Raw genomic sequence first — 57,671 nt, 5'->3', positions numbered from 1 at the left:
AGTACAAAGATTATATAGTACAGCGTAAAACCGATATTAACCATGAATCTCCAGAATTTGTCATCTTAGAAAAAGAATATATGGAGAAACTAAAAAGTGCGATCGCTGATTTACCAGAACGACAAAGAGAAGTATTTCTTTTGAGTAGGATAGACAAAAAGACTTATAAAGAAATTGCAGAATTATCAGATGTATCTGTAAAAGCTATAGAGAAATTAATGCATAAGGCATTATTAGCCTTACGAAAAAAAATAGGAAATATTTAATATTAAATACAAAGATGTCGCAACATAAAATACTTAAAAATAGTTTTTTATGGTAGTAAAAATTAAAAATTCAATCTTTTTACAAATAAAAGGTAGGGTAATTAGCAAATGAAACGTTCACATATATATAACCGAAGTTATGTTAGACGATAAAAAAGACGATATTTTCTTATCCAGATGGATTAGCGGAGAGCTTTCTGAAGAGGAACTTCGTGAATTTAAGTCTCATCCTGAATATGAATATTATGTAAAGATAATGGCGGGTGCAGATGCTTTGGATCTAAAAGATTATGATGTTGAAGAAGAACTTCACACTTTAAAATCTAAACGAAATAGCACGACGAATAAGAACTCTGGTTTAGTTATAAAATTATGGCCATACACAGCGGTAGCAGCTTCAATCGCAATTATTTTAGGGTTATTTTTATTTAATTCTAATGATTCTTTCTCATCTGATTACGGAGAACAATTAGCGGTTACTTTACCTGATGGATCCGAAATGATTCTTAATGCTAAATCTACTGCAAATTTTGACAGTGATAGCTGGAATGAAAACAGAACCGTAACATTAAAAGGAGAAGCATATTTCAAAGTTAAAAAAGGAAGTAAATTTACTGTTTCAACCAAAAATGGAGAAGTATCTGTATTAGGAACACAATTTAATGTACAATCACAAAACAATTTCTTCGAAGTTGCTTGTTATGAAGGTAAGGTTAGTGTAAGCAATCTTAAAAACGAAGAAATTCTTACGGCAGGAAAAGGATATAGAAATTTAAATAATAGTAATCCTGAACAATGGACTTTTGAGTCTAATGAACCTTCATGGCTTACAAATACAAGCTCATTTAGAAGTACACCTATAAAGTATGTATTCGATGAGTTAGAAGAACAATATAATTTAGATATTAATACAAAAAACATAAATCTCAAAACTATATACACAGGAACTTTTCCTAATAACAATAAGGAAGTGGCTCTTAAAACAGTTTTTAGTACCTTAGGCATGGAGTATAGCGTATCGCAAGATGGCAAGACCGTGGTATTAGAAAAGTAATAGCATGACAAGACTTTTATGTGTATGTTTTTTTTTATGGTATATATCTGTTTTTTCTCAGGAAGAAACAAAAGGGATAACTGTAGAAAACAAATCGCTATTAGAGACCATTACGATTATAGAAAATCTCTACAATCTTAAATTTTCCTATATCGATAACTTAATTGATAACAAAAAAGTTTCAATTACCATTAACCCAGAGATATCTATAGAAACCCTTACCCGAGAACTACAAAAACAGACACAATTACAATTTACTATTACAGGAAATAACTTTGTTACTATTAGTTCTTTCAACCAAAAAGATAAGCTTTCAATTTGTGGATATATTTTAGATGAAGAAAACAAGCCTCTGAAAGATATTAGGATATTCTTTAAATCTGATCGCACCAATATCACAACAGACCAAAATGGATATTTTAAAAAGAACGAAGTATCGTTTAATTCTGTTATTTTGATTAGTGCTCCCGGATTTCGCCAACGAGTCTTAAACACCAAACAATTTATAACAGGAGAATGTATCAAAATACGCCTTATACATGCAGCTCAGGAAGAAATTCTTGATGAAGTTTTTATTCAGGAATATTTGGCTAAAGGAATTACACAAAACAAAAAGATAATCAATATTGACTTAGACAATGTTGAAGTATTACCTGGTCGAACTGAACCTGATATTTTACAGAGCATACAACTAACCCCGGGAGTTAACAACCCTTTTGAAACAGCTTCTGGTCTTTTTGTAAGAGGTAGTACTCCAAATCAAAACCTAGTGTTATGGAACGGTATAAAAACATATCATCAAGGACATCTTTTTGGTATGCTATCAGCTTTCAATCCCTATGTTGCTAAAGAGGTAAATTTTTCAAAAAGTGGTGTTAGCGCAAAATATGGAGATCGAATCGCCGGTGTAGTGGATATTAAGTCTGAAAATGAAGTTTCTAATCGTTTTACGGGCGGAGCTGGTTTTAATATGATTAACGTAGATGCTGTTGCGCATATACCAATCATAAAAGACAAAGTATCTCTTCAGTTATCTGGGAGAAGATCATATACCGATGTATTAGAAACTTTTACATACAAACAGTTATCAGATCGCGTTTTTCAGAATACAAAAATTGCAGAAACGGTAGAGCTTAATGATGAAGTTAATGATTTTTTCTATGCAGATTATAATGCAAATCTAATCATAAAACCATCTGATGATCACAAAATAGAATTCAATACTATTTACAGTAAAAATGATTTGGATTTTAGAAGAAGTGATGATGTAGAGTCATTTAATGATAACCTCGTTACCGAAAATGAGGGATATAACTTTAGCTGGAATCAATCATATTCGAAAAATCTTTCTCAAAATGTAAGTGGATATTATACCAAATATCTATTAAATTATCAATTCATTACCAGAGATCTAGGTGCAATAACAGAAATTGAAAGTAAAAAAAATAATGTCGCAGATTTTGGAGCAGAATTTGAATTGGACTACAAAATATCAGATTACCAGAGTGTTTCGGGAGGATATCAGTTTTCAAACAATACAATCAAATACGCGTTTGTAACTGCTACTCCCAGTTATGAATTAGTCTTGGATCAGGATGATCGTTTTTTAAATACCCATGCCGCATACGCCGAATATAAACTCGAAAACCCAAAAAACTTTTTTATTTCTACCGGATTACGTTTTAATTTTTACGCAGAACTAGATAAAACCTTTATTGAACCCAGAGTTTTTCTACAAAAATACATTACCAAAAATTGGGAAATCAATACCAGTGCAGAATACCGTAGTCAGGCAACAAGTCAGATACAAGAATCTGTGGTCAGTGATCTATCTTTAGAAAATCAGGTTTGGACATTAGCTAATGATGATCAATTTCCTATAGTCACAAGTTATCAATACACATTCGGGAGTAGTTTTAGAAAAAATAAATGGTTTATTGACATTGATAGTTACTATAAACAAATCGAGGACATTACAACATTAACCGCAGGGTTTATTAATCCTATTGATAACACATATCATGTAGGAGAAAGTCGAGTCTTTGGAATTGATCTTTTTCTTAAAAAGAGATTCAAAAACTATAAAACATGGGTGAGTTATTCCTATATTAATACACGCAATACATTTGAGGACATCAACAATAACGAATCTTTTCCTGGTAATTGGAATATTGAACATACAGTAAAATGGTCTCAATTCTACAAAATCAATAATTTTCAGTTTTCTCTAGGTTGGATATGGCATACTGGTAAGTCTTTCACTAATGTATCTGGAGTTGACGATAGTGGTGAAATTGTAATCTTAGAATTTGGAGAAATTAATAGTAATACATTACCCGAATATCATAGGTTAGATTTTTCTGCTATTTATGATTTTAAGTTAAGATCACATTCTAATTTCAAATATCGTGTTGGGCTTTCAATTCTTAATTTGTATAATAGGAAGAATTTGCTAAACCGAGAATTTAGAACAACAAATTCTCTAAATAATCAATTCATAAACTCTGACATCCTTTCTCTAGGAATTACACCCAATATTAGCTTCAGAGTCTTTTGGTAAATAAAAATTATTTTTTATCACATTACTTCGTATTTTTTGAAGATGATAAACAAAAAAACCATTCCGAAAACGAAATGGTTTTAAAAAAATTCTGAATATTTTATCTTTAGAATTGCTCTCTTCCAGAAAAATGAAAAGCTCCTTCGATAGCGGCATTTTCATCACTATCACTTCCGTGTACTGCATTTTCACTAATAGAAGTTGCATATTTCTTACGTATAGTACCTTCTGCTGCTTCCTCTGGATTAGTTGCTCCAATAAGAGTTCTAAAATCTTCCACTGCATTTTCTTTTTCTAAAATAGCAGCAACAATAGGACCGCTGGTCATATATTCTACAAGCTCACCATAAAAAGGACGTTCGCTATGTACTGCATAAAACGCTTTTGCATCGTCAGTAGTAAGTTGTGTTAATTTCATTGCTACAATTCTAAATCCTGAAGCGTTAATCTGCTCAAGAATTGCTCCGATGTATCCTTTTCTTACCGCATCCGGTTTAAGCATCGTAAAAGTTCTGTTTGTTGCCATGGTATTTTTTTTACTTTCTATATACTTCTTTATCTAAAAGTATTTCAGATTATTATTTAGGTATATTACAACCCGATTTTTTAATTTTTGTGCAAAAATATATATAAAAGCTTCAAAAACAAGAATTATTATTAGGAATATGTAACCTTCTTGAAGATTATATAAAAAAAGATTAATCTTTGGGATATTGCTGCTTAAATTCTTGAAGTACAACATTATTCTTTCCTCGAATTTGCATAGTTACTTCATAAGAATCAAAATCAAATTTTAGAACTCCAAAACTCGGAATAGAAACAACATTACCTATTCTATATTTATTAGATTCTCCTCTATATGCAGAATACGAATGTGTTAATCCACTTGATGTAAAATCTATTAATGGATATTTTAGACTTGGTATCTTAGTTATCGAAAATTCAGAAATATGTCTGTCTCCACTTAGTAAAATTGCATTTCTAACCTTCTTATTTAATAGTATCTCTTTAAGACGTGCTACTTCATGAGGAAAATTACCCCAGGTTTCAAAACCATGTTCAGAAGACAAAAACTGAATACTGGTGACAATAACAACAAAATCAGAATAATTATTCTCTAATTCTTTTTCAAGCCATTTCCATTGTTCTTCTCCCAAAATTGTACCCTCATTATTATCATAAGGTTCATAGCGACCATTACTATTAGCACTTTTCTTTAACTGAGATCTAAAATATCGAGTATCCAAAACAATTACCTTTATATTTCCTTTGTCTATTTCAAATATTCGGGACGTGTATACTCCATGCTGTGTTCTTCTGGGGCTATCTTTTGATACTTCCAAAAAATCTAAAAACAACTGCTGACTTTCTTTTTTCTTACTCCACTCTATTCCTGCATCATTTTTACCATAATCATGATCATCCCATGTTCCCATTACTGGTACAGATTGTTTTAGCTTCATATACCCAGAATTACTATTCTGAAGAGCATAATCATTTTTTATTTTTAATACATCTTCAGAATCCGCATAGATATTATCTCCTCCCCAAATGAACACATTAGGGGTGTTTTTTAATATTTCATTCCAAAAAGGTTGCGGATTGTTTTGTTTATTACAACTTCCAAAAGCAATAGTAAAATCGGTATTATTAACTTCGATTTTTTTCTGACCAAAACAAAACTGTACGACAGCGACATACAATACGAGGTATGTATATTTTCTTTTCATTATTAGAGCATATAAAGTACATATAAAAGTAGTAGTTCTAATATTACCAAAATATTATTTATTGTATCTTCGCTGACCTATGAATACTAATGAAATAATCGAAATAAAAGGATTATTATCCTCTTCAAAAAAAATTGTTATTGTAACTCATAAAAATCCAGATGGTGATGCTGTTGGTTCTAGTTTAGGCTTATATCATTATCTTACTGCATTAGAAAGTAATCATAACGTTACTGTTATTACTCCTAATGATTATCCGGATTTTTTAAAATGGATTCCAGGACAAGATACAATTCTTAAATACGATAGTGAAACTAAAAAAGCTATATCAAAAATTGAGGAAGCTGATCTTATTTTCACTTTAGATTTTAATCACTTATCCAGGAGTGGTGACATGGAAAATGTTTTGGCTAAAACTAAAACCACTTTTATCATGATCGATCATCATCAACAACCCGATACTTACGCGGCATATACCTATAGTGATACAGGGATGAGTTCTACCTGTCAAATGATTTATCACTTTATAGAAAAACTTGATGATTTAGATCGTATTACTCCAGAAATTGCAACTTGCATTTATGTTGGAATAATGACAGATACGGGATCTTTTAGATTTAGATCAACAACGAGTATCACGCACAAGGTAATTGCAAATTTGATTGATCATGGTGCTGATAACACTGGTATTCATGAAAGTATCTACGATATGAATACTTTATCCAGGATTCAATTACAAGGTGTTGCTTTAAACAATTTAAAAGTTATTCCAGAATACAAAACTGCTTATATCACTTTATCTCAAAAAGAATTAGATGATCATCATTTCAAAAAAGGAGATACCGAAGGTTTTGTCAATTTAGGACTCTCTATAAAAGATATTAAGTTTGCCTTAATTTTTATTGAAAACAAAGGAGAAGGAATCATTAAAATTTCTTTACGTTCTAAAGGAGATTTTTCTGTAAATGAATTCTCAAGAAGTCATTTTGAAGGAGGGGGTCATCATAATGCTGCCGGTGGAAGAAGTAATCTTTCATTATCTGATACTGTTGAGAAATTTATTAGTATCTTACCTGCTTATAAAAACGTCCTAAATCAATGAGGTTAGTACTTCACATACTTTGTCTTGTCTTCTTCTTATCATCTTGTAAAACACCTGAAGCCAGGAGACCTATAAATATTAAATCAGGGTCTTTCATAGATGAATCTATAAGTCGTAATAAAGAACTTGCAGCTAAGGAAGAAGCTCGAATTCAAAAAATAATTAATAACGACTCTGCCCATAATTATCTGGCATCACAAACCGGTTTCTGGTATTTTTACACTAAAAAAGACACTATATCAGGTACAACTCCAAAATTTGGGGATATAGTTACATTTAATTATAATGTAACAGATTTAAACGGCAATGTAATTTACACACAACAAGAATTAGATACTATAACATATCGTATTGATAAAGAAGAACTTTTTCTTGGTTTAAGAGAAGGTTTAAAACTCATGAAACAAGGAGAAATGGTTACTTTTCTTTTCCCTTCTTATCAAGCTTATGGATATTATGGTGATGATAATAAGATTGGCACAAATATTCCGTTAATAACAGAAGTAACACTTAACACAATTACAAAAGAATCAACAACAGAAAATTAATTACCAACAAAAATGAAAAGATTAAATTTATTATTCCTAGCCATTATTGCAATAACACTTAATAGCTGTAATGAAAAATACCCAGATCTACAAGATGGAATTTATGCAGAAATTATAACCAATCAAGGAACTACGGTAGCAAAATTATATCATGATGTTACTCCTATGACGGTTGCAAACTTTGTGTCTTTGGCAGAAGGTACTAACACTATGGTCGATAGCACTTATAAAGGAAAAAAATATTACAATGGAATTATATTTCATAGAGTAATCAAGGATTTTATGATCCAAACTGGAGATCCTTTAGGTACTGGTACTGGTGGTCCTGGATACAAATTCCCTGATGAAATCGTAGATTCACTTTCTCACAAATCAAAAGGAATTCTATCTATGGCAAACTCTGGTCCGGGAACAAACGGAAGTCAGTTTTTTATCACATTAAAAGAAACTCCATGGTTAAACGGAAAACATACTGTTTTTGGTGAAATTGTACTAGGTCAAGAAATTGTTGATAGTATAGGTATTACTAAGACCGCAGCAGGAGACAAACCAGTAGAAGAACTAAAAATGATAGAAGTTAATATTATCCGTAAAGGTTCAGACGCAAAGGCATTTGATACAGATTCTGCATTTACTGATAAATTAAAAGCTCTTGAAGAAGAAAAAGCTGAAAAAGAAAGATTAGCAAAAGAACGTGGCGAAGCTATTGCTGCAAAATTTGTTGAGCTAAAAGCTAAAGCTACAAAATTAGAAAGCGGTTTAGAAATTCATTTTATAAACCAAGGAGATGGTGAACAACCAAAATCAGATGATACCGTTGGTGTAAACTACGCTGGTTTTTTTACAGATGGAAGAATTTTTGATACTAATATTGCAGAGACAGCTAAAGAATTAGGTGTATATAACGAACAGAGAGCAGCAGATCCTAGAGGATATGCTCCTATTCCAGTACCATACTCACCAGATGCTCAAATGATCCCTGGTTTTAAAGAAGGAGTTCAAAAAATGAAAGTAGGAGACAAAGCTGTACTTTTTATCCCCTCTCACCTTGCATATGGAGAAAGAGGAGCAAGAACAATTCCACCAAACACTGATTTGATATTCGAACTAGAAATTATGAATATCCAAGGTAAAGAAGAAGCTAAATAAAAAATAGTTACAGAAGAAATATAAAAAAAAGCGTCCTGATCAGGACGCTTTTTTAGTAACTAAAAGAACGATTACTTTTATTATCTATTGCAACGGAATATTTGCTAAAATTTCTTTAACAAACTTCCAATATTTCTGAACAGAAGAAATGCTTGCTCTTTCGTCTGGAGAATGTGCTCCTAAAATTGTCGGACCAAAAGATATCATATCCATATTTGGGTAATTTTGCCCCAAAATACCACATTCTAAACCAGCGTGACAAGCAGCTACATGCGCTTTTTCTCCGTTTAATTTTTGATATAATTCATCTAATACTTTTAGAATTGATGAATTCATATTAGGTGCCCAACCAGGATAATCACCACCAGTAATTACTTCACACCCTATCAATTCAAAAGTTGCTCTTAATTTATTAACCAAATCTTGTTTAGAGGATTCTACGCTACTTCGGGTTAGGCATTCAATAGTCACTTCTCCATTTCCTATAGTAACTTTTGATATATTGTTAGAGGTTTCTACTAAATCCGAAATCGACGCACTCATCTTATACACTCCATTATGCGCTGCATATAACGCTTTTAACATTCCTTCTTGTACTCCTAATTCCATTACTTTTTCTGGCAGATTAGTTTCCTTAATCTCTATACTAAGATTTGGATCCACTGTACTAAGTTCATTCTTAATTGTTTTTATCAATTCATTGAGCTCAAACTCAAAAGCTTCAGCTTGAACAGTATCAACAACTATATTGGCAAAACTCTCTCTAGGTATAGCGTTACGCAAACTTCCTCCTTTGATTTCACTGATTTGTAGTCCGAAATTTTCAAAACCATCAAACAATAGTCTATTCATTATTCTATTGGCATTTCCCAATCCTTTATGAATATCCATTCCAGAATGACCACCATTAAGCCCTGTAACCGAAATGACATATGCTTTTTTACCTTGTTCTATAGGTTCTTCTCTATAGGTTCTTTTGGCAGTTACATCTATTCCACCAGCACAGCCTACTCCGATTTCATCATCTTCTTCTGTATCCAGATTTAAAAGTATATCCCCTTGTAACCATCCGCCTTCTAACCCCATAGCCCCTGTCATACCAGTTTCTTCATCAATAGTAAAAAGTGCTTCAAGAGCAGGATGAGCAATATCTGTTGCTTCAAGAATTGCCATAATTGTTGCTACTCCTAATCCATTATCAGCACCAAGTGTTGTTCCGTTGGCACGTACCCAATCTCCGTCAACATACATTTCTATTCCTTGAGTATCAAAATCGAAATCAGTATCTGCATTCTTTTGATGCACCATATCCAAATGTGATTGCATTACCACAGTCTTACGATTCTCAAGCCCTGCTGTAGCTGGTTTCTTTATAAGGACATTGCCAACTTTATCAACTTCGGTTATCAATCCTAAAGATGCTCCAAAATCTTTCATAAACGCGATTACACGCTCTTCTTTTTTTGAAGGTCTTGGTACTTCATTAAGATCTGCAAATTTATTCCAAAGTCTTTTGGGTTCTAAGGCTCTTATTTCTGAATTCATATGTGTATTATATTTAGAATTGCGAAATTCTTAATTTAAAATTAAGAATCAAAGTTTCATGAGTTAAACTAATTGATACTAAAAAACTCTTAATTCGTTATCCTAAATTCAGAATTGTAAATATATTTACCCAATGCAATCTAAAACAAAGCTATATCTCACGATATTACTGCCAATTCAGGTCATTCTGGTTAAAGTACTCTCTTTTTTCCCTGATGTTATCGAACAATTTTACAGTAATGGAATTTTTATTTATACTTCTAAAATTCTACGGTATGTATTTGGCTGGATTCCGTTTTCTTTTGGAGATATAGTCTATTGTATTTTGATTGTATTGTTAATTCGATTTTTATTCAAAAAGGTATTTAGAAAAAAAATAATTTGGAAAGAAGTCCTATTCGATATTGGAGCTACCTTATCTATCGTTTATGCTAGTTTTCATATCCTATGGGGTATGAATTATTATCGACTGCCATTACATGAAATACTAAAAATTGATGATCAATATACCGAAGTGGAACTTATTAAGGTTTCTGAGAAATTGATTTCACAAGCTAATTCTCTACATTTAGAATTAGAACCCAACGACTCTTTGCCAATACGAATCCCATATACCAAAGACGAAGTTTTTCAAAAAACAGTCCCTGCCTATGATCAACTTAATACCATATTCCCTACATTAAAGTATCACCCTAAGAGTATTAAAACATCACTTTTAAGTCTTCCTCTTACCTACATGGGCTTTAGTGGATACCTAAATCCGATTACTAATGAAGCACAAATAAATGGATTAATTCTTAACTATAAAGCTCCAACAACAAGTTGTCATGAGCAAGCTCACCAATTGGGGTTTGCAAAAGAAAATGAAGCTAACTTTATAGCCGCCTTAACCACAATAAACTATGATGATTCTTATTTTAATTATAGCGGAGTTACATTTGCTTTAAAGTTTTGCTTAAATGACCTCTATCTTCGTAACGAAGAAAAAGCCATTTGTCTTATTGAAAAATTACGTCCGGGAATTCGAAAAAATTATCTAGAGGTAAATCAATTTTGGGAATCCTACGAAAATCCTCTTGAACCTATCTTTAAAAGTACTTATGACAGTTATCTAAAAGCTAACGATCAACCTGATGGATTAGACACGTACAGCTATGTAGTAGCCTTATTAGTTAATTATTACAAGACCAAATTATAAAACTACAACGTATTATAGTAGTCTATAATTTTAATCAAATCTTCCTTTTTTTTAAAACTTAATTTTTTTGAAGAAGCAAATTTTTCTATTTCAGTTTTTTTATCTTTTAAGACAGCTAAAACCTCCTTCTTTTTAAGTTTTATCTTTGTTAAATCTCCGCTTTTATCTTTTATATAATATTTGTAGTCTTCATAAAAATTTGCCGGAATACTTCCTCCTAAACCAGAATGTGGTTGAGCTGCCCTTTTAATCTTTTTCCTCGCCTTTAAAATCAACGACACATTTTTACCGTTCTGAAAATCAATAAAATAGCTTTTTTTTCGGGCATCAACATCATCATTTAAAGTTTTATAAATGTACTCATCAAAAACTACTTTTACATTTTTTTTAGGTAAAAGAGCTGATACTTTATTACCTTCCATAACTTCTATTTCATCATGAAAACCATTATACCTTACTGGATATTCTCCGATTACTACATCATCAACAAATATATTTGCTACTCTGTAATCTTCTTCATAATACTTATTACCATTAATGGATTCTTCAGAGACAGTATTTTTTAATGCTGTTCTTACAAATTGATTCAATAGTATTTTATTAGTTGTTTGATTAAATTCAACAGGTGAGCTTGCAGGTGTTTGTTGTGCATTCATTAAAATACAAAAAAAAGCCGCTAGAATAAAAAGATAATTTTTCATGATGGATATGTTTATGTGGTAATTTAGTCAATAAAAAAATAAATAGATATCAAAGAGTATACCTACAACTGTTAAATAAACCTTAATTAACAAACTCCTTTTGATTCAACTATTATCTTTAAAACCGATTCAATACACTTTACGCAACTCTCATGAAAAAACTTCTATTATCACTTGCAATAGCATGTGGAATATTAAATTCTCATTCTCAAGATTATTTTCCTAAAAATGATGGAGTTAATACCACAGATTCTAATTACACCGTATTTAAAAATGCGATTATTCACACTACACCTGATACAGAAATCAAAAATGGAATTCTGATTATCCAAAAAGGAAAGATTGTACAGGTAGGTAATTCCTTATCCATTCCCACTAACAGTGTTGTTATTGACCTAAAAGGAAAACATATTTACGCTTCTTTCATTGATCCTTTTACCAACTTTGGTATCGAAAAACCAAAACGCAAAGGGGGTAGTCCATTTAGAGGAAATCCACAATATGAAGCTTCTAGAGAAGGATATTATTGGAATGACCATATACGTCCCGAAACTAATGCTCTAACTCTTTTTAAGTATGACACAAAAAAAGCTACCGAATTCATAAAAGAAGGATTTGGTGTTGTAAATACACATATGCCAGATGGTATAGTGAGAGGAACTGGATTATTAGTAGCATTAAACAATCAAGGAACAGAAGGAGAACGTCTATTAAGTGATCGATCAGCTCAATTTTTATCATTTTCTAAAAGCAATAAAAGCAAGCAAATGTATCCCACTTCTCTAATGGGTAGTATGGCTTTACTTAGACAAATGTATTATGATGCTGATTGGTATGCAGGTGGTAATGCTAATAACAAAGATTTATCATTAGAGGCATTAAACAGAAATAAAAACCTTCCTCAAATTTTTGACGTCGGAAGCAGAATTAATGGTTTTAGAGCAGATAAAGTTGGTGATCAGTTTAATATACAATATATATTAGTGGGTGGTGGAGATGAATATGCTCGTATAGATAAAGTAAAAGCTACTAATGCAAAATATATCATTCCACTTGATTTTCCAGAAGCATATGATGTATCTGACCCTTTCATGGCTAATTTGGTTAGTTTGGGTGATATGCGTCATTGGAATCAAGCTCCAACTAATCCATATGTTTTATCTAAAAACGGAATTACATTTTCTTTGACAACACATAAGTTAAAGAAGATAGCTGATCTAGAAACCAGAATAGTAAAGGCAATTGAACATGGTTTGGATAAAAAAACTGCCATTGCCGCTTTAACCACCATTCCCGCTGAAATCTTAGGAAAAAGTAATCTTTTGGGAAGTATTAAAAAAGGAGCGTATGCCAACTTTTTAATTTCAAAAGATGAGTTGTTTTCAAAGGATAATATTATATATGAAAACTGGATACAGGGTCATAAAAATATTATTAATGACATGAATATTACTGATATTAACGGAAAATATGAATTATCAGTTTCTGGAAAAACATATGATTTATCGATTTCGGGAAAAACCTCTTCTCCTAAAGCTGAATTAAAGCTTGGAGAAACTAAATTAGGGACTAAAATCAATTATAAAAATGATTGGGTAACTATAACATTTACTGATCCAGACACCACAAAAACCCAATATACCAGAATCATTTCAAAAATCGGAGACAACTCAAATTTCTGGAGTGGAAAAACTATACTTCCTAATGGAGCACAAACTTCTTTTTCGGTTAAAAAGAAAACAGAAGATACTGCAGGTACAAAAGATGTTAAAAAAGATGCTAAGAAAAAAGATGCTCCCGAAGTTCTACCGGTGGTATATCCTAATATAGCTTATGGTAACACTCAATTACCAAAACCTGAAACTATACTATTTAAAAATGCTACGGTATGGACTAATGAGATAGAAGGGATCATGCAAACTACAGATGTTCTCATCAAGAATGGTAAAATCTCAGCGATAGGTAAAAATCTAAATTCTGGAAATGCTAGAGTAATTGATGCTACAGGAAAGCATCTTACTGCTGGTATTATCGATGAACATTCTCATATTGCTGCTGCTGCAATTAATGAAGCAGGGCATAACTCTTCTGCTGAGGTTACCATAGAAGATGTTGTTGACCCTGATGATATCAACATTTACAGAAATCTTGCCGGTGGGGTAACTTCTATTCAGATACTTCATGGTTCTGCAAACCCTATTGGTGGACGTTCTGCCATTATAAAGTTAAAATGGGGTGAAGATGCAAATCATCTAATTTACACTAATGCTCCTAAGTTTATCAAATTTGCTTTAGGTGAAAATGTTAAACAAAGTAACTGGCAAAGTTTTAGCCGTTTTCCCCAGTCAAGAATGGGAGTTGAGCAGTTATATGTTGATTACTTTTCTAGAGCAAAAGAATATGAAAAACTAAAGAAAAGTGGGGTTCCCTATCGTAAGGATACAGAAATGGAGACTATGGTAGAAATTCTTAATAGCGAACGTTTTATTAGTTGTCATTCTTATGTACAAAGTGAGATCAACATGCTAATGAAAGTTGCTGAAAAGTTTAACTTTAAAATTAACACATTCACTCATATTCTTGAAGGATATAAAGTTGCAGATAAAATGGCTGCTCATGGTGTAGGTGGATCTACTTTTTCTGATTGGTGGGCATACAAATATGAAGTTAATGATGCAATACCATATAACGCTGCTATTATGCACAAACAAGGTGTGGTAACTGCCATTAACAGTGATGATGGTGAAATGTCTCGTCGTCTTAATCAAGAAGCTGCAAAATCTGTAAAATATGGTGGAGTTAGCGAAGAAGATGCCTTAAAATTTGTGACTTTAAATCCAGCAAAGCTATTACACATAGACGATAGAGTAGGTAGTATTAAAGTAGGTAAAGACGCTGATTTAGTATTATGGACCGATCATCCTCTTTCTATATATGCTAAAGCGGAAAAAACTATAATTGAAGGAGCAATTTATTTTGATCTTGAAAAAGATAAAGCTATGAGACAATCTATTACAAAAGAAAAGAACAAGCTTTCTACGATGATGATAAAAGCAAAAAACAGTGGGCTTAAAACACAGCCTGCCAAGAAAAAGGAAAAACAAAATTTTGAATGTGAAACCTTGGAGACTATTAACTAAATAAAACATTTATCAGACCGAGCTTGCCAAAGTCTATAATCATAAAAAACATGAAAAATATAATTGCCATAATAGTACTCTGTCTCATCTCATACGGAAAGATAAGTGCTCAGCAAATACCTGCAAAAAATCAAAAAACCGCCATTACTATTACTGGAGCCACTGCTCATATCGGTAATGGAGAAGTGATCCAAAACAGTATAATTATTTTTGAAAATGGAAAGATTACCGCAGTTGGCTCATCAGGAAGTTCTGCTTCAAAAGGGACCGTGATTGATGCTTCTGGAAAACATGTTTATCCCGGTTTTATAGCCCCTAACTCTACTTTAGGGCTAGTAGAAATAAGTGCTGTTCGCGCAACAGATGATGATAGTGAAATTGGAAATTACAACCCTCACATTCGCAGTATCATTGCTTATAATGCTGAAAGCAAAATTGTAGAAAGCATGAGACCAAATGGTGTTTTAATAGCTCAGGTAACCCCAAGAGGAGGTAGAATTACAGGAACATCATCGATTGTACAACTAGATGCATGGAATTGGGAAGATGCTGCTATCAAAATTGATGATGGGATTCATATCAATTGGCCAAATACATTTACAAGAGGACGTTGGTGGCTTGGTGAAGACCCTGGGTTTAAAGCAAACAAAAAATACGAAAAACAAGTAACCCAGTTAGTAGATTTTGTTCAGCAAGCTAAAGCCTCGATACAATCTAATAAGGAAACAATAAACCTCCCTCATCATGCAATGAAAGGTCTTTTTGATGGCACTAAAACGTTATTTATGCATGTAGAAACAGAAAAAGGTATTCTAGATGTCATTTCCTTTGCAAAGAATAACAAAATCAAAAAACTAGTTTTAGTAGGAGCATATGAAGGGCATAAAGTAGCTTCACAATTAAAACAGAATAATATTTCTGTACTTAGCACCAGAGCTCATAGTGTTCCTGCTATGGAAGATGATGATTATGATCAACCATATAAAAATGCAAAATTACTTATGGATGCTGGTGTATTAGTTGCAATACAAAATAGTGGCCAGATGGAACGTGCCAATGCTCGAAATTTACCTTTTCAAGCTGGAACTGTTGCCGCACATGGATTAGACAAAGAAAAAGCGCTACAACTCATTACTGGTAATAGTGCAAAAATCCTTGGCATTGATGACATTGCAGGAACCCTAGAAGTGGGTAAAGACGCTACCCTATTTATTAGCAAAGGCGACGCGTTAGATATGCGCACTAATCAATTAGAAAAAGCATTTATTCAAGGACGTGATATTAGTTTAGAAAGTCATCATACCAAACTTTGGAAACGATATAGTAAGAAATACAATTCTAAGTAACAACTTTTTTAAGTAAATCTAAGAAGATCAAAACAATACACCCGTAGTTTTTTAAACTACGGGGTGTATTTTAAATTTTAAGCATTAAATTCTTTCATATCTTCAAGAGCGCTGATCAACATATTGACGTGATTAAAGGTACAACTCTCTCCCATAATACCAATTCTCCATATTTTTCCGGAAAAAGCACCTAACCCACCTCCTACTTCAATATTATAATCATTCAATAATATAGAACGTATTACGTTTTCATCATTTCCATCAGGTAAGAATACAGAATTAAGGTTTGGCAGCCTATATTGTTCTTCTACCAAATATCTAAAGCCTAATTTTTCTAATTTAGTTTTTAGCACTTCATGAACCCGCTGATGCCTTTTCCATCTGTTTTCCAAACCTTCTTCTAAAACGATACGTAAAGATTCTCTCAGAGCATATATAGATGAAACCGGCGCTGTATGATGATAAGCCCGTTTTTCACCACCCCAGTAGTTCTTAACTAAACTAAGATCTAAAAACCAGCTTTGCACCTTAGTTTTCCTATTTTCCAGTACCTTAACCGCTCTATCAGAAAAACTAACCGGGGATAACCCTGGAGGAGCACTAAGACATTTTTGTGTTCCTGTATATATTGCGTCAATACCCCAATCATCAACTCTTAGTTCTACACCACAATACGAAGTCACTGCATCAACCATTAATAAACCTCCTGCATTATGAATCAGGTCACTAATTTCTTTAATCGGCTGTAAGGCACCTGTTGATGTTTCTGCATGCACAAGAGCTAACAATTTTGGTTTTGGACACTTGTCTAATACTTTCCTAATGTCTTCTGGTGATATTACGGTTCCCCAAGCTACTTCGACTTTATGTACAATTGCTCCACATCGTTCTGCAATATCAGCCATCCTACCACCAAAAACCCCATTAATGCATATGATAACATCATCACCTGGTTCTAATAAATTCACCAAACAAGTTTCCATCCCTGCGCTTCCGGGAGCTGAGACCACAAAAGATAAATGATTCTTTGTTATAAACGTATCCTGCACCATTGTTTTTACCTCATCCATAATAGTCACGAACTGTGGATCTAAATGTCCTATTAAAGGAGTTGACATTGCTTTAAGTACTCTTGGATGCGCATCAGAAGGTCCTGGACCCATCAAAATTCTATTACTTGTGTTAAGTTCGCTATACATGATTTAGATTTTTACTTGTTATCAACTATATCGTTTTCGTAATCAAAATTGAATAAAGGATATAAAGTTAGCTAATTCTATAAACCCAAAATTTTGAAATGCACTTGATTTTAGTGAAAATCATATTGAAGAATACTAATCTTATATTTTGGCAATAAAAAGTTAGATGTATTTTGTATAATTCTTAAAAAAGGCATGGAATTTTTATCAAAAAAAGTCAGCTTCTTTGTTTAAAAAAGATGAACCCGTTACTATAGTAACGGGTTCATCTTTTTTAAAATAATTTTTTATTTTATAATGTTTTACTTTCTTCTACAATAGGTTTTTTAAATAATGAGGGAGAAGGCTTTTCTTTGCTTGCGTTAGCATTTGCAAAATTTCTTTCACTCCTTACCTCTCCTGCTACACCGTTCTCAAATACTCTCCACTTAAGAGTTTTAGGCAACAATAGCCCGTTTACATCATTCCAATCAGAGTATTCAATTAAATTGATTTTCTCACTTTTTTCTTTACTAAAAAAAGTAACTGTGTATCCCAAAAACTTCATTTTTTTAGATGCTTCATCATAATACACAAAATAATTATCTTTAGGAGAATCTCCAATACCATCACCATATGATATTTTGTACCCGGGATATGAAACATCCTCTACTTTAAGATCTTCTATTTTTTCATAAGAAATACCATCATCTCCTAACACAAAGGGCATGGCATAAAAATAGAACATTAGGTTATGATAAAAACGAGGGTTTCCTTTGAAGGATGTAGAATCTTCTTGTTCTAACCAAGCTTCATTTCCATCAAACCCTAAAGCAAATTTATCAGTTTCGATACGGGCATGACGTGTTTTAAGGTCAGTAGTATGTTTTTCGTTTCCTTCTGGCTTTACCATTTCAAAAATTAGAGTATTCATTTGGTCAAAAGCTTGAATACCTCCATGGGCTGTAAAGACAGCAGCTATATCTTCAGGAAAATTACCTGATCGATCTGGAATAGTTTCTTCTTTTACTGGTTCTGAAACAACAGTTTCTTGTTCTGTTTTTACTTCCTGCTTACAGGATACAAAAGCAACAATTAAAAGTAATAGTGGGATTAGTTTTTTCATAATTAAACTGTATGATATGAGTTAATTTTAGGAGGTGTAGTCGTATTAACAACTTAACCTTACAATAAATATCATCAGTTTTTATTTCTTTACAACTTCTCCTGCTTTGTAAGTATTATTTTTATCAGAAAAAGTATACTTTATATCATTATATTTAAATGTTTTTGAATCTGCACCCGGTATCACCTTCCCATTAAAAAAAACATATTTCACATCTTTAGCATATCCATAACCAATTTCTTCAAAAGAAAAAGCATCTGCTGCTTCTAAAATAACTCCTTCATAATAAATTTTGTCATCTACTTTAATAAAAGCATGATCTTCAAAAAACTTAATCGTTTCGACATCTTTAAAAGGAATATTAATAACCTCATCAACTTCTTCATAATTTCTTCTACCTATATGTATATAAATATACTTATCATCTCGAATACAAGAATTGGTCAACGCTACGACTTCGGAGAGGTTTACTTCCTTTATTATACGTAGCGGTTTTTGATACCAATAAAAATAGACCCCATTATTATCTTTACAAAACTCGTCGTTAATCACTTCAAAAGATTCGTGATTTACTTCTTTAATTTTTTCATTATTTCTGAATACAAAATTTTTATCCTTTGCAAAATTATAATTTAATTGTACATATGTATTTGGATCTGCATCTTCTAGGATCTTAAAACCTTCCCTAGAATCGTCTAAATAATAGAGATCATCTACAAGAACATAAACATGATTTTTATCCAGAGGAACATACCCTTCTTTTACATTAAATGAAGGCACATCTATTTGAAAATTAATTGCTCTAGACTTAAAATAAGCATATTGCTGATCTTTTGCATAATCCCTTCCCAGAACCTTAAAAGTAGAAAGATCAACATCCATTTCATGTTTTCCAAGAGAAAACCAATTTCCCATTGGACTATATATTATATGCTCTTTATCCCTAGAATAAAAATAGGAGTCTGATACTTCTTCATTAACCAATTCACCAAATGGGTTAAAAAATCTATAAATTCCATATCCAACCAATGAAATAATAATTACAAATATTACTGCTAATGTCATTAATACTTTTTTTATCATAACTTTTTTCATCAATATTATGAACCAAAAACAAAGCTATAAAAAGCAATACATAAGTTTATCCCAATAAACAGTGAAATTATATATAAGTGAAGTACTTTGAGGCTTAGGTTTTTTGCTTTTTCTTTTTTGCAGCAGGAAAGAGTACATTATTTAAAATCAATCGATACCCTGGAGAATTAGGGTGCAACTCCAGTTCTGTTTTCGGATCTCCCACCCTATGTGTATAATCCTCGGGATCATGTCCTCCATAAAATGTAAAAAAACCTTTTCCTTTGATTCCGTGTATATAACGAGCTTCTGAATTTGTCTTATTTTCACCCAATACCAGAACATTGGATTTAATCTCATTTGGATTATAAGCCGTAGTTTGCCCCATAAAACCTTTTACTAGGGCTGTATGATTTTGGCAAAGCATTGTTGGGATTGGGTCCCATTTTGCAGAAAAATCCATGAGAGTGAAATAATCTGTGGTTTTAGAGATACGACGATTTCTGGTCATATCAATAGAAGAAAACTCATATACATTCGGGCTGCGTTCTAATGTAAAGTTTTTAAATGCAAACGTTTTATTATAGTCAATTTTAGACTGATATCCGGGTTCACTAGGATCTCCATCAAACATAGGCTCACAAATATCTACTCCTTCTGCTGCCAAAGCAATCTCAAAACTATCAGTAGCACTACACATTGCAAACATAAATCCTCCTCCAACAACGTAGTCTCTAATTTTTAAAGCTACCGCTAGTTTTTCTTGTGATACCTTTGGATATCCCAAATCCAAAGCTAGTTTCTCTGCTGCAGCTTTTTCTCTAATATACCAGGGTGCAGCTCTATAAGAAGCATAAAATTTACCATATTGCCCTGTAAAGTCCTCATGATGCAGATGCAACCAGTCATATAATATTAGATTATCTTCTAGAACTTCTTTATCGTATATCGTTTCATAAGGAATTTCAGCAAACGTTAACACCATAGTTACAGCATCATCCCATGGCTGATTTCCCTTTGGAGAATACACAGCTATCTTAGGTGCTTTTTCTAATACTACAGCTTCCATATTCTGAGAAGGACTACTAATTTCTTCAAGAATCTCTTCTGTTTCTCCATCGCTAAGTACCTCATAAGAGATTCCTCGGATAGTACATTCTTTTCTTATATTTTCGGTATCAGGCAAGAGAAAAGAACCACCTCTATAATTTAACAACCATTTTACTTTCAGATCTTTACTTAAAGTCCAATAGGTAATCCCATAAGCTTTTAGATGATTTTGCTGGCTTTCTGCATCCATTGGTATCAATACATAAGAAGCATAGGATTGAAATGTAAATAGAAATAAAAATAATAAAACAACAAAAGATTGCATCCTTCTTTTAATCATAAAAGTAGATCTCTGAGTCGCAAATATTTTAAAAAGGTACTTCATCATCATCATTAGAATCATTTATGCTACTCCCAAAAGCTTCATCTGCACTAGGAAGATTACCTGTTTTAAAAGGTTCTTCTTCCCCACCATCATTCATCTTAGAATGAAATTCGAAAGGAGTACTAAAGTCATCTAAGTTATCAAATTTACCTAAGTGACCAATAAATTTTAACCTAATATTTTCTAAACCACCATTACGGTGTTTTGCAACAATGAACTCTCCTTGCCCTTGAGTAGGTGATCTTTCTTCATCATCCCACTCATCAATTTTGTAATATTCTGGTCTAAAAATAAAAGCAACAATATCTGCATCCTGTTCTATTGCTCCAGATTCACGCAGGTCACTAAGTAGTGGTCGTTTGCTCCCTCCACGAGTTTCTACTGCACGTGATAGCTGAGATAAGGCTATTACGGGAATATTTAATTCTTTTGCCAAAGCTTTCAAGTTACGAGAAATTGTAGAAATCTCTTGTTCCCTGTTTCCATTCTTACCGCTTCCTCCAGCTGTCATTAGTTGAAGGTAGTCAATTACAATCATTCTAATACCATGTTGCGATGCCAGACGTCGCGCCTTAGCTCTAAGATCAAAAATTGATAAAGAAGGCGTATCATCAATAAACAAAGGAGCCTTTTCTAAATCTTTGACTTTTACGTTAAGTTGCTCCCACTCATGTTTTTCTAATTTACCCGTACGTAGTTTTTCTGAAGAAAGTCCTGTTTCTGAAGAGATCAAACGTGTAATCAATTGTACTGAAGACATCTCTAAAGAGAAAAAAGCTACAGGAATATTACTTCCTACGGCCATATTTCTAGCCATCGATAAGGTTAAAGCGGTTTTACCCATACCTGGACGAGCAGCTACAATAATTAAATCACTTGGTTGCCAACCCGAAGTTAATTTATCAAGCTTATCGAATCCAGAAGGAACTCCACTCATTCCTTCTTTGTTTGATATCTCTTGTATTTTTTTCTTTGCTTGTATTACAAGATTTTGAGCACTTTCTGTAGATCGTTTTATGTTTCCTTGTGTGACTTCATATAATCTGGATTCTGCCATATCCAAAAGATCAAAAACGTCTGTAGTTTCATCATATGATTCTTCTATAATCTCATTTGAAATTTTAATCAAACTACGTTGAATATATTTCTGGAGAATAATACGAGCATGAAACTCTATATGGGCAGAAGATGCTACTTTTTGAGTTAATTGTATTAAATAATAGTCTCCTCCTGCCAGTTCTAGCTTTGAGTCTTTTTTTAATTGGGTAGAAACCGTTAATAAGTCGATTGGCTCAGAGTTTTCGAAGAGTTTAAATATAGCCTCGAATATGTATTGATGCGCTTCTCGATAAAAAACATCTGGATTAAGAATATCAATAATTTCATCAACCCCTTTTTTATCAATCATCATTGCTCCAAGCACAACTTCCTCTAAATCAACTGCTTGAGGAGGTATTTTTCCTTTCTCCAGCGATATTACGTTCCCCCGACCGTAATTTATTTGCTGAGCTTGCTGTACTTTTTCCATGACTACGAATGTAAAAAAATTGTAAAGAGATGTACCTACATATAAAGATACGAATGTTCACCGGTCTTCAACAAAAGAACTGTTAATAAGTTTATATTATTGTTAATAAGCATAAAAAAATCTGAAGCTTACAACTTCAGATTTATGTAGTAAGTGATTCTTTAAGGGTTAATCTTTAAAGACTCCCATATTCGCATATTTTTCCATACGATTTTCGACCAATACTTCTGGTGATAAGTTTTTTAATTCTTCAAAAGATGATAGAATTTTATCTCGTACTGTTTTGAAGGTAGTTTCCCGATCGCTATGAGCTCCTCCTAATGGTTCTTTAACGATTTCATCCACCACTTTCAGTTTAACACTATCTTTTGCAGTAAGTTTTAGTGCTTCTGCAGCTTGTTCTTTTTGGTCCCAGCTTCTCCATAAAATAGAAGAACAATTTTCTGGTGAAATAACAGAATACCATGCATTCTCAAGCATTAGTACTTTATCACCTACTCCTATTCCTAATGCTCCTCCACTTGCTCCTTCACCAATAATAATTACAATTACAGGAACTTTAAGCCTAGTCATTTCTAATATATTGCGAGCAATAGCTTCTCCTTGTCCACGTTCTTCTGCTTCTAATCCAGGATAAGCTCCTGGTGTGTCAATAAAACTAACTACAGGGATATTAAATTTCTCTGCACTTTTCATTAAACGGAGTGCCTTGCGATATCCTTCTGGATTTGCCATTCCAAAATTACGATACTGTCTTGTTTTTGTATTATAGCCTTTTTGCTGACCAATAAACATAAAACTTTGGTTTCCTATTTTTCCTAAACCTCCAATCATCGCTTTATCATCACGAACAGTTCGATCTCCATGCAATTCTAAGAAAGATTCTCCACAAATTGCATCAATATAATCCAAGGTATAAGGTCTAGAAGGATGTCTAGATAATTGAACCCTTTGCCATGGAGTAAGGTTCTTATATATTTCTTTTTTGGTTTCTTTCAGTTTTTTTTCAATCTGCTTACAGGTGTCTGTTACATCAACTTCACTCTCTTCACCTATGGCGCAAGCCTTCTCGAATTGTTCTTCAAGCTCTTTAATGGGGAGTTCAAATTCTAAATATTCCATAACTAAGAATATAATTTATATTAACTAGGGTTAGCGGACAAATATAAAAACTTTACTTCGTAATGTTACCTAAAGTTGTCTGTCTTTTTCTTTTTTTAGCATTTTTGAATATTCCATTCAAAACAACTGTAGACAAAATAATGATTGCTCCGTAGTAAAACTGGGGGTTCATCTTTTCTGTTTCACCAAAAATTAAAAATGCTAATAGTATACCATAAACAGGTTCTAAGTTGATTGTTAACATTACCGTATAAGGACTTAAATACTTCATTACCTGCACAGAACCTATAAAAGCATATGCTGTACAAACAGATGCCAGTATCAACATATACACCCAATCAGAAGTAGATAGTTGAAAAAAAGAAACTGTAAAACCTTCTGTAGGTGTTCCAAAAATTGTTAATCCCAATAAATAAAGTGTAATTACCCCTACACCACTTAATAACTCATAAAAAGAAATCATTGAAGGATTATATTGTTGGGCTATTTTTCCATTCATTAAGGAGAAAACAGAAGATAAAAATGCAGAACACAATGCGTATATGATTCCTAAAAGATAATCCCCTTCTACTTGAAAAATAATATACAAACCTGTAATTACAAGTACTCCAAAAAGTACTTCATACCAAATCACTTTTCTCTTATAAAAGATTGGCTCTAGGATTGATGTAAAGAACGCACCTGTAGATAGCATTGCTAAAGTAATAGAAACATTAGAAACCTTGATTGCTGCAAAAAAGGTAATCCAGTGTAACGCAATAACAATACCAGCAAAAAAAAGGATAAAAAACAATTTCCTTGAGATGGTTAACGATATTTTCTTAAAGTAGATGTACCCAAGAATAAATCCAGATGCTAATAACATTCTATACCAAACTAGTGGCAATGCTTCAATTGATATTAACTCGCCAAGTATTGCGGTAAATCCCCAAACAAATACTATAAAATGTAAATGCAGATAATTTTTAAATTTAGCGTTTGGCATTGTATAATAAATATATAGCTAAAATTCCGAAGGATATATTGGGAAACCAGACCGCTACAATAGGTGGAAAATCAGACTGATTAGCAAGGGTCCCCAAAACTTTATCAAAAAATATAAAAACAAAAGCCAAAGAAATACCTACAGCAAGGTTCACCCCCATACCTCCTCTTCTTTTCATAGATGAAACTGCTACTCCAATAATGGTTAGGATAAATGCTGATATCGGCAAACTCCATCTTTTATATGCAACTACCTTATATCTATTAATGTCAGAAGATCCTCTTTTACTTTCTTTCTCTATAAACTTACTAAGTTCTGCATAATTAAGAGTTTCAGCTACGTAAGAGACGGATGTAAATTCATCAATATTAAAAGGTAAGACTGTATCTTTTGTTTTACCTTTCTCGATAATATCTCTATCTTTTAAAACTCTTCGTTTTACATAATTTTGTAATTCATAAATACTGTCTTTAAATGTAATTTTTTTGGCAGATATCTTTGTTGTTAATGTATTACCGCTAAAATATTCTATAGTAAAGTTAGTCGCAGATTTATCTAAAGGTTTAAAATTATTGGCATATAGAAAGACACTATCATTAAGTTGACGATATATGTTCTTAGTATCCTGTACTTTTCGTCCTTTCTTAAGATAAGAATATTTAAATTCATTAAACCCTTTACTAGCTCTTGGTGCTAGAAATAATCCCATAACCAATGCACCTAGACAAATGAGAACAGCTCCAATCATATAAGGGCGAAGAAACCTCCAGAAAGAAACCCCTGAACTCAAAAAAGCAATAATTTCGGTTTTATTTGCCAGCTTAGATGTAAACCAAATTACAGATAGAAATACAAAAAGTGGAAATAATAAATTGGCAAAATAGACTGTAAAATCAAGATAATACCCAACTATAGCATTAAAAGGAACACTATGTTCTAGCATGTTATCTATTTTTTCAGAAAGATCTACTATAATTCCTATCGGAATAAACAACAGAATCATTGTAAAAAATGTACCTAAATACCTTTTAAGTATGTACCAATCTAATATCTTCAATCTATAATCTTTTATCCATTTGTTTAACCATCATATTTTTCCAGGAATTAAAATCCCCAGCTAATATATGTTTTCTTGCCTCTCTAACCAACCATAAATAAAAGCCTAAATTATGTATGGTTGCAATCTGTTTCCCTAACAATTCATTTACAGAGAATAGATGTCTTAGATAAGCTTTTGAATACTCTGTGTCTACAAAGGTGATTCCCATCTCATCAATTGCAGAAAAATCATCTTCCCATTTTTTATTTTTTATGTTAATAGTACCATGTGCCGCAAATAACATTCCATTTCGCGCATTACGCGTAGGCATAACGCAATCAAACATATCTACCCCCAAAGCAATATTTTCTAATATGTTAATAGGCGTACCCACTCCCATAAGATACCTTGGTTTATCTTCTGGTAAAATATTAGTGACAACCTCTGTCATTGCATACATTTCTTCAGCTGGTTCTCCTACAGATAATCCTCCTATTGCATTACCCACAGCTCCTGCATTTGCAATATACTCTGCAGATTGTTCTCTTAGATCTTTATATGTACTTCCTTGCACAATCGGAAAAAAAGCTTGATCATACCCATACTTAACCGGAATTTTTTCTAAATGTTGCATACAACGATCCAACCACCTATGAGTCATATGCATACTTCTTTTTGCATATCTATAGTCACAAGGGTACGGAGTACACTCATCGAAAGCCATAATAATATCTGCTCCAATTGTACGTTGAATCTCCATTACATTTTCTGGAGTAAAAACATGATAAGAGCCATCTATATGCGATTTAAACTTTACGCCTTCTTCTTTTATCTTACGATTAGCTGACAAAGAATACACCTGATATCCACCACTATCTGTAAGAATATTTCTATCCCAATTCATGAACTTATGCAGTCCTCCTGCTTTTTCCAAAATTGGTGTTTGAGGTCTTAAATATAAATGATATGTATTTCCTAATATAATATCAGGGTTAATATCATTTTTCAACTCTCTTTGGTGTACTCCTTTTACAGTAGCTACAGTACCAACCGGCATAAAAATTGGAGTTTCGATAATACCGTGATCTGTGGTTATTTTTCCTGCTCTCGCTTTACTTTGAGAGTCTTTGGACAAAAGGTCAAATTGCATAATTCCTATTTGGTAGAGCGCAAAGATAACTAACTAAAATCACTTTGATAAACTTAGGTTTTCGAAAACTTTTCGTTATTAACAATAGTTTCTTAATTAAAAGCGCTGTATACATTTTGTCACCGTATACAAAACCTGTATTTTTGGGCTTTTATTATCAAGAAATCAGCATTATAATGCCAAAAACAAAACAATTAGAGGATTTTGCAACACAGGTTCGCAGAGACATTTTAAGACAAGTACACAAAGTCAATTCTGGTCATCCAGGTGGTTCTTTAGGTTGTACAGAATTTTTTGTCGCCCTTTTTCAAGAGGTTTTAGAACGAAAAGACGATTTTGACATGGATGGTATAGGTGAAGATATTTTCTTCCTATCTAATGGTCATATTTCACCTGTGTACTACAGCGTATTGGCAAGAAGCGGATACTTTCCTGTAGAAGAACTTAACACTTTCAGGCTAATCAACAGCAGATTACAAGGACACCCTACTACACATGAGGGACTTCCTGGTATCAGAATTGCTTCTGGATCATTAGGACAGGGAATGTCTGTCGCTCTGGGAGCAGCACAAGCCAAGAAACTAAACAATGATCCTCATCTTGTATATAGCCTTCATGGTGATGGAGAGCTTCAAGAAGGTCAAAATTGGGAAGCTATTATGTATGCCGCTGGAAAAAAAGTAGATAATATTATTGCTACTATTGATCTTAATGGTCAGCAAATTGATGGATCTACCGATGATGTACTTGCTATGGGAAGTCTAAAAGGTAAATTTGAAGCTTTTGGATGGGACGTTTTGGAAGTAAAAGATGGTAATAATATCAACGCTGTAATTGAAGGACTTCAGGAAGCTAAGAGCAGAACAGGAAAAGGGAAACCAGTTTGTGTATTATTACACACTATAATGGGTAATGGAGTTGATTTTATGATGCATACTCATGCATGGCATGGTAAAGCTCCTAATGACGAGCAATTAGCAATTGGATTAGAGCAAAACCCTGAAACATTAGGTGACTATTAAATTACCCAAATTAAAAACAAAATGAAAAAATATATAGATACAGGAAAAAAGGATACACGTTCTGGTTTTGGAGCCGGTTTGGAAGAATTGGGAAAAACTAATGAAAATGTAGTAGCCTTATGTGCTGATTTGATTGGTTCTTTAAAAATGGATGCTTTTATTGCAAATCATCCTGAGCGTTTTTTCCAGATAGGTATTGCTGAAGCAAATATGATGGGAATTGCAGCCGGATTAACCATAGGAGGTAAAATTCCTTTTACAGGAACATTTGCAAATTTTTCGACTGGTCGTGTTTATGATCAAATACGTCAATCTATCGCATATAGTGGTAAAAATGTAAAGATTTGTGCTTCTCATGCTGGATTAACTTTAGGAGAAGATGGTGCTACACACCAAATCCTTGAAGATATAGGTCTTATGAAAATGCTTCCTGGGATGACTGTAATCAACACATGTGATTATAACCAAACAAAAGCAGCTACAATTGCCATAGCAGATCATCAAGGTCCTGTTTACTTGCGTTTTGGTAGACCAAAAGTAGCTAATTTTACTGCGGAAGATCAAAAATTCGAAATCGGAAAAGCCGTTCTATTACAAGAAGGTACTGATGTTACTATTGTGGCGACTGGTCACTTGGTTTGGGAAGCATTACAAGCCGCTGAATCATTATCAGAGCAAGGAATAAGTGCAGAAGTTATTAATATACACACGATAAAGCCATTAGATGACGAAGCAATCTTAAATTCTGTAAAGAAAACAGGTTGTGTTGTTACTGCAGAAGAACATAATTTCTTGGGAGGTTTAGGAGAAAGTGTTTCTAGAGTTCTAACTAAAAATCATCCTACTCCACAAGAATTCATTGCTACTAATGATACTTTTGGAGAAAGTGGAACACCTGCACAACTTATGGAAAAATATGGTTTAAACGCTGAAGCCATCGTTAAAGCTTCTCAAAAAGCAATACAAAGAAAATAATACTTATAAAATAAAGCATATTTAAGAAAACCTTCTGATTTATTTCAGAAGGTTTTTTGTTTTTAGAAAGAATAAAAAGGTATTCTAATCGTTTTATAAACACTAGCCATTACACCAAAATCACTCAAATTATTTATTAATCTTTAAAGTAAAATTATTTTACAATGAAAAATGTATTTGTATTTTTTTTGTTATTTATCTCTTGCTCTCTTTTTGCTCAGGAGAAAAAAATAACTTTTGGAGTAAAGGCTGGTCTTAATTATGGAGACAATGGTAAAATCGAAGTTGCAGATGTAACCAGTGTTCGGGCAGACGATCGAGTCGGCTACCATCTAGGTGTATTTTTGAGAGGAAAATTAACTGACAATATTTATCTTAAACCAGAATTACAATACACTGTAAACAATAGTACATATACTAATGTTGGAGGAACCGATCTTGATTATAATATCAAAAAACTAGACTTGCCTATTCTTCTGGGAATTTCTGTTTTAGGACCCATACATGTCTTTGGAGGACCTTCTTTGCAATATATAGTAGAAAACGACCTGGAAGACGTAAGGCTTGGTGATGTCAAAAACGAGTTTACCGTTGGCCTACAATTTGGAGCCGGTTTACAATTAGGGAGTTTTAATGCAGACATTAGATATGAGAGAGGGTTAAGTAAAAACCGAGCAGAATCTATAGATGATGGAATTAGAGTAGATTCTAGACCTAATCAATTTATAATAGGCGTCTCTCTGGATTTATAATAGCCAACAAAAAAACTCCGGTACATATACCGGAGTTTTTTTGTTAATTATTTTTCACATCTCTATCATCAGGGTCGAGATGATTACTCACTCCATCCCCATCATCATCATAAAATGTAATTTCATCTATTGTTATAATACCATCAGCATTACTATCCGTAACTGTAATTTCATCTCTGGTTAGTGTACCATCCCCATCATCATCGGTATCAAGATAATTTGGAGATACATCTCCGTCGGTATTATCATCTGCAACTATACGATCACCATCAAGATCTTCAAGATCAGAAGGAATTCCGTCTCTATCATGATCGGCTTGATTTACTTTATATAGTTGTATATTAAAGATCAAAGGTGAGTATGATGGGATTCCAGGCTGAGAAGTATTAAAATACCCAAGTCCAGAAGGAATAAATATCACCATATGTCCAAAACCGGTTGCTGATACTGTACCATCAGAATTCTCAACAAAATTTTCACTAAGAGTTCCCTTAAAATCTACTACAGCTTCCTTCCAACCCTCTATTAAATTAACCTGATTAAACCATACTGGTGTAACCGCACTATCGAATCCATTATCATCATCAAATAACAATTCACCCTTATAGGTTACCAAAGTAGAATCTGCAAAACTGGGTTGTTGCGGTCCTTCTCCTCTATTTAAATTTAGAATATAAAGATTATATTCTACATCATTACTAGTGATTTTCTTGGTAGTCAAAAGGTCAGAATCAAAAATTGCCGGCTCTCCACTATTAGCTCCTTCGATAGTATCTAATTTGACAATTTGATATTCTGGAGTAGTATCTCCATTTATAAACACATCTTCAACTTTATAAAAATGAGTTTTTAAATACTCCTGAAGCATTGCATCATCAGTAACTTGTTGCTCTGCTCTATCTCTAGCAGGAACAGCTGCTGCTGCTTCATCGTCATCATCACTTTTACAAGCATATAAAGATACCACAACCAACACAATGGCAAAAATATATTTTCTTACATTCATCTAATTACTTTTTTGAAGGCGCAAGATACGATTTTCTTGTACTTTTGCTTTACAATTATTTAATATAAAAACGCATTTTAATATTTTTTTATGCGAGTTGACAAATATTTATGGTGTATCAGATACTTTAAAACAAGAAGTATCGCAACAAAAGCATGTAAAGAAGGTAAAGTTAGGGTAAATGACACCCTTATTAAACCTTCCAGAGAAATTTATCCAATGGATAAAATTACCGTTCGCAAAAATCAAATCAACTATGAACTTGTTGTATTAGATACACCTGATAATCGAATTGGAGCAAAGCTCGTCGATATATACCGTAAAGACACCACTCCTAAGGAAGCGTTGCAAAAATTAGACCTTTTAAAGTATTCTAAAGATTATTATCGAAAAAAAGGAACTGGAAGGCCTACAAAAAAAGATAGACGAGATATCGATGATTGGTATATTGATGGTACGAATACTGCGAGTGAAGAAGAAGAATAGTTAAGGTAAAAGTTTCTAAAATTCGCAAAACCGTTAGAATTTGATAGATTGCATCAAGGTTAACAAACTCTTTTTTATATTTGAAAATCTTTAATCGTCTACCTGTTATTCTATAATAGTGACTAATGAATCTAAGTATGCAAACAGACCACAATATAATCCTTACGCACGAGCAAATACAACATAAAATAAAACGAATTGCATATCAAATCTACGAAACTAATGTAGACGAAAAAGAAATCATAATTGCAGGAATTGCAGAAAACGGATACGTTTTTGCACAGAGATTAAAAGAGACATTAGAAGATATTTCAAACATCCAGGTCACATTATGCACAGTCACAATGGATAAAAAATCTCCTCAAAATACTGTAAAGACATCGTTAAACTCTTCTGAATATAAAAACAAGTCTTTAATTCTTGCTGATGATGTTCTTAATTCGGGAACAGCTCTTATCTATGGTGTAAAACACTTTTTAGATGTTCCTTTAGTTAGGTTTAAAACCGCGGTTTTAGTAAACAGAAATCACAAGAAATATCCTATCAAGGCAGATTTTAAAGGTATTTCTTTATCCACTTCATTACATGAGCATGTCATAGTACAATTTGGAGGAGAAGATCGTGCATATCTAAAATAACGCAGAAATACTTTCTTCACTTATTTGATTTGCATCTTTTTGATCTGTAACCACCTTATAATCGGCTTGATTATAGTAGAAGGATCTTTCGAAAAGATGTTTACGAACAAAATCTTTAAGTTCATCGATCGTTGTGATATGAGCAATTAGTGGTCTTTTATTCCGTTCTGCAAATAATCTTTTTGTCAGTTCATCCAATGATGTTTGTAAGTAAATACTTTTTGTATTTTCATTTTCTTTCACAATTTCAAGATTTCCCGCAAAACAAGGTGTACCTCCGCCAAGTGAAATTACACTATCAGTATGCTTATCTAAGACCTCTTTTAGGTATAATGATTCCTTTTTTCTGAAATATATCTCGCCGTGATCTTCAAAAATTTTTGAAATTGTTTTTTTTTCTTGATTTTCTATATATTCATCCAAATCAAGGTATTCTAATTTCATTTTTTTTGCCAAGTCTCTGCCTACCAAGGATTTTCCGCTCCCCATATACCCAATTAAAACTATACTCATATCATAAAAATTAAGTTGATATTGCTCAAAAGAAATATCATTTAAAATAAAATGCAAATTTATATCAATTTCTTCTTGAAAAATAAATTAATGATAGTATATTTGCACCCGCATTCAAGGAAAAAGAATGTATGACCTGGTAGCTCAGTTGGTAGAGCATCTCCCTTTTAAGGAGAGGGTCCTGGGTTCGAGCCCCAGCCCGGTCACTAAGAAATAGATACTAATTATTTTATATATAGTATTATCTATTTAGTTCTTAAAATATTTTGATAAATAAATTATCTATGACCTGGTAGCTCAGTTGGTAGAGCATCTCCCTTTTAAGGAGAGGGTCCTGGGTTCGAGCCCCAGCCCGGTCACTAAAAAGTATCGTAGTTTCTACGATACTTTTTTAGTTTTATGTTATATTGTAGTGTTAATTTATTGCCCAGGTGCTGGAATTGGTAGACAGGCATGGTTGAGGGCCATGTGTCCATTAGGGCGTGCGGGTTCGACTCCCGCTCTGGGCACTATTTCAAAAATGAACTATAATTAATAGCTAAAACGGAGTAGTAAGAAATCTTGAAATAGGAATAAGTAGCTAGCTCTTCTTTGACCACTTAGAACCTCTTCTTTCAAATTCTAAAGTATTAAATTTAATATATCGGGTTAATCTAAAAGCTTCTAAAAAAATATATTCGAGAGCATTTTTTTCTTTTGGCTGTTGCCAACCATTTAATTTAAAGACCCCATCATCAATGACTAATATATTTTTACGATGGTCAACAATTTTCAAATAGCCTTTTTTCATTGCTTCTCGCACGTACTCTACTATTAAATTTTCATCAATCTTCATTAGCCGTTGAGTTTAAATAAAATTTCAAAAACTTTATTGAATTTTAAAAAATAGAGACTAATATATATAAAATCTTCAATTTTTAATTGCAAATATCTACAAATCTATCAATTCGGTTAAATTCAGACTACTATAATCAATTTTAAACTTATCAAAATTTATTACTTTTTACAATCACAATTCGGTTTTTTCAAATAGATAGTAATTGTATCCTTTATGCTAAACTCTGGAATCAAAACTCACGTATAAATCATCTCTTTATCGATAATGTTGATTTTGTTCTATAAGTTTAAAAATAGAATTTACTGATCCTATACTACTATAAGAATCTTCTGGAGTATTTTTACAATAATCAATCAATTTATCTATAGAAGAGACTGCTACATGCATACGAACATCAGAAGAGGCATAGTAAATAAAGACTGTTCCATCCTCATCTTTGATCCAACCATTTGAAAATAATACATTACCTACATCACCAATAATCTCCTTATCATTAGGTGCCATAAAATATCCTCCAGGCTGATATTTTATTTTTGTAATATCTTCTAATTCGGTCATAAACACATACAGCACATATCTTAGACCTGCAGCAGTATTACGTACTCCATGAGCCATATGCAACCAACCTTCTTTTGTTTTTAAAGGTGCTGGACCTAAACCATTTTTTAGCTCATATATGGTATGAAACTTTTTATTAAAAATGACTTTCTCTTCTTTGATAATAGCTTTGCTCATTGATTCAGCATATCCTATTCCTATTCCTCCTCCAGATCCTGTTTCAATAAAACCATCCTGTGGCCTTGTATATAAGCAATATTTTCCGTTTACAAATTCGGGATGCAACACCACATTTCGTTGTTGATTTGATGGTGTTACTAAATCCGGGAGTCGTTCCCAATGCAATAAATCTTTAGTTCTTGCAATTCCTGCATTTGCAATAGCACTAGAAACATCTCCCAAAGGAGCTTTAGGATCTTTTCGTTCTGTACAAAAAACCCCATAAACCCATCCATCTTCATGAGGTATTAAACGCATATCATACACATTAGTATCCGGATCTCCTGTTTCGGGCATATGAATGGGCTTTTCCCAAAATCGAAAATTATCGATTCCATTTGGGCTTTCTGCAATAGCAAAAAAGGATTTTCGATCATACCCCTCTACTCTTACACATAAAACATACCCATCATTCCATTTAATTGCACCTGCATTAAAAGTCGCATTAACCCCAATACGCTCTTGTCTCCATGGGTTAGTTTTTATATTTAAGTCATATCTCCAATGTAACGGAACATGATCAGCGGTTATTATAGGGTATTCATATCTCTGATAAATTCCGTTATTTTCTGTTATTGGATTATTCCTTGTATTTAGTAAATTTTCGTGTTCTTTAAATAATTCCTCAAACCCTTTTACTGGAGGTAGCTGTATTTCGTTCGACATATCATATTAATATTAAAGTTCTTTTTCTCTTCTTTCTGTTAATTCCTTATTAATCTGTAGCACAAATTGATCATCAAGCTTGTAAAAATAGATGAAGATCGCAGAGCCAATTGCTCCAATTGCGGGAATAAAACTAAGCATCATTCGAATTCCAACTTTTGCATCTTCGGTTTGAACGGCATTAGCTTCGAATCCATAGTACGCCAACATCCAACCTGTGAGAGCACCTCCCAGAGTCCATCCCATTTTTTGAGACATCGAAGAAGATGAAAAAATTAATCCCGTCGCCCTTCTTCCTGTTTTCCATTCTGAAAAATCAGCTATATCTGCATACATAGACCACAACAATGGAAAAATAATTCCTGCACATATACTAATCAAAAACTGAAAAATAAATATGAGTTCTATGTTGCTTTCTTTAAACCAAAAGAAAATACAACTTAGTATTGTAGCCAAAATCATAGCGAATAAAAATGTATCTTTTTTACCAATTCTGCTTGAAACCGGCTTAGCCAATACAACACCGATAATATTTGCTATTTGCCCAAGTACCAGATACAAAGTGCTATATGTTATGTCAACATTTATAACAGGAAGATGGAAAGCATCTTGATTTTCAAAATAATATTTAAAATAATATATCGTAGAACCATCTCTAAGTGAATTGAAAATCAAAGAACATACTCCCGCTCCCAAAAGAATAAACCAAGGTTTATTTTTGGCTAGATCCTTCAAGTCTGAGGTAAGGGATATTTTTTGTCCTTTAGGAGGACTAATTCTTTCCCTGGTAAAGGAAAATGTAAAATAAAAAAGTAATGCAGCAATAATTCCGAATATAATTACAGCATATTGCCATCCTTTTGCAGCATCTTCTATCCCTGAATCAGTTTTACTAAATATACTTACTAATGGCTCTGCAAAAGCAAGAACCAAAATACTTCCTGCAAAGGCAAAAACAAATCTATACGTTGCTAATGAAGTTCTTTCTTTAATATTAGAAGTCATTACTCCTAATAATGATGCATAAGGTACATTTACAGTTGTATACACAATCATCATAAGTGTATATGTGATATAAGCATATATCAATTTTTGAGGAGTCTCAAGATCTGGAGTTGTAAAAGTAAGTATACCTATTATTGCAAACGGAATAGCCATCCAGAGGAGATAAGGTCTAAATTTACCCCATTTGGTATTTGTTCTATCTGCTATAATTCCCATTATAGGATCATTTACACCATCAAATATTCTTGTAACCAAGAACATAGTCCCTACCATTGCAGCAGAAATCCCAAAGACATCGGTGTAGAAGAATAACAAATACATTGAAAAGAGTTTCCAAAACATAGATGAGGCGAAATCGCCAAACCCATACCCCACTTTTTCTTTGAGTTTTAATTGCTGCATTATTAAGTTTTTATTGAATATTATTTTCGATATTTAATCTATTTTATTTTCTGTATTTCATCCAAAAAAAGAACGTGCGGTAAGTTTTTAAAATTTAAAAAATCTTTACTAGTCTCCTGTCCTTTATAAGGTACATAAAAATGATTCATCCATGCGTTTCTCCAGAATAATGCCCAAGCAATTCCTGAATCCGAAACACTTTTATCCAAAACCTTTGTCCACCACTGCGGTACTCCTTTTAGCATACTAAATCCTGTTTCTGAAAGAGCAAATGGTTTATCTTTTTCTGCACCTACCTTTTTCAATACAGCAATATCTCTTTTTAACGTATTCATATACTCTGCTTCTGTACCATATTGATATATATCCACTCCTAACATATCTACATATTCATCACCTGGGTAATATTTTAGGAATTCACTTTCGGTGTTCAATGTGTTTGGAGAGTATAAATACAATAAATTATGAACTTTATATTCATCCTTAAGAATGTAAACAGTCTCTCGCCATAGGCGTTTATACTCTTCTTCTGTACAGCTTGCTGCACCCCACCAAAACCAATCTCCGTTCATTTCATGAAAAGGTCGAAAAACAATAGGAACTTGCGGCCCAATAAATTTTTTAAGTCCATTCATAAAATTAGCTACTCTTTTTAACCAATTTTTATATTTATCATGCAATATTCCTCCTCTAAGAATTTGCTTTACTGTAGATGTAGTATCCCAACTACTCTTATTAGATAAAGGATTATCTGGATGCCAGCTTATGGTGACTATACCTCCACTCTTATGTGCTTTTTTGATTAATTTTTTCATTAATTTAAAATTAACCGTATCCAAATTATGTTCATGATCTAACTCTATATGACCAATGTCAAAACCATAAACTGCAGGATACTGACCAGAAACCTCCTGAACATCACTTTTATACATCGTTCCGTCATTTTTCCATCCTATACCATAAGCAGTTGCATCCTGATGACCAAAAGCATATCCTAGTTTAGAAATTTCTTTAATTCTATGATATAAATATTTTGTTTGTTGTTTGGCTTTAATATCTACTAAAAAAGCTTCTTTTTTCATCAAATCAGAAGTAGGCTTACAAGACATGAGAAATAATGAATAGATAAAAATGAAAACTAAATTATTTCTTAGTAATGAAAAATCTACATTTACTAAAAACCCATTACTACTTAAACACAAAGTCAGAATTTTTTTTAACATCATTAAATTCATTATTTTGAATAATTGACAACAATATTTAAAAATCTATAAAATATTCTTATCAAAATCGATGTCACAAAAGTAATTTCAGAACAAATACAGATGTAATACTATTTTATCATTTACTATACAGATTCAACGAAATAAACTCCATTTAGGTTGATTTTTGAGTTAGAAAAGAAAACACGGGTTTATTTATTTTATAATTTGGATACATGCTCTACTATTATGATATGGGCATTTCCACATTCCGACTTTTTCATGTTGGGGGTTATATTTTCCATTTTTATCTACCAACCAATGCCATTCACCATACTTATGGTCAATAATGTATGTATTGGTAAATTTCCATATTTTAAATGCAATATCGAGATACTTGTCTTTTTTAGTAATTCTATATGCGTTGTATAATCCAACAATAGCTTCTGCCTGTGGCCACCAATGTCTGTCTGTATCTATATTTCCTGTGGTAATATCTATTTCGTTCATCACTCCATCTTTATCATCAATAGCTTCATTAACAAAGGTATTTACAACTAGAATAGCAATATTTTCTATTTTTTCAAGTAATTCTTCATTATTCAATGTTTTCGCTGCTTCAACCAATAACCAAGAGGTTTCTATATCATGCCCATAAGAGTAAATTGAACTTTTTAAATTCCAGTGTTCATCAAAAAATAAATTAAAATGTCCATCATGACTAAGTAATTTATCAGTAAATATTTGCAATAAGTTCTGCAAAGCCATTTGCACTTTTTTGATGGGGTAAATCTTATATAATGTAGTATAAGCTTCTAAAATATGAAGATGGGTATTCATTGTTTTGGCCGCATTATCATCTTTTTTGCTTAAACGCATATCTTCTATGGTATTCCAATTTTGATTAAACGCTTCGATATAACCACCATACTTAGTATCTAAAGCTATATTTTCTATGGTTTCAAAAATTTCTATAGCCCAAGATTTTGCTTCTTCATTTTTTGAAAAAAGATAGTATTCAGAAAGTGCATAAATTGTAAATGCCTGTGCATAGATTTGTTTTCGTTTATTTATTGGTACGCCTTTATAATCAACTTCCCAAAATACTCCTCCTTCTTCATTATCTCTAAAAAAATCTTTGAGATAAGAAAAGCTTCTTTCACACAGATCAGCATATCTATTGTCTTTATAGAAATTAGAAGCTGCCGAGAATGTCCATAATATTCTAGAATTAAGAATAATCCCTTTATTCATTTTAGTTTTCTTAATATCAGGATAATCTATATGACCAATAAAACCTCCATACTTATTATCTATTGTATTATTTTTCCAATAGTTAAGTATACTTTCTAATTCTGTTGTAAGATGTTTTTTTAGATTTCCTAATATATCCATTTGCTTAACTTTACCTCTGATCGAACATCATTTTCAGGCAAATGTTACATTTTGCGCTAAGGGTACATAGTTCGATCAATTTTATATTTTTACAAAAGTAGTGTTGTATTAATTGAAGATTTAGCACTATTTTGTCAATTTGTAAGCTAATTCTAAAAAATGAAGCTTTTAGAGCAAAATATACATAGAGAAATTACTCCTTTAACTTCTAAAGACTGTTTTCTTGTTTTTGACAGGGTAAAAGATGATTTTGATTTCCCTATACATTTTCATCCAGAATTCGAGCTTAATTTTATACATAATGGCAAAGGAGTACGTCGTATTATAGGGGATCATATGATGGAGATCGACAATATCGAATTGGTTCTGGTAGGGCCAAACCTTTTTCATGGCTGGACATTACATAATTGTACTCAAAAGAATATTCATGAAATCACCATTCAGTTTCACAATGATTTACTTCAAGATCAACTTTTAAGCAGATCAATAATGAAACCCATTAAGGATATGTTCGAACGCTCATCGCATGGTATCCTTTTTTCAAAATCTACAGCTGAAGAGATATATCCTAAAATTAAAAATCTTTCCACGCTTCAAGGGTTAGAGTATTTCCTCTCTTTTATTTCTATTTTACATTTCCTGGCAATATCGAATGGGCAACAAAAGCTTTCAATTTACTCTCCTACGACAGAAGAATTTCATAATAGTGATAAGATCAAAATCGTATATAATTATTTGCAAGAAAATTTTCATACCAAAATAAAGGTTCAGGATATGGCTTCTATGTTAAATATGACTGAAGTATCCTTTAGCCGGTTTATCAAAAAAAGAACAGGTAAAACATTTATTGAATACCTAAATGATGTTAGAGTGGGATTTGCCTCACAATGGTTACTTGAAAAAAAAGTTTCTATTTCTGAAATTGCTTATGGTTGTGGTTTTAATAACGTTTCTAATTTTAATCGTGTTTTTAAAGCACATAAAGGATGTACTCCTACTGAATACAAAAAAGATTTTGAAGGAATAAAACGTGTTCTTTAGACACCAAAAGTAGTCACACTCTATTTACCTATAACTACACTCCTATCCTTTTTAGAAAATCTGTTTTATAACTATCGCCAATAGGAATTCTTACATTATCAATAATAACTTTGCTTCGCTGAATTGCATCAATACTTCTGATATTAACAACATAGGATCTATGTACTCTTAAAAACTGATCATCTGGTAATTTTGTTTGTAAATCTTTAAACGTCATTAGGGTAAGTATTGGTTTTTCCTCTAAAACATGAATCTTTAAATAATCCTTCAATCCTTGAATATATTTAATGCCTTTTAGTTTGATCTTTACTGTACCGTAATCACATTTTACAAAAACAAACTGATCTATATGAGACATGGCAGTCGAACTAGCATCAGACATAGAAATCTTTAATGATTTTTTATTTCTTTTTTTGAGTTCATAAATTTCTTTTGCCCTATTTACTGCTTTTACAAATCTTGGGAAAGAAATTGGCTTTACCAGATAATCGACTGCATTAATCTCAAACCCTTCTAATGCATATTGAGAATACGCTGTAGTAAAAATAAAGAGAGGTTTATGGTCTAACGTTTTGATAAAATCAATTCCATTGATTTGAGGCATCTCTATGTCCAGAAAGACAAGATCCACGTGAGTATCATTCAAAAACGGAATAGCCTCTAATGCATTGGTAAATGCTCCTACAATTTCCAAAGTTCCAATATCCTCACAATACGATCTAATAATTCCCAAAGCCAATGGTTCATCATCTATTATTATACATCTCATATCATTCAAGAATTAGGGTTAAATCTACTATGTAACGATTATTCTCTTCTCTAATATCAAGAGTATGTAAATCTGGATATAGAAGTTCTAATCGATTTTTAATATTAGTTAAACCAACTCCAGAATTATCTATATTCTTTCTATACACTCCTATGATATTACTTACGTTAAACGTGAGTCTATTTTCTATCACTTCTATTTTTATAAGTATATCAGTTACTCCTTTAAAATCAGTACCATATTTAAATGCATTTTCTATAAAGGATATCAATAACAGTGGATATATATTTTTCTTTTCATATTCTCCTCGTATTGACAATTTTACATCTTCACTATTCGAAAGACGTAATCTTTGCAGGGAAACATAATTTTTAATATACTCAATTTCTTTAATTAAAGGCACAATCTCCTGATTGGCTTCATAGAGCATATATCGCATTAGTTCTGACAACGTTAATACTGCTTCTGGGGCATCATTAGATTTATTACGAACTAAAGAATATACACTGTTTAAAGAATTAAAAAGAAAATGCGGATTTAATTGTGCTTTTAAGAACTGAAGCTCAGTTTCTGCACGATGCGCTTCGGTTTCTTTGGTCATTTTATCTCTTTTATAAAAGTCCCTCATTAGACAGAAGATTCCTCCCAAAAGAAAAAAAGCAAAGAAAAAAACACCTCGTATGGTGTGTTTTAAATGTCCTGCTCTTGGAAATTCATTACCATATTGAATAATACTGTCAAATCTACCTAGAGGAAAATGTTTAGGAATATAGTTACTAACTATAAAATTAAATATGAGCAAAAATCCTATTGAACTAATAATATAGAATACAATTTTCTTTTTTAAAAGAAGTTTTGGCGCTAGTATAGAGTAATTAGCATAAAACACAATTGGATTAAAGAAAACCTGTGTAAAGAAACCCGGTCGTATTGTCCCAACTTGAATAAGAGAAATTCCCAAAGGGAATGATAATAGACAAACCCAAGAGATAACATGAACCCAAATCTCTTTAATTCTAAAAGTCTTTTTCAAAATCTTTGTTTTTATACATAACTAATTTTTAAAATCTATGTTACAACTATCCAATTCTGCTTTGGTTATATATGGTAAAATTCTACATTCTAGCTTATCAACCACTAGAAGAGCTATTTTTTGAGCATCTTTTTTAGATTTAAAATATTGATTTCCCAAAGCTCCGGGTATATTTTTTTGTTGTATAAACAAACGACTATCCTTGTATATCTCATAATACCACCCGTTGTCATCAGAGAGCTCCTTTACCTTAACCCTATAATATTTAGAATATAAATCGGGATTTGTTTTTCTTTCGAGAAAATAATTTCCCGCTAATACGCCGAATACTATAATTTCAAAAATCAATAAATAAGTTAATGTTCTTTTCATTTCTCTTGAAAAAAAGGTTTAGGAGCTGACTGACAAACAAACAAATGAATACACAATCAATCAATTAATCATCATCGTTTTCTTCTTGTAGAGGAAAGAACTCCCAATTATCATCTAGATATAAATTAGAACTTCTTCCCAGAGCTACAAATGCTTTTGTCCCATTATAAAATGTTATTGCATCTTGTCTTGAAGCTCCTTCAAATAATGTTTTTTCATCCCAAAAATCTGTTACCGGGTTGTATTCCCAAATAGATGTTGTAACTCCACCACTAACACTTCCACCTGCCAAATATCCTTTATCCCCAATACTAAATCCAACTGCGCTACTACGTTTAACATCATAATCATCTGTATCAAGATCTCCTAAAGGACTCCATACTTCTGTAGTAGTGTCAAAAACCCAAAAATCATCCTGATCTAATCCATTAGAAATTCCGGTTCCCATATATACTTTATCGCCTATACTAAATGTGGTGGCTTCTCTTCTTTTATCACCTCCAAAGCCTACTAATTCTTCCCATGTATCTGTTTCTGGAGAGTATTTCCAAAAATCTTTTCTATCATTATCTCCATCAAAACCTGTCCCAACATATCCTGTGGTTTCAGAATTAAATGCTATGGCTGCACGTCTTGGAAGTCCTTTAAATTCAGCAATTGGATTCCAACTATTTGTTGAGGGATTATATCTATAAAAATCTCCTAATTCGTTATCTCCATCAAAACCAGATCCTACAAACCCCTGATTACCAACAGAAAAAGCTACAGCAGAACTACGAGCGCTTCCTGAGAAATCTGCTAATTGACTCCAAAAATTACCTGTCATGTCATAGGACCAAAAATCATTTAAATAGTCATCTCCATCATAACCAGTACCCATATACCCTTTATCTCCAATTGTAAATGCTACTGCGCTACTTCTTGGTGTTCCGTCAAAAACTGAGCTATCTACCCAATTTCCTAATCTACTATCATCATCATCACTAGAGCAGCTTAGCATACAAAGAGTAATGAAGAAGTATAATACAGTTTTAGCTTCTTTACTTACGAATTGCATTAGTTTGTCATTTGTTTTCATTTTTTATTTGTTTAAATTAAATTTTAACCCCATAGATATAAACACAGTGTTATCTATCTCAAAATCATATATTTCTTTATTTTCTTTATCCAGGATTTTTAATTGATTCCATGGAGAATACCCTATTCTGATTACAGTAGTCCAATTAGGTTGTATTCTATAGTTATATTCTACACTAGTATCCAGCGCATTGTATTGCAATTTAGTATCTGTTAAATTCCCTAAATCTTTAAAGTTCATTGTGGAAGATATATTTCCAAAGAGCCCTTTAAAACTTGCGGATATAGAAACTTTATGCCGTAAATCAAAACTGTAATTAAGCTTTGTTTGAGGTATACCCAAGTTATAACTCCACTGTGTATTTATCATTTTCTGATATGAGATCACAGGAATAAATTGAGGTTTACCAAATGCAGTACCGAAGCTGATTCCAAAAGTCAATACGGATGACTTGGTTTCATTATCCCAACTTTTTGAGACCGTAGCCGCAGAACTCATTATTAAGTCTTCACTGCTCAAACTCCCCTCTAAATTGGATGATAATGACGGAGAAAACAGTACAGTAGCAAACCATGAATTATTTATAGAATACCTATAAAACAACCGTGTCTTTATGGTATGTATAGTTTCATACGATTGGGTATCAAAATCTATGGCAGCATTATTAAACATAAAATTGTAGGAGTCATATGATGCCCCAAAGCCCAAAACACTTTTATTGAATTTCTTTCCAAAATTTAGATTCGCAGTATATTTTTCTATACCAACCTCTCCTAAACCGGGAATAACAGTATATTCAAATCCCGCAACCTCCATATCAGGATTTTGCGCCCACAAGACATTCCCTACTCCAAATACCAAAACAATGTATTTTAAACAACGTTGCATTATTAATTTTTGATAAAAGTATTTAGGCAGTCTTACGGAAGAAAAAAAAATATACCGAGATTAGAACTCTATAGACAGAATTGTATTTTTTATCTACCAATCTATAGATATATGTTTCGTCTCTAAAAAACACATATCTGTCTATACATATTATGAATAGGTATAATATAGTTTCAGATTAGAAGCTTCTCTATTTCATTTGTTAGAGAAATTAATAGTCTAAATGAAATTTTTACCATTTTTATTGTGTTGTGGCATTTTAACAATAGCCTGTTCTGAAGAAGAAGATATACCTACATTAGAAGTAGGTCAAGATTTTACTAGCTCAAATGTTAGAGTAATATCTATAGATACATTTACAGTAGAATTATCTACATACAAAATAGATAGTATAACTACATCATCACCAAGTCGAATTTTGGTAGGTCGGTATATCGATGAGATATTTGGCATCACTATAGCAAAAAGCTATATGGAACTCACACCCGAAAGTTATTCTATTCCCAATGACGCCAAATTAGATAGTATTGCATTAATCCTTAATTATGACAACTATTTTTACAATGACACCTTAAAAACATCATCTATTAATGTACACTTATTAAAAGATGAAGTAAGACCCGAAGATGATGTATTTTATAATACAAGCACAATACCGCATGAAGAGGCTCCAATTGCAACAAAAAATTATAAACCCGAACCGATACGTGAGGATTCTCTTCATATTTCGATTCCGATAGATATTGGCCAGACGTTATTTGACAAAATACAAGAAGGGGATATAAATGATAAAGAGGAGTTGCGTAATGAGCTAAAAGGTTTTGCATTACTACCTGGCGAATTAGACAACTCCTCAATAATTGGCTTTTCAACAGATAATACTGTAACCTATCTTAGATTTTTCTATACACTCGAAGACTCTGAGTTCGAAGATGATGAACAAACTTTTGACTTGGGTATAAATGTAAGCGAATCATTCCCTACCTATTTTAATAATATTCAAAGCAACACAGATGGAACCTTTTTTACTACACTTACCGATCAAGAAATAAACCTCTCATCTACAGAATCTAATAACCGAAGCTATATCCAAGCTGGAGTTGGAATTATCACAAAAATTCAATTTCCTACGATAAAAAAAATTCAAGAAATTCCAGGTACCGGTACAATAGTGGATGCAACACTACGAATAAAATCACCTCTACAGGTTTATAGCAATATTCTTCCGATACGTGATTCTCTTTTTGTCAACAACATTGACCAAAATAACAACATAGGAAATCAATTAGCCAATGGAACAAACAATGTGTTTGCTACAATCGATGAAAGTGATAAAGAATTTAATGAAATCGTGTATGAAATTCCTATTGGTGTTTATTTAGAAAGTGAAATATCAGAAGCTCCAGAAATTGATAATGGCATTGCTATTTTTCCTCAAAATTTTAATGATACGGTAAACCGAATTGTACTAGAAGGAGAAAACAGTACCGATTTTGAAGCTCAATTAATTATCACCTATGCGATATATGGTAAAGATGAATAAACATTTAAGCATCCTCTTAATTTTCTGGTCAACACATTGTATGTTTGCTCAAACCAATAACCTTACAGGGTCTCCTTATTCTCTCTTTGGTTTAGGTGTTCAATCGAACTCCAACATTGGAAAAAATAACGCATTAGGAAGAGGTGGTATAGCTCTCGAAAGCAATCATCTAATTAATATTTATAATCCAGCTTCTTTCGCTTCAATTCCTAAACAAAGTTTTTTACTCGATATTGGTTTTTTAGGAGAACTAAATGAAGTTTCGAACAGTAGTAAAGATGAATTAAGATTAGCTGCTAATTTCTCTAATCTGGCTTTTGCTTTTAGTGTAAGTGATCGTTCTGGGCTGGGCATATCTATCATTCCGTTTACAGATGTGGGATATTCATTAGTTGGCATAAGGAGTAATATCGAGGGATCTCAAAACGAATTTGTTAGTAACATAACAGGATCTGGAGGGCTTAGTGATTTAAAACTGAACTATGGCTACCAGCTCTTTGACAACTTCAGAATTGGCCTTACCACTTCATATTTATTTGGATCTATTAAGGAAACAGAAAATGTTGTAATCGGAGAAGCTTTCCTGAATATTACTGAAGAGAATTTTTATAACGGATTTAGATTTGGTTTCGGGTTTCAGTATGATATCAATGACACCTATACAATTGGCTTTACAACTGATCTACCAACATCATTAAATGGTTCGCAAGATCGATTTGTAACTAAAACTTTAGATTTTGTTGCCACTGATGAGGAAAGTGAAAAAGGACTAGATATTTCTAATTTCAAATTACCTTTAGAAATTGGTTTTGGCGTACGTGCAAAACCTATGAATGGTTTAACTTTAAATATTGACTATAAAAGAAATTTATGGAGTACTACCGATCAAAGAGATGAAATAGGAAAATTTGTGGATCAATCCATTATTAGTCTTGGAGCACAATATCGTGCAAGAGAGAGAGGTCTTAAATATTGGCAAAACGTAGAATTTAGAGCGGGAATCAATTATGATTCTGGATATCTAAAAGTAAATACCGAAGTTATCGATAATTACAGTTTTAGTGCAGGAATAGGATTTCCAATAAGTAGAAGTGGTAATTCTATGCTCAATATATCTTTTACCTCTGGGCAAAGAGGTAGTGTAGAAGGTATTCTGATAGAGGAAAAATTCAACCTCATTAATATCAACTTAAGCCTTAAGGATATTTGGTTTAAAAAAATAAAATTTAATTAGAACACTTTCTTTAGTATTTTCAAAAAAACAGAAACCTTTATTTATTGAACTTAATTCTATTCGCTACTAATCTGGTTATACTCATTATAGCATCAAAACAATCATATTCATCATAAAAAAAACTCTACGTGTCATTACATAAAATTACGTATCCCCACGTATTTACAACAATAAAGCCTCTAATTACCTTTGCATCACCAAGTTATTTAAAACTTAAGAATTTTAATTCAATATCAGATATTAAAAAAAATACATTATGAATCCATTTAAAACCAAAATCAGATTCAATTTCAAAGCTGTACTAGAATTTTTATCAAGTCTCCCAGGAGCTTGCAGTCATGCCATTCACAGATAATTCATTAAAAAAAATCGGTATTTATCTTCTTAACTATTAAAACCATCAACTATGAAAACTGTTCTAAAAATTGACAGCTATTTTGTTGCTAAACTTTGTCTTTTATTCAGCGCAGCATCACTTTTGGCTATTGTAATGATGTTATAAAAAAACAGGCAGGGACAAATGACGATCCTTGCCTGTTTTTGCAAACAAAACTAAATTAACAATATCAATTCTAGCTATAAACTAAAATTAACTCTTGCGAATAAAAATCTTCCAGTATATCCAAATTGTGATGTCCTTCTAGAGTACACAAATTGATCACCTGCTGTCCCTCCAGCTCGGTTTTCATCTGGATATACGTCTAATAAATTATTGGCTCCTATTGTAATATTCAAATTTTCAAAGATCGTGGTAGAAAAAGAAAGGTCTGTAACTACTTTTCCTCCATAAACGGCATCATCGCTTACTGTAGTTCCTTCTACTCGTGGATCTCCGTTAAAATCATCAGGATCGGTAACTTCTCCAAAGAATACATTTCTCAACAGTATATTATACTTACCTATAGATAAAGCATTGGTAAGACTCACCTTGGTTCTTGGTTGTGCTAATGTTAAAAAAGCCTCTTCCTGAGCATCAAAAAAGTTACCACTTTCGCCAGCATTGGCTATTCTTTCAGGCACTCGAATCTCTTCAACTTCTGTTTCTGCAAAAGTACCAGAGAGGTCATTCCTCAATGTTGCATTTGATCCAATATCGAGCTTATGTGAGATTACAACATCAATCCCCTGTGATTTTGTATCAATTGCATTTACAAAGAAACGAGCACTCGTCGCTCCTGCATCTTGAAATATTCTTGTAAGTTCAGGATCTCCTCCATTTCCAAAACTACCACTATACACAATTCTATCATCAATATTGATCAAATATGCATCTGCGGTAATTGTAAAATTTTGAATTTTTGCAGTGACACCAACACTATAACTATCAGAAGTTTCTTCTTTTAATTCTGCAATTCCGATAAGAGCTGCCGCTCTACTATCATTAGTAAAAGTACCTTGTTCAAAAGGTTGGTTATCCACAAAAACAGTACTTGTTCTACTAAAGAATTGTTGATGTAATGATGGCGCCCTAAATCCTGTACTATTTGCTCCCCGAACAGAAAAATTCTCTGTTATTTTATAGCGAGTAGCTAATTTATAATTAAACGTATCTCCAAAGTCAGAAAAGTTTTCATATCTGGCTGCTAAACTTACTAACCATTTCTCTGTAAAATCAGCTTCGAGATCTATATACCCTGCAATACTATTTCTATATTTATCGGTTTCGTTATTTGGATCATACCCTCTAAATACTTGTGACCCTCCACCAAGTGGAGCTCCAGTAAAATTATTACGAACTAATTCTGCATCAGTAGTAATACTAGTTACGGGGTTCCCATTAACATCATAACTAGTATAAGAAGCTTCTTCTCCCGCTGTGATGGTATAATTTTCAACTTTATATTCTGCACCCATTGCCACGTTAAGTCCACTAAAAATATCCTCATGAAATTTTGTAATATCCAAATTCGTGGTATTTTGCATAAAGCTTAATGCACCGGCATCAAAAGTTCTGGGTGTTGCCACTCCCAAGGTTCCATTACTCGAATTACCAACGGTGATATCAAAAATATTAATACCATAAGTATTTGAAAAATCTATATTCCAATCCTTAATTTTACCTTTGATTCCTAATGCGATTGATTTATCAACAATATCGGTTCCTATACTAGGTAAAAAACCATTAGGAAAAGCAGGAGTATTTGCTCTACCATCTCCTTGTGCTGGTCTTCGATAAAATCCAGAAGCTAATCCTTGTCGATAACTAATTCCCCCAAAGCTATATAACTCTGTATCTTCACTAAGCGGAATTGACATATTTGCAAAGAATTTACCTTCTCTTAATTTGGCCGTTCCTACTTTAAATCTAAAATCTTCACGAGTTAACCCACGGGCTGTTAATTCATTATTATCAAGAGCTCTTGCAGCGACTTCATCTTCATCAAAACTAACATCCAATAAACCCCTTAAGGTTCCTACGTCTGTTGTATTGTTGACATCTAACGCTGCTATTTGGTCTCTAGTAGCTTGATCAAGATAGGTTATCCCTTGTGCTGCTGTTTGGTAATCTGCTAATGTCATTTCTGCCACATTTCCTCCACCTGCTGCAAAAACTCGTTCTGCTCCATGATATCCTCTAAAAATATTCCCATCATAATCGCGATTACGTAATGAAGGTTCTCTTGTGGACAAAGATCCCGTAAAATTTATAAAGCCTCCATTTTCTCCTATGGCTAAACCATAATTAGCTTCTAATTTTACTTTTTCACCATCACTCCCTCCTTCAAACTGATTAGAATTTTCACTAAAATTAGCTCCTGTAGTAACGGTAAGATCTAATTTCCCGGTTGCTTTTTTCAATACGATATTAATCACACCTGCTATAGCATCCGAACCATATTGTGCTGCAGCTCCATCACGTAGCACTTCTATTCGTCTAATAGCAGCAGTAGGAATTGCATTCATATCTGTTCCCACACTACCAGCTCCAACAGTACCATTTACATTAACCAAAGAAGTATTATGTCTTCTTTTTCCATTGATTAATACCAAAACCTGATCTGGTCCCAGACCTCGTAGAGATGCAGGATCTATATGATCTGTTCCGTCAGAAACAGTTTGAGTCTGAGAAGTAAAAGAAGGAGCAACATAATTTAAGATTTCGTTTACAGAAGTCTGCGGGCCTTGTGATGCAATTTCTGTAATATCGATAACATCAATAGCTACTGCAGTCTCTGTAGCTGTACGACTAGGGTTTCTAGAACCAACTATTACAACATCATCTAATTGTGCTGATGCATCTTTTAAAGTTACCGATATAAAGTCTTTACCTTCTGCATCTACTTCTGTAGTCTCAAAACCAATATAAGAAATCACCAAAATATTGTTCTCTTCTGGTAAATTGATAACAAAGTTACCTTCAAAATCTGTTTGCGCCCCAGTTGACGTTCCTTTTACCAGTACGTTTGCTCCTGGTAGGGGACTTCCATTAGAATCTTTTACATTTCCTTTAATCTCTCGTTGAACCTCCGTTTTATTTTCAAGTAATGGAGTTTTTTTCAATACAACTTGTTTACCAATAATGGTATAAGAAATATCTGTATGGTCAAACAAGAGTTGCAAAACATTATCTAAGGTTTCTCGATCAACTCGTATGGTCGTCTTTTTTTTAAGGTTTATTTCATCATTAATATAGAAAAATTTGTAAGATGTCTGATTTTTAATAGCTTCAAGAACTTCTGATATTGGAGTTTCTTTAAAGTCTAGTTCTATTTTACCTTGCGAAAAGCCAGATGTAGCCATCATCTGAAAGATAGAAAAACAAAATAAGACTAGTGTGAGTTTCATTTTTAATGCAATTGATTGGTGTGCTATGTGTGAAAATAGCGCACGATTACCCTTTTTTTTCATATTTTTGAAAAGTTTGATTGTTAAGTACTCAGTTATATAATAATCGAATCAGTAAGGGAAGTGTAGCAGCACTTCCTTTTTTTTACTGATAAATTGTAATCATTTTGTGTTTACATAAGCAATGAGGTTTTTATTGTTTTTAATATTACTAATGAATCTTGCCATTAGTTTTCTGGATGTATTAAAATTTTATTTTGATCTATTTCATAAGTAAATTTTAAAGTTCCTGAAAATGTTTTTAGGATTTCTTCAATATTTTCTATGTCAAATTCTCCTGTAAAATTTGTGTTATTTAATTTTCTATTCTGACTAATTATAGTAACATTATACGCTCGTTCGATTCTTTTATATGCTTCTGCAAAAGATTCATTTTGTAGAATAATCTTCCTATCCATCCATGAAGTATATAACATGGTGTTTACTTTCTTTTTATCTAAAACATTCTTTTCTTTACTATAAATAGCCTGATAACTTGGAGAGAGTTTTAATGAACCTGTATTTTCACTCTGATCATTTACAACTACTGCACCTTCTACCAAAGTGGTCTTTACTGTTGTATCCTCTGCATAAGAAGACACATTGAATTGTGTACCTAACACTTCTACATCCACAGTAGATGTTTTTACAACAAAAGGTTGTTTTTTATTCGTAGTGACATCAAAAAATGCTTCTCCTTCGAGGTAAACGGTTCTATGTTTTTCAGATGCAATAAAATGTTGTGGAAATTTTAGAGTACTAGCCGCATTCAACCAGACTTTTGTCCCATCAGACAGTGTTAGTTGAAAAAGCTTTCCTTTCGGAATGGAGATTTCCATATACTTAGTCTCAGTTGTAGCCTCATTTGGCTGCACTATAAATTGATGTTGATCTTTTTTCCCTATTAAATTTCCACTTGCGTTTGTTATATCTGTTTTATCATCAAAACTCATTAAGGTTATAGTACCTTCTTCATCCGTTATTTTGATCTTATCCATTGATGATGTACTTGACTCTACAATATCAATATTTGTCTTATGAGTAAACCTGTCTAGTGTAGTATAATAGTATCCTGCTAAAATTACTCCTCCTAAAATTGCAGCATATTTTATAATCTTAATCCATGGTCTAAATACAATTTCTTCTTTAGCCTTTTCATCTATAGTTTGCTTAAAACGCATATAAGCATCATTTGAATCTACCGGGATATCTTTTTGTTTAGCATACCATTCTTTTATTTTTTGTCTGAAAAGTATCTTATGATTTTCTTCTTCAGCAAGCCATTTTTGTAAAGTTTTTTTCTCTGAAGCTGAGATACTACCTTCAAGATATCTTTCAATTATTGTTAAATAATTATCCATTCTTTGCATTTTCTAATTAAAAGATGCAGAAAAACCACAAATCCCTTACTTTATTTTATTTTTTTTAATTTAGTCTACGATTTTCATAATGAATACTAATACACGTGACATAGAAAAGTTACTGATTCAAGGGCTTACAAAAGGGGATCAGCATAGCTATAGAATATTATTTGATAGATATTATTCGTGGCTTTATAACTATGTATATAAACTATCTCACGATTCTTCATTATCAGAAGACCTTGTGCAAAATGTTCTACTCAGACTTTGGGAAAAAAAGTCTTCATTAAACATTACTACTTCTTTAAAAAACTATCTTTTTAGAGCTTGTCATAATGAATTCTTGATGCATTTAAGAAAAAAGAAGAAAGAATATGATGCTTTGGATACGTTAAAGTGGGAAGTAATATTTGATACATACAATGAGATAGAAGAAAGTCAATTAGACACAGATTGGTCCAAACTTGAAAAAGCTATTGAAAAGCTCCCAAAAAAATGTAGAGAAGTATTTAAGTTAAGTCGATTAGAACAAAAAAAACATAAAGAAATTGCTGTTATTTTGGGAATTTCTACCAAAACTGTCGAAGTTCATATTAGTAAAGCGTTGCGCTTTCTAAAAACTAATGTTTCTATTTTTTTCTTATAAACAATTCAAAATCAAAATTTTAATTTCATTTTTAAAAAAATTAAGTTTTATTAAACTTTAGTATTAGATACCATCAAGAAAACGCAGTTATTACCATAATAGAATCTTTTTTTAACAATTATCTTAATTATTTTAACAAATAATGGAAAAATAAGTGTTTTCTTTTGCTTAAGTTTGTTTAACTATTTTTGAAAAAAGGTGAACAACGTTAAACAAATTTTTAGTATTAAGGACTTAGAAAATCTTTGTGGTGTAAAAGCTCACACCATAAGAATATGGGAAAAACGCTATAACCTACTTTCTCCTAATCGTACTGAAACTAATATAAGGACTTACAACCTAAAGAGTCTTCAAAAGCTACTTAATGTTACCTATTTGGTTAATAGTGGATACAAAATATCCAGAATCTCTAAACTGGATGAACAACAAATTAATGAATATGTTAGAAGTATTGTATCCGATAACAGTACTAAAAATCAAGCGATAAATTCCTTTAAGATTGCAATGCTTAATTATGATCTTGAATTATTTTTAGGAACCTACGAACAACTTGAAAGTAAGAGAAATTTCAGGCAAATATTTGTAGATGTTTTCATACCGCTTCTCAAAGAGATAGGATTATTATGGCAAACGAATACTATTAGTCCTTCGCATGAACATTTTATCACTAATTTGATTAAACAAAAATTGTTATTAAACATAGAAAAACTTCAATATTCTAAACCAACAAAACAAGATAAAGCATTTGTATTATTTCTTCCCGAGAATGAAATACATGAATTGGGGTTATTATATGTAAATTATGAGATTTTATTACATGGGTACAAAGCGATATATCTCGGGCCAAGTATTCCTTTAGATAGTTTACCTAATATGCTTTCTTTTCATGAAGAAACTATATTTGTATCCTATTTTACTATAAAACCTGAAAAAGATAATATTTCTAGTTATGTAGATGATTTTAACAAAATTGTCTGTACAGAAAAAGCAAATGAACTTTGGATGCTAGGTAAGCAGATTATGCATATTGATAAAAGTAATGTGCAAAATCATCGTTATTTCAATACAATTAGTGCATTAATTTCCGAACTTTAAAAAGTAAACATCCATTTCTCTAGTTATGTCAAAAAAAATAACGATCATTGGTTCTGGCTTCTCTTCTCTTTCTGCTTCGTGTTACCTCGCGCAACTAGGATATGAGGTTACTATTTATGAAAAAAACTCTACTATTGGAGGGAGAGCAAGACAATTAAAAAAGGAGGGATTCACATTTGATATTGGCCCTTCTTGGTATTGGATGCCCGACGTATTTGAGAGTTTTTTCAATGATTTTAATACAACTGCTTCTAACTTTTACACTCTTGATAAACTAAACCCAGCATACAAAGTATTTTTTGAAAACAAAGAAAGTATTGCGATAGAAGACACGTTAGACAAAATATATACAGCCTTTGAGAATGAAGAAAAAGGGAGTTCTACTAAATTGAAAAAATTTATCGCTACTGCTCAAAACAATTATGAGATAGCCATAAAAAATCTGGTTTATAGACCTGGGGTCTCTCCATTAGAATTAGTAACTAAAGAAACCATCCAAAGGATAGGTCAGTTTTTCAGCACAATTTCTAAAGAGGTTCGTAAAGATTTCAAAAACCCAAAACTAATTCAAATACTCGAATTTCCAGTCCTGTTTCTGGGAGCCAAACCAAGCGATACTCCTGCATTTTATAGTTTCATGAATTATGCAGATTTTGGATTAGGAACATGGCACCCAAGAGGAGGTATGTATGAAGTAATACTTGGAATGGGAAAATTAGCGCAATCTCTGGGTGTTAAAATTCATACGGATTCTAATGTCAAAAAAATTGTCGTTGAAAACGGGAAAGCTAATGGTATTGTAGTAAATGATAAAAAGATCGATGCCGATATTGTATTATGTGGCGCAGATTATCACCATGGAGAAACATTATTAAATATAGAACATCGACAGTATTCTGAAAAATATTGGGACAAAAAAACCTTTGCTCCTTCTTCCTTATTATTTTATGTAGGCTTTGATAAGAAATTAAAAAACATAAATCATCATAACTTATTTTTTGATACTGATTTTGATAAACACGCAAAAGATATATATGATTCTCCTAAATGGCCTGATCAACCTCTATTTTATGCTAATTTCACCTCATTAACAGATGCTAAATCTGCTCCAGAAGGTAATGAAAATGGTTTTTTTCTTATTCCATTAGCTCCAGGTATAGAAGATACAGATGAATTAAGAGAACAGTATTTTGATAAAATTATTACCCGTTTCGAAGCTTTAACAGAACAAAATGTTAAAAATAATATTATCTTTAAAGAGTCCTTTTGTGTAAAAGACTTTATTAAAGAATATAATTCGTATAAAGGAAATGCATATGGAATGGCGAATACACTTTTACAAACTGCTTTCCTTAGACCCAAATTGAAAAGTAAAAAAGTAAAAGATTTATTCTTCACAGGACAGCTTACCGTTCCTGGCCCTGGGGTGCCACCATCACTAATTTCTGGTAAGCTAGTAGCAGGATTAATTGAAGCCGAATATCAACAACATAAAGAACTAGAACTAATCACAACATAAACCATCTCAACAACTCTTAACTAAACTCAATCCATATGAAAGCAATTTTTGATACAGTATCCTATAGTTGTAGTAAAATTGTCACCAATTCATACAGTACTTCATTTTCGCTAGCATCAAAAATGTTATCAGATTCTATACGACAAGACATATACAATATTTATGGTTTTGTAAGGTTTGCAGATGAAATTGTAGACACATTTCATGATTATGACAAAGAAAAATTATTTAATGATTTTGAAGAAGAAATGTATAAAGCAATTGAAAATAGAATTAGCTTAAACCCTATTCTTAATGCTTTTCAAAAAACTGTACATCAATACAATATTAATCCCGAACTTTATGAAGCCTTTATGAAAAGCATGAGACTAGATCTTCATAAGACCAAATACCTAACGGATTTAGAATATAAAGAATATATTTACGGATCTGCAGATGTGGTTGGATTGATGTGTTTGAAGGTTTTTGTTAATGGAGACCAGAATAAGTATGACGGACTCAAAGAAAGTGCAATGCATTTAGGATCTGCATTTCAAAAAGTTAACTTTTTACGGGACCTTAAAGCCGACTACGAAAATTTGGAAAGAACTTATTTCCCTAATACTGATCTTAACAGGTTAGATGAAGATTCAAAACTTAGGATTATAAAAGAGATAGAAGACGATTTTGAAAAAGGTCTTAAAGGAATTTTAAAACTTCCTGTCGAAGCAAAGTTTGGGGTATATACTGCATTTATTTATTATCGTAAATTGTTAAAAAAACTTAAAAAAACTCCTTCTCTGGAAATAAAAAATGCTCGCATACGAGTCCCAAATTACCAAAAATTTGGTTTATTAGCCAAATCATATTTTGACTATAGATTAAATCTAATTTAACCGTATTTTTGTACAAATCTTATGCTTGTGAAAATCTTTATTCAAATATTAGTTTTTCTAGCCGCATTTTCTATTATGGAGTTTATGGCTTGGTTTACTCATAAATATGTAATGCATGGTTTTTTATGGTCTTTGCATAGAGATCATCATCATAAAGATCATGGTAGCTGGTGGGAACGCAATGATTTATTCTTTGTGTTTTATGCAGTAGTCAGTATGTCTTGTATTTTATTTCATGATTCCCTCACATTTTGGGTAGGAAGACCGATAGGTCTAGGGATTTTGGCATATGGTATTGCATATTTTGTGGTTCATGATATTTTTATTCATCAACGTTTTAAGCTATTGAGAAATGCAAATAATTGGTACGCAAAAGGTGTTAGAAGAGCTCATAAAATGCATCATAAAAATATTGGCAAAGAAAAAGGAGAATGCTTTGGAATGCTGGTAGTTCCATTTAAATATTTCAAAAAATAACCTTAGAACTCAAAACCTACCTTACAAAACATTTAAGATCATAGCGGTTACTTCTTTAGCAGGCATTTCTGGGAGATTAATGTTTGTGAATGGAAAATGGATTTCAATAGTTTTATAATTTTGAATAACTTTTAAAGAATCATCATCTATAAAAGTGATTGAGTCATATGAGGCTTTCCAGCTTATAAGAGCATCTTCTTCTTCTAATATATTCACCATTATATGCTGAAGTTGTTCTGTAAGTTGCAAAACTCTATTTAACTCATATCCATTGGTTGGAAGTATTATTTTTGGAGCACCTATTTTCAAACCATAAGTATCCTGAAGAACGTCTGAAAATCTTCGTAATGCTTTTTTAACTTGTAATTTTCCTGAGGTATCATAAATTTTGTCAAAGACAGTACCTTTAGACAAAATATTGAGAACATTCTGGCTTTCTATAAACTCAAGAGATTCAATCTTATCAATTGTAATATGTAATATATTTTCGGTTATTATATCCTCAGGACTAACAATTTGTAACAGAAGTATTACGTCTTTATCTTTTCCTTCCACTTTCACTACAATTCCCTTATAAGTCTTCCCTGAAGAAGTTACTATAATTACTAATGTAGATTCTTCTTTCTCTGCCAAATATGATAAAAGTTCCTGTTTATAATAAACAGGAACTTTTTTAATTTTGTTTTTTAACATATCAACATTTCTATATTATAATTGAGATTCTAAAATCTCAACAAGAGCAGAGGTACGCTCATCAACATTACCCACATTCGAATAGCTTGAGTGATCTACTGTAAGTACACCATCTACAAAAGCATAACATCTATTAGCACTATAAATGTCATTATCATCTTTTATTACTATTTTCACTAATGTTTCCTGAAGTGCCTCTTTACCCATATCATCTGCGGTAATTTCATTAAATGCATTTATAATTGGTGTAAAATAAACTTTTGTGAATGACTCCTCCCATATATGAGAATATTGACCGTTAGAGGATAAACTATCCCAATTTATATCAAATTCAATCTCACTTCCCATCAATGAATTTATTTCATTCACTAAAGAAACATATTCACCTTCTTGATATGCTTTTACAATTCTTCTTTCTGCTAATCCCATAATTAATCTTAATTAACCCGTTGTGCATTTAGAAAAAGTTGCGCAAACTGCTAAAAGGCAGTAAATTGTAGTTACGACACTATAATTCATATGCACAACTTTCAAGCAAATTACGATAAAATACTCAAGGTTTTAAAAGG

The 57,671-nt window shown here is 32.3% G+C and carries 51 protein-coding genes and 3 tRNA genes (1 of these 54 running past the window's edge); 25 read left to right on the top strand and 29 right to left on the bottom strand.

The features are described from left to right. From FOF46_RS11735 to FOF46_RS11725, 3 genes are all read left to right on the top strand, one after another. Nucleotides 1-266 carry the 3' portion of an RNA polymerase sigma factor gene (locus FOF46_RS11735; RefSeq protein ID WP_109438126.1) on the top strand. Its footprint begins 256 nt before the window's first position, so 266 of the gene's 522 nt are visible here — the last part of the coding sequence; the start codon falls outside the window, past its left edge; it ends in the stop codon at nucleotides 264-266. A gap of 139 nt (nucleotides 267-405) precedes the next feature. Beyond that, nucleotides 406-1,320, top strand: a complete 915-nt coding sequence (locus FOF46_RS11730; protein ID WP_109438125.1) for a FecR family protein — start codon at nucleotides 406-408, stop codon at nucleotides 1,318-1,320. 4 nt (nucleotides 1,321-1,324) lie between these two features. Then, nucleotides 1,325-3,880 carry a TonB-dependent receptor plug domain-containing protein gene (locus tag FOF46_RS11725; protein ID WP_143916577.1) on the top strand — a complete coding sequence of 852 codons (2,556 nt, stop codon included), beginning with the start codon at nucleotides 1,325-1,327 and terminating at the stop codon, nucleotides 3,878-3,880. Between the two features lie 106 nt (nucleotides 3,881-3,986). Here FOF46_RS11725 and FOF46_RS11720 read toward each other — a convergent pair whose 3' ends face one another. Next, nucleotides 3,987-4,406 (bottom strand): nucleoside-diphosphate kinase, encoded by a 420-nt coding sequence (locus FOF46_RS11720; RefSeq protein WP_109438123.1) that lies wholly within the window; start codon nucleotides 4,404-4,406, stop codon nucleotides 3,987-3,989. Between the two features lie 172 nt (nucleotides 4,407-4,578). Beyond that, nucleotides 4,579-5,610 (bottom strand): alkaline phosphatase D family protein, encoded by a 1,032-nt coding sequence (locus FOF46_RS11715; RefSeq protein ID WP_143916576.1) that lies wholly within the window; start codon nucleotides 5,608-5,610, stop codon nucleotides 4,579-4,581. A gap of 79 nt (nucleotides 5,611-5,689) precedes the next feature. Between FOF46_RS11715 and FOF46_RS11710 the strand changes: the two genes are divergently transcribed. The 3 genes from FOF46_RS11710 to FOF46_RS11700 are packed head-to-tail and all read left to right on the top strand — an operon-like array spanning nucleotide 5,690 to nucleotide 8,409. Further along, complete coding sequence (locus FOF46_RS11710; protein ID WP_109438121.1) at nucleotides 5,690-6,712, top strand: DHH family phosphoesterase; 1,023 nt, start codon at nucleotides 5,690-5,692, stop codon at nucleotides 6,710-6,712. Continuing rightward, entirely contained in the window at nucleotides 6,709-7,260 is a 552-nt protein-coding gene (gene gldI, locus FOF46_RS11705) for a gliding motility-associated peptidyl-prolyl isomerase GldI (RefSeq protein ID WP_109438120.1), read from the top strand. The genes FOF46_RS11710 and gldI overlap by 4 nt, the downstream gene beginning before the upstream one ends. Before the next feature lie 12 nt (nucleotides 7,261-7,272). Further along, nucleotides 7,273-8,409: a peptidylprolyl isomerase gene (locus FOF46_RS11700; protein ID WP_109438119.1), complete on the top strand. Its 1,137-nt coding sequence runs from the start codon at nucleotides 7,273-7,275 to the stop codon at nucleotides 8,407-8,409. A gap of 84 nt (nucleotides 8,410-8,493) precedes the next feature. Here FOF46_RS11700 and FOF46_RS11695 read toward each other — a convergent pair whose 3' ends face one another. Further along, nucleotides 8,494-9,954: an aminoacyl-histidine dipeptidase gene (locus tag FOF46_RS11695; protein ID WP_143916575.1), complete on the bottom strand. Its 1,461-nt coding sequence runs from the start codon at nucleotides 9,952-9,954 to the stop codon at nucleotides 8,494-8,496. A gap of 133 nt (nucleotides 9,955-10,087) precedes the next feature. Between FOF46_RS11695 and FOF46_RS11690 the strand changes: the two genes are divergently transcribed. Then, entirely contained in the window at nucleotides 10,088-11,152 is a 1,065-nt protein-coding gene (locus FOF46_RS11690; RefSeq protein ID WP_143916574.1) for a DUF3810 domain-containing protein, read from the top strand. A 2-nt stretch (nucleotides 11,153-11,154) separates the two neighbouring features. Here FOF46_RS11690 and FOF46_RS11685 read toward each other — a convergent pair whose 3' ends face one another. Continuing rightward, on the bottom strand, nucleotides 11,155-11,853 hold the full coding sequence (locus FOF46_RS11685) for a hypothetical protein (protein ID WP_109438116.1): 699 nt from the start codon (nucleotides 11,851-11,853) through the stop codon (nucleotides 11,155-11,157). A gap of 152 nt (nucleotides 11,854-12,005) precedes the next feature. On the opposite strand from FOF46_RS11685, the gene FOF46_RS11680 reads away from it, so the two are divergent. After that, nucleotides 12,006-14,993, top strand: a complete 2,988-nt coding sequence (locus FOF46_RS11680) for an amidohydrolase family protein (RefSeq protein ID WP_143916573.1) — start codon at nucleotides 12,006-12,008, stop codon at nucleotides 14,991-14,993. A gap of 50 nt (nucleotides 14,994-15,043) precedes the next feature. Further along, nucleotides 15,044-16,339, top strand: coding sequence for an amidohydrolase family protein (locus tag FOF46_RS11675; RefSeq protein ID WP_143916572.1), 1,296 nt, complete (start codon nucleotides 15,044-15,046; stop codon nucleotides 16,337-16,339). 77 nt (nucleotides 16,340-16,416) lie between these two features. Here the strand turns inward: FOF46_RS11675 and FOF46_RS11670 are convergent, their stop codons facing one another. From FOF46_RS11670 to tgt, 9 genes are all read right to left on the bottom strand, one after another. Then, on the bottom strand, nucleotides 16,417-17,538 hold the full coding sequence (locus tag FOF46_RS11670) for a pyridoxal-phosphate-dependent aminotransferase family protein (RefSeq protein WP_143916571.1): 1,122 nt from the start codon (nucleotides 17,536-17,538) through the stop codon (nucleotides 16,417-16,419). A 292-nt stretch (nucleotides 17,539-17,830) separates the two neighbouring features. Next, nucleotides 17,831-18,643 carry a hypothetical protein gene (locus tag FOF46_RS11665; RefSeq protein ID WP_143916570.1) on the bottom strand — a complete coding sequence of 271 codons (813 nt, stop codon included), beginning with the start codon at nucleotides 18,641-18,643 and terminating at the stop codon, nucleotides 17,831-17,833. 81 nt (nucleotides 18,644-18,724) lie between these two features. After that, on the bottom strand, nucleotides 18,725-19,708 hold the full coding sequence (locus FOF46_RS11660) for a DKNYY domain-containing protein (RefSeq protein WP_167571809.1): 984 nt from the start codon (nucleotides 19,706-19,708) through the stop codon (nucleotides 18,725-18,727). A gap of 124 nt (nucleotides 19,709-19,832) precedes the next feature. Next, nucleotides 19,833-21,017, bottom strand: a complete 1,185-nt coding sequence (locus FOF46_RS11655) for an asparagine synthetase B (RefSeq protein ID WP_109438270.1) — start codon at nucleotides 21,015-21,017, stop codon at nucleotides 19,833-19,835. Nucleotides 21,018-21,135: 118 nt separating this feature from the next. Next, nucleotides 21,136-22,680 (bottom strand): replicative DNA helicase, encoded by a 1,545-nt coding sequence (dnaB, locus tag FOF46_RS11650; RefSeq protein ID WP_109438110.1) that lies wholly within the window; start codon nucleotides 22,678-22,680, stop codon nucleotides 21,136-21,138. A 168-nt stretch (nucleotides 22,681-22,848) separates the two neighbouring features. Beyond that, nucleotides 22,849-23,802: an acetyl-CoA carboxylase carboxyltransferase subunit alpha gene (locus tag FOF46_RS11645; RefSeq protein ID WP_109438109.1), complete on the bottom strand. Its 954-nt coding sequence runs from the start codon at nucleotides 23,800-23,802 to the stop codon at nucleotides 22,849-22,851. Between the two features lie 52 nt (nucleotides 23,803-23,854). Continuing rightward, entirely contained in the window at nucleotides 23,855-24,787 is a 933-nt protein-coding gene (locus tag FOF46_RS11640) for a DMT family transporter (RefSeq protein WP_143916568.1), read from the bottom strand. Continuing rightward, nucleotides 24,774-25,844, bottom strand: coding sequence for an LptF/LptG family permease (locus tag FOF46_RS11635; RefSeq protein WP_109438107.1), 1,071 nt, complete (start codon nucleotides 25,842-25,844; stop codon nucleotides 24,774-24,776). Before FOF46_RS11635 ends, FOF46_RS11640 begins: the two co-directional genes overlap by 14 nt. Before the next feature lies 1 nt (nucleotide 25,845). Beyond that, on the bottom strand, nucleotides 25,846-26,976 hold the full coding sequence (gene tgt / locus FOF46_RS11630; protein WP_143916567.1) for a tRNA guanosine(34) transglycosylase Tgt: 1,131 nt from the start codon (nucleotides 26,974-26,976) through the stop codon (nucleotides 25,846-25,848). A gap of 176 nt (nucleotides 26,977-27,152) precedes the next feature. On the opposite strand from tgt, the gene FOF46_RS11625 reads away from it, so the two are divergent. From FOF46_RS11625 to FOF46_RS11615, 3 genes are all read left to right on the top strand, one after another. Further along, entirely contained in the window at nucleotides 27,153-27,998 is an 846-nt protein-coding gene (locus tag FOF46_RS11625) for a transketolase (protein WP_143916566.1), read from the top strand. A 21-nt stretch (nucleotides 27,999-28,019) separates the two neighbouring features. Next, entirely contained in the window at nucleotides 28,020-28,973 is a 954-nt protein-coding gene (locus FOF46_RS11620; protein ID WP_109438104.1) for a transketolase family protein, read from the top strand. Between the two features lie 164 nt (nucleotides 28,974-29,137). Then, nucleotides 29,138-29,725, top strand: a complete 588-nt coding sequence (locus FOF46_RS11615; protein WP_109438103.1) for a porin family protein — start codon at nucleotides 29,138-29,140, stop codon at nucleotides 29,723-29,725. A gap of 43 nt (nucleotides 29,726-29,768) precedes the next feature. Here FOF46_RS11615 and FOF46_RS11610 read toward each other — a convergent pair whose 3' ends face one another. Further along, nucleotides 29,769-30,731, bottom strand: coding sequence for an FKBP-type peptidyl-prolyl cis-trans isomerase (locus tag FOF46_RS11610; RefSeq protein ID WP_143916565.1), 963 nt, complete (start codon nucleotides 30,729-30,731; stop codon nucleotides 29,769-29,771). Between the two features lie 90 nt (nucleotides 30,732-30,821). Here FOF46_RS11610 and FOF46_RS11605 point away from each other — a divergent pair, with 90 nt between their 5' ends. Together FOF46_RS11605 and FOF46_RS11600 are read left to right on the top strand one after the other, a co-directional pair. Further along, nucleotides 30,822-31,217: an RNA-binding S4 domain-containing protein gene (locus tag FOF46_RS11605; RefSeq protein ID WP_143916564.1), complete on the top strand. Its 396-nt coding sequence runs from the start codon at nucleotides 30,822-30,824 to the stop codon at nucleotides 31,215-31,217. A gap of 137 nt (nucleotides 31,218-31,354) precedes the next feature. After that, nucleotides 31,355-31,855 (top strand): phosphoribosyltransferase family protein, encoded by a 501-nt coding sequence (locus tag FOF46_RS11600; RefSeq protein WP_143916563.1) that lies wholly within the window; start codon nucleotides 31,355-31,357, stop codon nucleotides 31,853-31,855. Here the strand turns inward: FOF46_RS11600 and FOF46_RS11595 are convergent. Beyond that, nucleotides 31,847-32,368 carry a shikimate kinase gene (locus FOF46_RS11595; RefSeq protein ID WP_109438268.1) on the bottom strand — a complete coding sequence of 174 codons (522 nt, stop codon included), beginning with the start codon at nucleotides 32,366-32,368 and terminating at the stop codon, nucleotides 31,847-31,849. The two genes, FOF46_RS11600 and FOF46_RS11595, sit on opposite strands and share 9 nt — an antisense overlap. A gap of 133 nt (nucleotides 32,369-32,501) precedes the next feature. Between FOF46_RS11595 and FOF46_RS11590 the strand changes: the two genes are divergently transcribed. From FOF46_RS11590 to FOF46_RS11580, 3 genes are all read left to right on the top strand, one after another. Beyond that, nucleotides 32,502-32,574, top strand: a tRNA-Lys gene (locus FOF46_RS11590). 80 nt (nucleotides 32,575-32,654) lie between these two features. After that, nucleotides 32,655-32,727 (top strand) — tRNA-Lys (locus tag FOF46_RS11585). Nucleotides 32,728-32,793: 66 nt separating this feature from the next. Beyond that, nucleotides 32,794-32,877 (top strand) — tRNA-Leu (locus FOF46_RS11580). Nucleotides 32,878-32,948: 71 nt separating this feature from the next. Here the strand turns inward: FOF46_RS11580 and FOF46_RS11575 are convergent. The 5 genes from FOF46_RS11575 to FOF46_RS11555 all read right to left on the bottom strand — a co-directional run bounded on the left by FOF46_RS11575 (nucleotide 32,949) and on the right by FOF46_RS11555 (nucleotide 38,653). After that, nucleotides 32,949-33,203, bottom strand: coding sequence for a hypothetical protein (locus FOF46_RS11575; protein ID WP_143916562.1), 255 nt, complete (start codon nucleotides 33,201-33,203; stop codon nucleotides 32,949-32,951). Between the two features lie 258 nt (nucleotides 33,204-33,461). After that, nucleotides 33,462-34,649 (bottom strand): glycoside hydrolase family 130 protein, encoded by a 1,188-nt coding sequence (locus FOF46_RS11570; protein ID WP_109438099.1) that lies wholly within the window; start codon nucleotides 34,647-34,649, stop codon nucleotides 33,462-33,464. Between the two features lie 12 nt (nucleotides 34,650-34,661). Continuing rightward, nucleotides 34,662-36,056, bottom strand: a complete 1,395-nt coding sequence (locus FOF46_RS11565) for an MFS transporter (protein WP_167571808.1) — start codon at nucleotides 36,054-36,056, stop codon at nucleotides 34,662-34,664. 38 nt (nucleotides 36,057-36,094) lie between these two features. Continuing rightward, nucleotides 36,095-37,165, bottom strand: a complete 1,071-nt coding sequence (locus FOF46_RS11560; RefSeq protein ID WP_167571807.1) for a glycoside hydrolase family 26 protein — start codon at nucleotides 37,163-37,165, stop codon at nucleotides 36,095-36,097. 309 nt (nucleotides 37,166-37,474) lie between these two features. Further along, complete coding sequence (locus FOF46_RS11555) at nucleotides 37,475-38,653, bottom strand: AGE family epimerase/isomerase (protein ID WP_109438096.1); 1,179 nt, start codon at nucleotides 38,651-38,653, stop codon at nucleotides 37,475-37,477. A 159-nt stretch (nucleotides 38,654-38,812) separates the two neighbouring features. Here FOF46_RS11555 and FOF46_RS11550 point away from each other — a divergent pair, with 159 nt between their 5' ends. Further along, a complete protein-coding gene (locus tag FOF46_RS11550) occupies nucleotides 38,813-39,694 on the top strand; it encodes a helix-turn-helix domain-containing protein (protein WP_109438095.1) in 882 nt (293 codons plus the stop codon). 34 nt (nucleotides 39,695-39,728) lie between these two features. On the opposite strand, the gene FOF46_RS11545 is transcribed toward FOF46_RS11550, so the two are convergent. The 5 genes from FOF46_RS11545 to FOF46_RS11525 all read right to left on the bottom strand — a co-directional run bounded on the left by FOF46_RS11545 (nucleotide 39,729) and on the right by FOF46_RS11525 (nucleotide 43,834). Beyond that, entirely contained in the window at nucleotides 39,729-40,463 is a 735-nt protein-coding gene (locus tag FOF46_RS11545; protein WP_109438094.1) for a LytR/AlgR family response regulator transcription factor, read from the bottom strand. 1 nt (nucleotide 40,464) lies between these two features. Further along, complete coding sequence (locus tag FOF46_RS11540; protein WP_143916559.1) at nucleotides 40,465-41,496, bottom strand: sensor histidine kinase; 1,032 nt, start codon at nucleotides 41,494-41,496, stop codon at nucleotides 40,465-40,467. 21 nt (nucleotides 41,497-41,517) lie between these two features. Next, a complete protein-coding gene (locus tag FOF46_RS11535; protein WP_109438092.1) occupies nucleotides 41,518-41,868 on the bottom strand; it encodes a DUF4907 domain-containing protein in 351 nt (116 codons plus the stop codon). A gap of 64 nt (nucleotides 41,869-41,932) precedes the next feature. Then, nucleotides 41,933-42,946 carry a Kelch repeat-containing protein gene (locus tag FOF46_RS11530; protein ID WP_244299608.1) on the bottom strand — a complete coding sequence of 338 codons (1,014 nt, stop codon included), beginning with the start codon at nucleotides 42,944-42,946 and terminating at the stop codon, nucleotides 41,933-41,935. A 3-nt stretch (nucleotides 42,947-42,949) separates the two neighbouring features. Beyond that, a complete protein-coding gene (locus FOF46_RS11525) occupies nucleotides 42,950-43,834 on the bottom strand; it encodes a DUF6268 family outer membrane beta-barrel protein (protein ID WP_143916558.1) in 885 nt (294 codons plus the stop codon). A 223-nt stretch (nucleotides 43,835-44,057) separates the two neighbouring features. Between FOF46_RS11525 and FOF46_RS11520 the strand changes: the two genes are divergently transcribed. Together FOF46_RS11520 and bamG are read left to right on the top strand one after the other, a co-directional pair. Further along, the gene (locus FOF46_RS11520) at nucleotides 44,058-45,377 is read left to right on the top strand and encodes a DUF4270 family protein (RefSeq protein WP_143916557.1); all 1,320 of its coding nucleotides are present in this window, start codon (nucleotides 44,058-44,060) and stop codon (nucleotides 45,375-45,377) included. After that, nucleotides 45,370-46,611 carry a BamG family beta-barrel-assembly machinery protein gene (bamG, locus tag FOF46_RS11515; protein ID WP_143916556.1) on the top strand — a complete coding sequence of 414 codons (1,242 nt, stop codon included), beginning with the start codon at nucleotides 45,370-45,372 and terminating at the stop codon, nucleotides 46,609-46,611. The genes FOF46_RS11520 and bamG overlap by 8 nt, the downstream gene beginning before the upstream one ends. 576 nt (nucleotides 46,612-47,187) lie before the next feature. Here bamG and FOF46_RS11510 read toward each other — a convergent pair. Both FOF46_RS11510 and FOF46_RS11505 read right to left on the bottom strand, forming a co-directional pair. After that, on the bottom strand, nucleotides 47,188-50,460 hold the full coding sequence (locus FOF46_RS11510) for a TonB-dependent receptor (protein ID WP_244299607.1): 3,273 nt from the start codon (nucleotides 50,458-50,460) through the stop codon (nucleotides 47,188-47,190). Between the two features lie 164 nt (nucleotides 50,461-50,624). Continuing rightward, a complete protein-coding gene (locus FOF46_RS11505) occupies nucleotides 50,625-51,797 on the bottom strand; it encodes a FecR family protein (RefSeq protein WP_167571806.1) in 1,173 nt (390 codons plus the stop codon). Nucleotides 51,798-51,885: 88 nt separating this feature from the next. Between FOF46_RS11505 and FOF46_RS11500 the strand changes: the two genes are divergently transcribed. The 5 genes from FOF46_RS11500 to FOF46_RS11480 all read left to right on the top strand — a co-directional run bounded on the left by FOF46_RS11500 (nucleotide 51,886) and on the right by FOF46_RS11480 (nucleotide 56,409). Then, nucleotides 51,886-52,443, top strand: coding sequence for an RNA polymerase sigma factor (locus FOF46_RS11500; protein ID WP_109438086.1), 558 nt, complete (start codon nucleotides 51,886-51,888; stop codon nucleotides 52,441-52,443). 198 nt (nucleotides 52,444-52,641) lie between these two features. Further along, nucleotides 52,642-53,538, top strand: coding sequence for a MerR family transcriptional regulator (locus FOF46_RS11495; protein WP_109438085.1), 897 nt, complete (start codon nucleotides 52,642-52,644; stop codon nucleotides 53,536-53,538). A 25-nt stretch (nucleotides 53,539-53,563) separates the two neighbouring features. Further along, the gene (locus FOF46_RS11490; RefSeq protein WP_143916554.1) at nucleotides 53,564-55,057 is read left to right on the top strand and encodes a phytoene desaturase family protein; all 1,494 of its coding nucleotides are present in this window, start codon (nucleotides 53,564-53,566) and stop codon (nucleotides 55,055-55,057) included. Nucleotides 55,058-55,092: 35 nt separating this feature from the next. Then, nucleotides 55,093-55,932 (top strand): phytoene/squalene synthase family protein, encoded by an 840-nt coding sequence (locus tag FOF46_RS11485; RefSeq protein WP_109438083.1) that lies wholly within the window; start codon nucleotides 55,093-55,095, stop codon nucleotides 55,930-55,932. A gap of 21 nt (nucleotides 55,933-55,953) precedes the next feature. Continuing rightward, nucleotides 55,954-56,409, top strand: coding sequence for a sterol desaturase family protein (locus FOF46_RS11480; protein ID WP_370444677.1), 456 nt, complete (start codon nucleotides 55,954-55,956; stop codon nucleotides 56,407-56,409). A 21-nt stretch (nucleotides 56,410-56,430) separates the two neighbouring features. On the opposite strand, the gene FOF46_RS11475 is transcribed toward FOF46_RS11480, so the two are convergent. Together FOF46_RS11475 and FOF46_RS11470 are read right to left on the bottom strand one after the other, a co-directional pair. Next, on the bottom strand, nucleotides 56,431-57,102 hold the full coding sequence (locus FOF46_RS11475) for a hypothetical protein (protein ID WP_143916553.1): 672 nt from the start codon (nucleotides 57,100-57,102) through the stop codon (nucleotides 56,431-56,433). A 15-nt stretch (nucleotides 57,103-57,117) separates the two neighbouring features. Next, nucleotides 57,118-57,531 (bottom strand): hypothetical protein, encoded by a 414-nt coding sequence (locus FOF46_RS11470; RefSeq protein ID WP_109438081.1) that lies wholly within the window; start codon nucleotides 57,529-57,531, stop codon nucleotides 57,118-57,120. Between the last annotated feature and the right edge of the window lie 140 nt (nucleotides 57,532-57,671).

It is taken from the genome of Aquimarina algiphila, from assembly GCF_007489275.1.
GTDB lineage: Bacteria > Bacteroidota > Bacteroidia > Flavobacteriales > Flavobacteriaceae > Aquimarina > Aquimarina algiphila.
This window is presented reverse-complemented; position numbering and strand designations above follow the sequence as displayed.

What these genes read in the sequence shown, in the direction of transcription:
- FOF46_RS11690 (WP_143916574.1), top strand. Translation starts at nt 10,088, where the DNA reads ATGCAATCTAAAACAAAGCTATATCTCACGATATTACTGCCAATTCAG.
- FOF46_RS11670 (WP_143916571.1), bottom strand. Translation starts at nt 17,538, where the DNA reads ATGTATAGCGAACTTAACACAAGTAATAGAATTTTGATGGGTCCAGGA.
- FOF46_RS11655 (WP_109438270.1), bottom strand. Translation starts at nt 21,017, where the DNA reads ATGGATGCAGAAAGCCAGCAAAATCATCTAAAAGCTTATGGGATTACC.
- FOF46_RS11640 (WP_143916568.1), bottom strand. Translation starts at nt 24,787, where the DNA reads ATGCCAAACGCTAAATTTAAAAATTATCTGCATTTACATTTTATAGTA.
- FOF46_RS11610 (WP_143916565.1), bottom strand. Translation starts at nt 30,731, where the DNA reads ATGAATGTAAGAAAATATATTTTTGCCATTGTGTTGGTTGTGGTATCT.
- FOF46_RS11725 (WP_143916577.1), top strand. Translation starts at nt 1,325, where the DNA reads ATGACAAGACTTTTATGTGTATGTTTTTTTTTATGGTATATATCTGTT.
- FOF46_RS11715 (WP_143916576.1), bottom strand. Translation starts at nt 5,610, where the DNA reads ATGAAAAGAAAATATACATACCTCGTATTGTATGTCGCTGTCGTACAG.
- FOF46_RS11730 (WP_109438125.1), top strand. Translation starts at nt 406, where the DNA reads ATGTTAGACGATAAAAAAGACGATATTTTCTTATCCAGATGGATTAGC.
- FOF46_RS11520 (WP_143916557.1), top strand. Translation starts at nt 44,058, where the DNA reads ATGAAATTTTTACCATTTTTATTGTGTTGTGGCATTTTAACAATAGCC.
- FOF46_RS11565 (WP_167571808.1), bottom strand. Translation starts at nt 36,056, where the DNA reads ATGCAGCAATTAAAACTCAAAGAAAAAGTGGGGTATGGGTTTGGCGAT.
- FOF46_RS11525 (WP_143916558.1), bottom strand. Translation starts at nt 43,834, where the DNA reads ATGCAACGTTGTTTAAAATACATTGTTTTGGTATTTGGAGTAGGGAAT.
- FOF46_RS11545 (WP_109438094.1), bottom strand. Translation starts at nt 40,463, where the DNA reads ATGAGATGTATAATAATAGATGATGAACCATTGGCTTTGGGAATTATT.
- FOF46_RS11605 (WP_143916564.1), top strand. Translation starts at nt 30,822, where the DNA reads ATGCGAGTTGACAAATATTTATGGTGTATCAGATACTTTAAAACAAGA.
- FOF46_RS11625 (WP_143916566.1), top strand. Translation starts at nt 27,153, where the DNA reads ATGCCAAAAACAAAACAATTAGAGGATTTTGCAACACAGGTTCGCAGA.
- FOF46_RS11555 (WP_109438096.1), bottom strand. Translation starts at nt 38,653, where the DNA reads ATGGATATATTAGGAAATCTAAAAAAACATCTTACAACAGAATTAGAA.
- FOF46_RS11665 (WP_143916570.1), bottom strand. Translation starts at nt 18,643, where the DNA reads ATGAAAAAACTAATCCCACTATTACTTTTAATTGTTGCTTTTGTATCC.
- FOF46_RS11660 (WP_167571809.1), bottom strand. Translation starts at nt 19,708, where the DNA reads ATGACATTAGCAGTAATATTTGTAATTATTATTTCATTGGTTGGATAT.
- FOF46_RS11600 (WP_143916563.1), top strand. Translation starts at nt 31,355, where the DNA reads ATGCAAACAGACCACAATATAATCCTTACGCACGAGCAAATACAACAT.
- FOF46_RS11570 (WP_109438099.1), bottom strand. Translation starts at nt 34,649, where the DNA reads ATGTCGAACGAAATACAGCTACCTCCAGTAAAAGGGTTTGAGGAATTA.
- FOF46_RS11560 (WP_167571807.1), bottom strand. Translation starts at nt 37,165, where the DNA reads ATGTCTTGTAAGCCTACTTCTGATTTGATGAAAAAAGAAGCTTTTTTA.
- FOF46_RS11470 (WP_109438081.1), bottom strand. Translation starts at nt 57,531, where the DNA reads ATGGGATTAGCAGAAAGAAGAATTGTAAAAGCATATCAAGAAGGTGAA.
- FOF46_RS11510 (WP_244299607.1), bottom strand. Translation starts at nt 50,460, where the DNA reads ATGAAAAAAAAGGGTAATCGTGCGCTATTTTCACACATAGCACACCAA.
- FOF46_RS11680 (WP_143916573.1), top strand. Translation starts at nt 12,006, where the DNA reads ATGAAAAAACTTCTATTATCACTTGCAATAGCATGTGGAATATTAAAT.
- FOF46_RS11535 (WP_109438092.1), bottom strand. Translation starts at nt 41,868, where the DNA reads ATGAAAAGAACATTAACTTATTTATTGATTTTTGAAATTATAGTATTC.
- FOF46_RS11490 (WP_143916554.1), top strand. Translation starts at nt 53,564, where the DNA reads ATGTCAAAAAAAATAACGATCATTGGTTCTGGCTTCTCTTCTCTTTCT.
- FOF46_RS11645 (WP_109438109.1), bottom strand. Translation starts at nt 23,802, where the DNA reads ATGGAATATTTAGAATTTGAACTCCCCATTAAAGAGCTTGAAGAACAA.
- FOF46_RS11700 (WP_109438119.1), top strand. Translation starts at nt 7,273, where the DNA reads ATGAAAAGATTAAATTTATTATTCCTAGCCATTATTGCAATAACACTT.
- FOF46_RS11480 (WP_370444677.1), top strand. Translation starts at nt 55,954, where the DNA reads ATGCTTGTGAAAATCTTTATTCAAATATTAGTTTTTCTAGCCGCATTT.
- gldI (WP_109438120.1), top strand. Translation starts at nt 6,709, where the DNA reads ATGAGGTTAGTACTTCACATACTTTGTCTTGTCTTCTTCTTATCATCT.
- FOF46_RS11500 (WP_109438086.1), top strand. Translation starts at nt 51,886, where the DNA reads ATGAATACTAATACACGTGACATAGAAAAGTTACTGATTCAAGGGCTT.
- FOF46_RS11530 (WP_244299608.1), bottom strand. Translation starts at nt 42,946, where the DNA reads ATGAAAACAAATGACAAACTAATGCAATTCGTAAGTAAAGAAGCTAAA.
- FOF46_RS11485 (WP_109438083.1), top strand. Translation starts at nt 55,093, where the DNA reads ATGAAAGCAATTTTTGATACAGTATCCTATAGTTGTAGTAAAATTGTC.
- bamG (WP_143916556.1), top strand. Translation starts at nt 45,370, where the DNA reads ATGAATAAACATTTAAGCATCCTCTTAATTTTCTGGTCAACACATTGT.
- FOF46_RS11620 (WP_109438104.1), top strand. Translation starts at nt 28,020, where the DNA reads ATGAAAAAATATATAGATACAGGAAAAAAGGATACACGTTCTGGTTTT.
- FOF46_RS11685 (WP_109438116.1), bottom strand. Translation starts at nt 11,853, where the DNA reads ATGAAAAATTATCTTTTTATTCTAGCGGCTTTTTTTTGTATTTTAATG.
- FOF46_RS11505 (WP_167571806.1), bottom strand. Translation starts at nt 51,797, where the DNA reads ATGGATAATTATTTAACAATAATTGAAAGATATCTTGAAGGTAGTATC.
- FOF46_RS11695 (WP_143916575.1), bottom strand. Translation starts at nt 9,954, where the DNA reads ATGAATTCAGAAATAAGAGCCTTAGAACCCAAAAGACTTTGGAATAAA.
- dnaB (WP_109438110.1), bottom strand. Translation starts at nt 22,680, where the DNA reads ATGGAAAAAGTACAGCAAGCTCAGCAAATAAATTACGGTCGGGGGAAC.
- FOF46_RS11575 (WP_143916562.1), bottom strand. Translation starts at nt 33,203, where the DNA reads ATGAAGATTGATGAAAATTTAATAGTAGAGTACGTGCGAGAAGCAATG.
- FOF46_RS11595 (WP_109438268.1), bottom strand. Translation starts at nt 32,368, where the DNA reads ATGAGTATAGTTTTAATTGGGTATATGGGGAGCGGAAAATCCTTGGTA.
- tgt (WP_143916567.1), bottom strand. Translation starts at nt 26,976, where the DNA reads ATGCAATTTGACCTTTTGTCCAAAGACTCTCAAAGTAAAGCGAGAGCA.
- FOF46_RS11710 (WP_109438121.1), top strand. Translation starts at nt 5,690, where the DNA reads ATGAATACTAATGAAATAATCGAAATAAAAGGATTATTATCCTCTTCA.
- FOF46_RS11675 (WP_143916572.1), top strand. Translation starts at nt 15,044, where the DNA reads ATGAAAAATATAATTGCCATAATAGTACTCTGTCTCATCTCATACGGA.
- FOF46_RS11720 (WP_109438123.1), bottom strand. Translation starts at nt 4,406, where the DNA reads ATGGCAACAAACAGAACTTTTACGATGCTTAAACCGGATGCGGTAAGA.
- FOF46_RS11550 (WP_109438095.1), top strand. Translation starts at nt 38,813, where the DNA reads ATGAAGCTTTTAGAGCAAAATATACATAGAGAAATTACTCCTTTAACT.
- FOF46_RS11615 (WP_109438103.1), top strand. Translation starts at nt 29,138, where the DNA reads ATGAAAAATGTATTTGTATTTTTTTTGTTATTTATCTCTTGCTCTCTT.
- FOF46_RS11475 (WP_143916553.1), bottom strand. Translation starts at nt 57,102, where the DNA reads ATGTTAAAAAACAAAATTAAAAAAGTTCCTGTTTATTATAAACAGGAA.